41 protein-coding genes and 1 tRNA gene (1 of these 42 only partly in view) are annotated in these 41,249 nt (G+C 63.8%); 22 read left to right on the top strand and 20 right to left on the bottom strand.

Going from position 1 to position 41,249, the window contains the following annotated elements:
* Window positions 1-144: 144 nt before the first annotated feature.
* The 6 genes from FG91_RS09285 to FG91_RS09260 form a co-directional block, all read right to left on the bottom strand.
* Complete coding sequence (locus tag FG91_RS09285; RefSeq protein WP_037514417.1) at window positions 145-2,676, bottom strand: strawberry notch-like NTP hydrolase domain-containing protein; 2,532 nt, start codon at window positions 2,674-2,676, stop codon at window positions 145-147.
* A 137-nt stretch (window positions 2,677-2,813) separates the two neighbouring features.
* Window positions 2,814-3,290 carry a hypothetical protein gene (locus tag FG91_RS09280; protein ID WP_037514391.1) on the bottom strand — a complete coding sequence of 159 codons (477 nt, stop codon included), beginning with the start codon at window positions 3,288-3,290 and terminating at the stop codon, window positions 2,814-2,816.
* A gap of 75 nt (window positions 3,291-3,365) precedes the next feature.
* Window positions 3,366-3,869, bottom strand: coding sequence for a hypothetical protein (locus FG91_RS09275; protein ID WP_037514390.1), 504 nt, complete (start codon window positions 3,867-3,869; stop codon window positions 3,366-3,368).
* Window positions 3,862-4,368 carry a hypothetical protein gene (locus tag FG91_RS09270; RefSeq protein ID WP_052187455.1) on the bottom strand — a complete coding sequence of 169 codons (507 nt, stop codon included), beginning with the start codon at window positions 4,366-4,368 and terminating at the stop codon, window positions 3,862-3,864. Before FG91_RS09270 ends, FG91_RS09275 begins: the two co-directional genes overlap by 8 nt.
* Window positions 4,369-4,493: 125 nt before the next feature.
* On the bottom strand, window positions 4,494-6,614 hold the full coding sequence (locus tag FG91_RS09265; RefSeq protein ID WP_037514389.1) for a ParB/RepB/Spo0J family partition protein: 2,121 nt from the start codon (window positions 6,612-6,614) through the stop codon (window positions 4,494-4,496).
* 102 nt (window positions 6,615-6,716) lie between these two features.
* Window positions 6,717-7,139, bottom strand: a complete 423-nt coding sequence (locus FG91_RS09260; RefSeq protein WP_037514388.1) for a DUF2958 domain-containing protein — start codon at window positions 7,137-7,139, stop codon at window positions 6,717-6,719.
* A 464-nt stretch (window positions 7,140-7,603) separates the two neighbouring features.
* Here FG91_RS09260 and FG91_RS09255 point away from each other — a divergent pair, with 464 nt between their 5' ends.
* Window positions 7,604-8,356 carry a LuxR family transcriptional regulator gene (locus tag FG91_RS09255; protein ID WP_235211992.1) on the top strand — a complete coding sequence of 251 codons (753 nt, stop codon included), beginning with the start codon at window positions 7,604-7,606 and terminating at the stop codon, window positions 8,354-8,356.
* Between the two features lie 56 nt (window positions 8,357-8,412).
* On the opposite strand, the gene FG91_RS21400 is transcribed toward FG91_RS09255, so the two are convergent.
* Entirely contained in the window at window positions 8,413-8,637 is a 225-nt protein-coding gene (locus FG91_RS21400; RefSeq protein WP_081940504.1) for a GDCCVxC domain-containing (seleno)protein, read from the bottom strand.
* Window positions 8,630-8,989 (bottom strand): mercuric transporter MerT family protein, encoded by a 360-nt coding sequence (locus FG91_RS09250; RefSeq protein ID WP_052187454.1) that lies wholly within the window; start codon window positions 8,987-8,989, stop codon window positions 8,630-8,632. The genes FG91_RS21400 and FG91_RS09250 overlap by 8 nt, the downstream gene beginning before the upstream one ends.
* Before the next feature lie 93 nt (window positions 8,990-9,082).
* Between FG91_RS09250 and FG91_RS09245 the strand changes: the two genes are divergently transcribed.
* The 8 genes from FG91_RS09245 (at window position 9,083) to FG91_RS09210 (ending at window position 18,379) form a co-directional block, all read left to right on the top strand.
* Window positions 9,083-9,481, top strand: coding sequence for a MerR family transcriptional regulator (locus FG91_RS09245; protein WP_037514386.1), 399 nt, complete (start codon window positions 9,083-9,085; stop codon window positions 9,479-9,481).
* A gap of 116 nt (window positions 9,482-9,597) precedes the next feature.
* The gene (locus FG91_RS09240) at window positions 9,598-10,224 is read left to right on the top strand and encodes an acyl-homoserine-lactone synthase (RefSeq protein WP_037514384.1); all 627 of its coding nucleotides are present in this window, start codon (window positions 9,598-9,600) and stop codon (window positions 10,222-10,224) included.
* Window positions 10,221-11,087, top strand: a complete 867-nt coding sequence (locus tag FG91_RS09235) for a phytanoyl-CoA dioxygenase family protein (protein ID WP_037514383.1) — start codon at window positions 10,221-10,223, stop codon at window positions 11,085-11,087. The genes FG91_RS09240 and FG91_RS09235 overlap by 4 nt, the downstream gene beginning before the upstream one ends.
* The gene (locus FG91_RS20960; RefSeq protein ID WP_052187453.1) at window positions 11,084-11,680 is read left to right on the top strand and encodes a GntR family transcriptional regulator; all 597 of its coding nucleotides are present in this window, start codon (window positions 11,084-11,086) and stop codon (window positions 11,678-11,680) included. The genes FG91_RS09235 and FG91_RS20960 overlap by 4 nt, the downstream gene beginning before the upstream one ends.
* A gap of 66 nt (window positions 11,681-11,746) precedes the next feature.
* Window positions 11,747-12,541 carry an RNA polymerase sigma factor gene (locus FG91_RS21395; protein WP_081940503.1) on the top strand — a complete coding sequence of 265 codons (795 nt, stop codon included), beginning with the start codon at window positions 11,747-11,749 and terminating at the stop codon, window positions 12,539-12,541.
* A complete protein-coding gene (locus FG91_RS09220; protein WP_037514382.1) occupies window positions 12,538-13,551 on the top strand; it encodes a FecR family protein in 1,014 nt (337 codons plus the stop codon). The genes FG91_RS21395 and FG91_RS09220 overlap by 4 nt, the downstream gene beginning before the upstream one ends.
* 101 nt (window positions 13,552-13,652) lie before the next feature.
* Window positions 13,653-16,181 carry a TonB-dependent receptor gene (locus tag FG91_RS09215; protein WP_052187456.1) on the top strand — a complete coding sequence of 843 codons (2,529 nt, stop codon included), beginning with the start codon at window positions 13,653-13,655 and terminating at the stop codon, window positions 16,179-16,181.
* A gap of 2 nt (window positions 16,182-16,183) precedes the next feature.
* Window positions 16,184-18,379, top strand: coding sequence for a prolyl oligopeptidase family serine peptidase (locus FG91_RS09210; RefSeq protein WP_052187452.1), 2,196 nt, complete (start codon window positions 16,184-16,186; stop codon window positions 18,377-18,379).
* On the opposite strand, the gene FG91_RS09205 is transcribed toward FG91_RS09210, so the two are convergent.
* The 5 genes from FG91_RS09205 to FG91_RS09190 form a co-directional block, all read right to left on the bottom strand.
* Window positions 18,376-19,923, bottom strand: a complete 1,548-nt coding sequence (locus tag FG91_RS09205; RefSeq protein WP_037514380.1) for an asparagine synthase-related protein — start codon at window positions 19,921-19,923, stop codon at window positions 18,376-18,378. The genes FG91_RS09210 and FG91_RS09205 overlap by 4 nt on opposite strands.
* 185 nt (window positions 19,924-20,108) lie before the next feature.
* Window positions 20,109-20,735 carry a lasso peptide biosynthesis B2 protein gene (locus FG91_RS22595; RefSeq protein ID WP_161785643.1) on the bottom strand — a complete coding sequence of 209 codons (627 nt, stop codon included), beginning with the start codon at window positions 20,733-20,735 and terminating at the stop codon, window positions 20,109-20,111.
* A 50-nt stretch (window positions 20,736-20,785) separates the two neighbouring features.
* Window positions 20,786-20,920, bottom strand: coding sequence for a hypothetical protein (locus FG91_RS22495; protein ID WP_268746375.1), 135 nt, complete (start codon window positions 20,918-20,920; stop codon window positions 20,786-20,788).
* A gap of 457 nt (window positions 20,921-21,377) precedes the next feature.
* Window positions 21,378-22,400, bottom strand: coding sequence for an alpha/beta fold hydrolase (locus FG91_RS21385; protein ID WP_081940499.1), 1,023 nt, complete (start codon window positions 22,398-22,400; stop codon window positions 21,378-21,380).
* Between the two features lie 7 nt (window positions 22,401-22,407).
* The gene (locus tag FG91_RS09190; protein ID WP_037514378.1) at window positions 22,408-23,250 is read right to left on the bottom strand and encodes a sterol desaturase family protein; all 843 of its coding nucleotides are present in this window, start codon (window positions 23,248-23,250) and stop codon (window positions 22,408-22,410) included.
* A gap of 221 nt (window positions 23,251-23,471) precedes the next feature.
* Here FG91_RS09190 and FG91_RS09180 point away from each other — a divergent pair, with 221 nt between their 5' ends.
* The 3 genes from FG91_RS09180 to FG91_RS09170 all read left to right on the top strand — a co-directional run bounded on the left by FG91_RS09180 (window position 23,472) and on the right by FG91_RS09170 (window position 26,470).
* A complete protein-coding gene (locus FG91_RS09180) occupies window positions 23,472-24,182 on the top strand; it encodes an AraC family transcriptional regulator (protein WP_081940498.1) in 711 nt (236 codons plus the stop codon).
* Between the two features lie 456 nt (window positions 24,183-24,638).
* Window positions 24,639-25,898: a sodium:proton exchanger gene (locus FG91_RS09175; protein ID WP_052187447.1), complete on the top strand. Its 1,260-nt coding sequence runs from the start codon at window positions 24,639-24,641 to the stop codon at window positions 25,896-25,898.
* A 29-nt stretch (window positions 25,899-25,927) separates the two neighbouring features.
* Window positions 25,928-26,470 (top strand): MAPEG family protein, encoded by a 543-nt coding sequence (locus FG91_RS09170; protein WP_037514375.1) that lies wholly within the window; start codon window positions 25,928-25,930, stop codon window positions 26,468-26,470.
* Window positions 26,471-26,544: 74 nt separating this feature from the next.
* Here the strand turns inward: FG91_RS09170 and FG91_RS09165 are convergent, their stop codons facing one another.
* Both FG91_RS09165 and FG91_RS09160 read right to left on the bottom strand, forming a co-directional pair.
* On the bottom strand, window positions 26,545-27,669 hold the full coding sequence (locus FG91_RS09165; RefSeq protein ID WP_037514374.1) for an aspartyl protease family protein: 1,125 nt from the start codon (window positions 27,667-27,669) through the stop codon (window positions 26,545-26,547).
* Window positions 27,670-28,145: 476 nt separating this feature from the next.
* Window positions 28,146-28,946: a hypothetical protein gene (locus tag FG91_RS09160; RefSeq protein WP_152568064.1), complete on the bottom strand. Its 801-nt coding sequence runs from the start codon at window positions 28,944-28,946 to the stop codon at window positions 28,146-28,148.
* 269 nt (window positions 28,947-29,215) lie between these two features.
* Between FG91_RS09160 and FG91_RS09155 the strand changes: the two genes are divergently transcribed.
* Entirely contained in the window at window positions 29,216-30,181 is a 966-nt protein-coding gene (locus FG91_RS09155; RefSeq protein WP_037514371.1) for a hypothetical protein, read from the top strand.
* Between the two features lie 9 nt (window positions 30,182-30,190).
* On the opposite strand, the gene FG91_RS09150 is transcribed toward FG91_RS09155, so the two are convergent.
* Window positions 30,191-30,267: transfer RNA gene (locus FG91_RS09150), tRNA-Arg, on the bottom strand.
* A gap of 421 nt (window positions 30,268-30,688) precedes the next feature.
* On the opposite strand from FG91_RS09150, the gene FG91_RS09140 reads away from it, so the two are divergent.
* Window positions 30,689-31,723 (top strand): YeiH family protein, encoded by a 1,035-nt coding sequence (locus tag FG91_RS09140; protein ID WP_037514370.1) that lies wholly within the window; start codon window positions 30,689-30,691, stop codon window positions 31,721-31,723.
* Between the two features lie 31 nt (window positions 31,724-31,754).
* On the opposite strand, the gene FG91_RS09135 is transcribed toward FG91_RS09140, so the two are convergent.
* Window positions 31,755-32,534, bottom strand: coding sequence for a zinc-ribbon domain-containing protein (locus FG91_RS09135; RefSeq protein WP_037514369.1), 780 nt, complete (start codon window positions 32,532-32,534; stop codon window positions 31,755-31,757).
* 159 nt (window positions 32,535-32,693) lie between these two features.
* On the opposite strand from FG91_RS09135, the gene ftsE reads away from it, so the two are divergent.
* From ftsE to FG91_RS09115, 4 genes are read left to right on the top strand one after another with little or no spacing between them, the layout of a single operon-like run.
* Window positions 32,694-33,425, top strand: coding sequence for a cell division ATP-binding protein FtsE (gene ftsE / locus FG91_RS09130; protein WP_052187446.1), 732 nt, complete (start codon window positions 32,694-32,696; stop codon window positions 33,423-33,425).
* Window positions 33,422-34,327, top strand: coding sequence for a cell division protein FtsX (locus FG91_RS09125; protein WP_037514367.1), 906 nt, complete (start codon window positions 33,422-33,424; stop codon window positions 34,325-34,327). Before ftsE ends, FG91_RS09125 begins: the two co-directional genes overlap by 4 nt.
* Window positions 34,324-34,854, top strand: a complete 531-nt coding sequence (locus FG91_RS09120; protein ID WP_037514366.1) for a YdcF family protein — start codon at window positions 34,324-34,326, stop codon at window positions 34,852-34,854. Before FG91_RS09125 ends, FG91_RS09120 begins: the two co-directional genes overlap by 4 nt.
* A complete protein-coding gene (locus tag FG91_RS09115) occupies window positions 34,851-35,570 on the top strand; it encodes a lysophospholipid acyltransferase family protein (protein ID WP_037514365.1) in 720 nt (239 codons plus the stop codon). Before FG91_RS09120 ends, FG91_RS09115 begins: the two co-directional genes overlap by 4 nt.
* A gap of 82 nt (window positions 35,571-35,652) precedes the next feature.
* On the opposite strand, the gene FG91_RS09110 is transcribed toward FG91_RS09115, so the two are convergent.
* Both FG91_RS09110 and hisC read right to left on the bottom strand, forming a co-directional pair.
* Window positions 35,653-36,567, bottom strand: a complete 915-nt coding sequence (locus FG91_RS09110; protein WP_037514364.1) for a prephenate/arogenate dehydrogenase family protein — start codon at window positions 36,565-36,567, stop codon at window positions 35,653-35,655.
* Complete coding sequence (gene hisC / locus FG91_RS09105; RefSeq protein WP_037514362.1) at window positions 36,567-37,682, bottom strand: histidinol-phosphate transaminase; 1,116 nt, start codon at window positions 37,680-37,682, stop codon at window positions 36,567-36,569. Before hisC ends, FG91_RS09110 begins: the two co-directional genes overlap by 1 nt.
* Window positions 37,683-37,761: 79 nt before the next feature.
* Here hisC and metX point away from each other — a divergent pair, with 79 nt between their 5' ends.
* From metX to metW, 3 genes are read left to right on the top strand one after another with little or no spacing between them, the layout of a single operon-like run.
* On the top strand, window positions 37,762-38,886 hold the full coding sequence (metX, locus tag FG91_RS09100; protein ID WP_037514360.1) for a homoserine O-acetyltransferase MetX: 1,125 nt from the start codon (window positions 37,762-37,764) through the stop codon (window positions 38,884-38,886).
* The gene (locus FG91_RS09095) at window positions 38,883-39,320 is read left to right on the top strand and encodes a GNAT family N-acetyltransferase (RefSeq protein WP_037514359.1); all 438 of its coding nucleotides are present in this window, start codon (window positions 38,883-38,885) and stop codon (window positions 39,318-39,320) included. Before metX ends, FG91_RS09095 begins: the two co-directional genes overlap by 4 nt.
* A complete protein-coding gene (gene metW, locus FG91_RS09090) occupies window positions 39,317-39,901 on the top strand; it encodes a methionine biosynthesis protein MetW (protein ID WP_037514357.1) in 585 nt (194 codons plus the stop codon). Before FG91_RS09095 ends, metW begins: the two co-directional genes overlap by 4 nt.
* A gap of 1 nt (window position 39,902) precedes the next feature.
* Here the strand turns inward: metW and FG91_RS09085 are convergent, their stop codons facing one another.
* On the bottom strand, window positions 39,903-40,553 hold the full coding sequence (locus tag FG91_RS09085) for a TetR/AcrR family transcriptional regulator (RefSeq protein ID WP_037514356.1): 651 nt from the start codon (window positions 40,551-40,553) through the stop codon (window positions 39,903-39,905).
* A gap of 260 nt (window positions 40,554-40,813) precedes the next feature.
* On the opposite strand from FG91_RS09085, the gene FG91_RS09080 reads away from it, so the two are divergent.
* Window positions 40,814-41,249 carry the 5' end (the start) of a TonB-dependent receptor gene (locus tag FG91_RS09080; protein WP_235211993.1) on the top strand. It continues 1,862 nt past the right edge of the window, so the window shows 436 of its 2,298 coding nt (coding positions 1-436); the start codon lies at window positions 40,814-40,816; the stop codon falls past the right edge of the window.

Genomic DNA, 41,249 nt, shown 5'->3' with positions numbered 1-41,249 from the left:
GCCTGACCCGTCTCCGAACACTCTCTCTAACCCTCATAATATCTGGAGTGAAATCATGGAAAACCGAAGGAAACCTGCGCCTCGCGCCGCCACGCTCGACATAAACTGCGACTGCAAAGAACTCGTGTAATGTTGAGCTCAACATTAGATGTATTCGCGCGGCGTGATGTCGACCGAGACGTCGTTCCATTCGTCCGCGGGGATTTCGGCGAGCCGCCGCTCCTGGAGCGCCTCGCCGGTCGAGACGATCTGGACGACTGCGGCATGGCCCGCCTCGATATCGCGCGCGATGCTCGCGACCGTGCTCGGCGTCTGCATCGCGGTGATCAGATGGTTGAAGAAACGCTGTTTCGTGCTCTCGAAGGCCGAGCGCGCCGCCGACTTCGCCTGGCCGTTGAGCGTCCCATGCTGGGCGCTCGTGACGCCCGCCGCTTCCATGGCTGCGTCGAGATTGTTGTGAATGACCTGGAAGGCGGCGGCATAACTGTCGTAAATGCGCCGCTGCTCGTCGGTCAGCCTATGCTCGAGCAGTTCATATTCGACGCCATCGAAGGAAAGCGAGCGCGCCGCATAGAGGCCGAGCGCCTTGAGGTCGCGCGCAAGCACCTCCATCGCCGCAACCCCGCCATCTTCGATCGCCGCGACGAAATCGGCACGCGAGGCGAAGGGGAAATCGCTGCCACCCCAAAGGCCGAGCCGCTGAGCATAAGCGAGATTCTGGACCGTCGTCGCGCCGGTCGCCGACACATAGACGATGCGGGCGTCGGCAAGCGCATGTTGCAGGCGTAGCCCGGCACGCCCCTGCTGTGACGGCTTCTGGTCGCCGCGCTCGCCCTTGCCTCCAGCGGCATTGGCCATCGCATGCGCCTCGTCGAAGATAATCACGCCGTCGAAGTCCGCCCCGAGCCAATCGACGATCTGCTCGATCCGGCTCGCCTTGCCTTCGCGCCCCTGAGAGCGCAGCGTCGCGTAGGTGGTGAACAAGATGCCTTCGGCGAGCTTGACCGACGTCCCCTGCCGGAAGCGCGACAGCGGCGTGACGAGCAATTTTTCCTGTCCGAGCGCCGACCAGTCACGCTGCGCGTCTTCGAGCAGCTTGTCCGACTTGGATATCCAGAGGGCGCGGCGGCGGCCCTTCAGCCAGTTGTCGAGGATGATGCCGGCGACCTGCCGGCCCTTGCCGGCCCCAGTGCCGTCGCCGAGGAACCAGCCGCGCCGGAACTGCACCGCGCTTGTCGCATCGTCGGACGCGGCGTCGACGCGGTCCCATGTCTCATCGACCGTCCATGCACCAGAGAGGCAGCCGCTGTGCGCCTCGCCGGCGTAGATGATCGATTCGAGCTGCGCGTCGGAGAGAAGGCCGTCGGCAACGAGCCGGGCCGGGAGATGCGGGCGGTAGGAAGGCTTGGGAGGCGCGACCGATGCCATAGCGGCCGACTGGACGAGCGCGGTGGGATGCGGGCGCGCGCCGGGAATAACGAGCGACTGGAGCGCATAAGGCTCGTAGATCGTTTCGCCGAGTTGCCCCTCGGATGGCAATCCGTCGATGGTCCGATACTCGAGTTCCACCGCGTCGTCCGTCGGCGTCTGCTTCGGCTGCAGCCCGGCAGCGGCCAGTCGCCGGGGCGCCGACATAGGCAACACCGACGCGGGCGCAGCCGGCGGTGTGCGCGGCGGAACCCGGGTCTCGACCCACTCGAGCAAAGTCGCCGTATCCGGCGCAAGGCCGAGGCTTTCCGGAAAGGCCGATGGGTCCTCGGCGGGCAGCTTGTCGATCACCGTCAGGCGCGTATCGATCGTCGTGCCGTGCCGGGCATAGACTTTGCCGTCGATCGCGGCGGAAAAGACGATCCGCCCGGTCTCCTGCAGCCGGGAAAAAGCGCCCCGCCAGGCCGGCGCGTCGGGCGAACAGCCGGCACCGGTGATGGCCACGAGCCGGCCACCCGGCCGAAGACGCGCAAGCGCCGAACATATATGCTGCAGCGCCGCGCCTTTCATCACCCGATCGACATTGGCGAGCGCCGAGAAGGGCGGATTCATGAGGACCACCGTGGGCGCGGGCCCCGCAGGAAGGCGATCGTCGATCGATGCCGCGTCGAGACGGTGGACCGGAATGTCCCGGAATAGCTGCCCGAGCAGGTCGGCGCGGTCGTCGCCGATTTCGTTGAGCAGCAGGCGTGCGTCAGCGAGCTCGGCGTGAATAGCGAGCATGCCGGTCCCCGCCGAAGGCTCGAGCAGAAGGTCGCCCGGCTGCAACGAGGCCGCCACTGCGGCCACGAAAGCAAGCGGCAAGGGCGTGGATAATTGCTGGAGCGCCTGTCCGGTTTGGGAACGCCGCGTCTGGGTCGGAAACAGCGCTGCTAGCCGCTCATAGGCACCAAGTCGCATCTTCGCCGCGGGATAACGGGCGGCGAGCGCGTCGCCATAGCGACGCAGGAAGAGAATCTGGGCGGCTTCGCAGGCGTCGTAAGCGGCCTTCCAGTCCCAAAACCCCTGGGCGTCGCTGCCGCCGAACGCCTCGGCCATCGCGGCCCGGAGCCGCGCGGCCTCGATGCGCTTGCCAGCCTCGACGGAGGGAAGAAGATGTTCGGCAGCGAGGGCAATGCCGAGTGCCGGAGCGGTAGCAGGACAGGAAACGGGGGCGCGGAGCGCCGCCGCGGGACGAGAGAATGACATGGCGGAAGCTTTCAAGCGAGAGCGGGAAGAAGGAGGCGGCCGGCTGCTCTCTGGGTCGCCGACGTTCCCCTTCCTCCCGCGCCCCTCTCCCTCTCGCCGAGCGGGCTACCCGGTAGCCCTTTCCCTGCCGGTTGCGGTCAGGCCGCCCTTGGCTGGCAAGCGGACCGATCGACGAAATCCTCGTCGCCCACGACCTCGCAGCGCGCGCCCGGATAGCCATGCTCGGAGAGCCAGCCTCTCGCTTCCGCCATATCGGCGGCCAGATATTGGAGCTCATCGCGCCCCTGGAAGCTGGTCAGCACCCGCACCATGCCCGGCTTCGGACGGTCTGCGATCTCGAAATGAAGCTCGCTGTCGATGGAGAAGACCCGGCGCACCACGAGAATGACGACGCCATGACTACCATAGCTGCCGATTTGCAGCGTGAAGCTCGCCGGCGCCCGGTAGGAACCCACCTCATAGGGGGGCGCACATTCGACCAGCCGGCCCGATCCATTATTATTTTCCCACGCCGCGACCTTGCGCTTGAAGCGTTCGGGTGGGCGCGGTTCGCCGTTCGAAAAGCGGACGAGGCTGCCGAGCGGCGTATTGTTGTAGATTGTCTTTGCGGACATGTTTCATCTCCTTGAAACGCGAAAACCCGGCGGAGCGGCCGGGCTTTCGAGATGCTTATCGGTTGAGAGACGGGATCAGCCGGGACCGGCACCCCCGGCCAGCGCCGAGATGGCTTGTTCGAGCCAACCGGCCGTCGAGACGGATTCGACATCATCGGCGGTGATCAACATCGCGGCACCACCGAACCCGTCGGGGCGCATCTTCGAGCACGTCCAGGCCGTTTCGACCTCGACATAGTCCAGCACCGACCGCTTCACGATGTCCTGGAATATGACCTCGTAGCCGATCATCGACATGTCGAGGGCCAGTTCGGGGTCATCGCGATCAGCTTTAGCGAGTTCGCCTCGAACATGGTCCGCCAGGGTGCTGGCAATGCCTTCATCGGCGTCGAGCAGTTCTTTCACCCACGCGATGTCGAGGAACACCAGATCGTTCGGACCATAGGGTGCGCAGAAATAGACCTCTTCGCCCACGAGCTCCTCGTCGAACATCTTCTCGAGGACGGCGCGTTCGAGCGCGGTCATGGCGGTTTCGGGAATATAGGGTCGAATGACGGTCTGGGAGAAATAGTCAGCCATGACTTTTCTCCTCCTGACCCGGCACCATTGCTGGTGCCGGTGCCGCCGGCGGCGGATCGCCTTCGACCAGAAGCGGTGGCACGTCATATTCCGCCGCGTCAAAATAGCCGCGCGCCGCCGCGACCGAACCGAACTCCACGATCATCCGGCGATCGATGACCACATTGTCGCTTTCGTCGACCATATAGCTGTCGGGCTTGCCATCGCCGCGGAAGACGAGCCGTTCGGGCGACCATTCGCCCGGATAACCACCCGCCCACCGGAGAAATGGGAGCCTGTGCTCAACGCAAAATGCCTCCAGCTGATCGAACTGACCCCAGGCGCACTCCTCGTCGAAGAGAGCAAGCGGCTCGCCCACGACGCGGTGGCGGGCTTCGAAGTTTTCGCCGCCCCATTCGATCGCGAGGCCCTCGAATTGAATCTTCTGGGTCAAGGCTCTGAAGATGTCCGGCGTGACCTGCCCGCCGATCAGGATGGATGCGGGGACCCGATTAGCCATGACGCCCTCCTGCGGCCAGGTTGCGGACGACGATTTTCCTATTCATGTCGATTCTCCAAAATGGGCCCGGCCCGGCATCGCTGTCGGACCGGAGCCTGGACTGAGATTGATGGAAGGGCGGCCGATCACTCCGCCGCGACGGGAAGCTCTGCGTCGTGATCCTGGCCGGGACCGGCCGCATCCTCGCCCAGGAAAGCGGGCAGTTCGGCGCTGCTTTCCCCGATTGCCGCGCCCGCCGGTCCGACGTCATCGATGCCCGGCGTGCGCATCGGTTCGGGAAGCCAGTTTGCGTCCTCAAGCAGCCGCTCGGCTTCGCGCGCCATGTCGGCTTTCTTCAGATGGTCGATCATCTGCGCGAATTGCTCCCCGCGCGCATCGGCGACATCGGCAAGGATCCGCGGCTTGGTCACGCTGCGGAAATAGCCGTCGGCGGTCGGCCGCCAGCCTGCAGCGGACACATCGAGGTTCACCGTCCGGGCCAGCACATGGCTGTGCGCGATCCGCCGGGCGACGCCATGCGCCGAGACGCGGCCATTGTCATATTTGGGGACGATCTCGGCCTGCGCGTTGACGCAAAGCGATGCGCAATGCGCGAAGAGCCGGGTCTGATCCTCGCCGTCGAGGGTCAGCAGATAGTCCCAGACCTCCTTGTCCGACTGCGGAAGCCGTTCCTTCCATGCCGCCGCGCGCGCGTCGATCGCCTGAGCCGGCGGGCAATCGCGCAGGTTCGTCGGCGCGTTCGAAAAATAGACGCGGTTCGCCGCGACCTGGACGCAGCTTTCCTTGCTGTGGGCAAAGAAGCAGCCGAGGACGAGGGCATGGAGCACCGCGGCGAACGCCGTTGCGGGATGCTGCGCGAAGGCGTCCTGAAGCGCGAGCGTCCGCCAGGCCGTGAGATCCGAGACGAGACGGTCGGGCAGCGGCTTCAGAACCTCCGCGTCCTCGTCTTCACCCGAACCGTTCGCGCCCGCCCCGGTCGCTTCGCCGACGGCAGAAGCGGAGGACGCTCCACTTTCCTGCGGGTCGGGCAAAGCATTCTCCGCGGCAGCCGCTTCGCCGGGCTCATCCTCGGGTTTCACAAAGCCGCGCTCGACCCGTACCGAACCATCGCGATCGATCGAGACGAACGCACCCGCCATCGTCATGTCCCCGGGATCGAAGGTCAGCGGCCGATCGACGAGCGCGCCGAGTTCGGCATCGATCGCCTCGAGCCGCGCATGGACGTCCTCGGGAACCTCCTGCACATCGGCCCATTCATCGCCGAGCTCTTCGCCCTCGGCCTCGAGCGCGGCGACGCGAGCTTCCTCCTCCTCCGTCATCGCGACCTCGTCGCGATCGATCTCGCGCAGCCCGCGCGTCGCGTCCCACGGGAGGTCGATCGAGGTCGTCACCCATTTCCAGCCCTCGGCAAGGACGCGCGCGCCTTCGGCCTTCAGCTTCTCGTCGACCAGCCGGTCGAGAAGCGCAGGATCGGTGAGCCAGCCGCCGCCATCGGCTTCGAACAGGTCGCGCGCGACGCCGCCGCCCGCCTCGACATAGGCATCGAGCCCGATGAAGCACGTCCGCTTGTCGGCGGCGCGCACACTGTTCTCGGTCAGCTTCTGCCGGATATAACCCGCCGACTTGTTGAAGCTGTGCTCGAGCTGGTCCCAGACCTCCTCCTGCCGCGCATGATCGTCCGCGACGCTGAAGGCCATGAGCTGATCGAGCGTCATCGCCTCATCGGCATAGAGGGCATGCAGCTTCGGTGAGACGCCCGCGAGCTTGAGGCGCTGGCGCACCGCGGCCGGGCTGGTGTGAAAATGCGCGGCGATCTCCTCGATGCCGGTGCCCTTGTCGACCATCGCCCGCATCCCGAGAAATTCGTCGAGCGGATGCAGTTGCTCGCGAAAGCTGTTTTCGGCGAGACTGTCTTCTTCGGCGAGCACATCATTTGCCGCTGCGCTGACGACACAGGGGATCGGCGCATCTTTCGCCAACCGCTTCTGCTTCACAAGCAATTCGAGCGCGCGAAAGCGCCGGCCCCCGGCCGGAATCTCGAACTGCCCCGTTTCCTGCCCTTCCCCATCGAACATGGGCCGCACATTGAGGCTCTGCAGCAGTCCGCGGCGCGCGATGTCCGCGGCCAGCGTGTCGATCGAGACGCCGGCCTTCACGCGCCGGACATTGGACTGGGACAAGAGCAGGAGGTTGAGCGGGATATCCCGCGACGGGCTGAGGGTGATTTTGGCGGCAGTTCGGGCCATGGCCATTCTCCATGGCGGGCCGCCGCGAGACGCTCTCCCGGCTTTCAAGCCCGCCATGAAAGCACCGGCCCTCCTTTCCCTCTGAGGCCGCCGCAGGCGGCCTTAACCCCGCCCGGCGATCCGGTGCCCGCGCCCGCTCATCCTGGCGGCCGCCTCCCGCAGCTTCCGCTCGCCGAGCAGGACCGAACCTGCGCTGCGGGCCGCTGCGGCATAGATGGAAAGCGGATGATGCGGCGTAAATCCAAGGTCGCGCTCGATGCCGAGGCCGAATGGCAGACGGGCGGCTTCGAGTTCGGCGAGCGCGAAGCTGCCAAGCTCGGGACATCCGAAGCCCAGATCGGCGAGTCCGAACAAGATGCCGTCCTCGTCCATCTCGGTGGCGAGCCAGGTGGCCGACCCGACGGGGTTGAAGAAGCGGACGACGGGTTCGGGATCGGGTTCGCGCTCGCCGCGCGCGGCAGCAGCGCGGCGGGCCGCGTCATTGGCGCTGAGGCGCGCCGCGATGTCGGGGGTGAGGAGCTTCATGCCGCACCCCGCTGCGCACGACCTTCGGAACGGGCGCCGGCCCGGCGGATTGCGGGCCGTGCGGATGCACGGCGCCGGAAGAGAGGATTAGCTGACATGAAAGATCTCCGCGGCGGACCGGAGGCCGGGTCTCTCCCGCCTCCTTCAATCCGCTCGCAAAAACCCGTCCGCTCCTCTCGCTCGCTTCGGGACGTCCGGCCATCAGGAGGCCGGAATATAGATGCAGATTTGGGGCCAATTTTGCGGTGCCCAAGTCTTTCTTGCGCTTCGCCAGCGGGTTAGAGCAGCGAGGCGATCGCCATCGCGCAGCAGGGGCGAGGCCAATAGCCCGCTTCGCCGACGGCCGGGACCAGTCGCGCAATGTCCCATCTATCGCCGGGGCCGGAGAGGAACCGGGATCGGCGACCAGGGAGCGGCTCGCGGGATGGACGGGTTGGGAACGTGCCTGCGACCGGACGGTCACAGTGAAATATTTTGATTTGATGGAGGAACTGGCGCTCGAAATTTCAACCGCGACGAATGAGGACGGGCTGTCCACTGCCCTTGCACAGGCATCGCTGCGTATGGGCTTCGATCATTTTGCGCTCGCCTATGACCGCCGCGGCCGCGCCGAACCGGCCTCGCTGCTGGTGCACAACTATCCCGACGCCTGGGCGAAAGTCTATGTCGGCTTCGATCTCGGGGGTGCCGATCCGGTCCGCCGCGCCGGCGAGCGGTCGATGACGGGTTTCCGCTGGGGCGAGTTGGAGAGCTATATCCCTTTGACCCGCGGCGACAGGCAGATGCTCCATGTCGGCCGCGAATATGGCCTCGCGGACGGATATACGATTCCGCGTCATCTTCCCGGCGAAGCGAGCGGCGCCTGTTCGTTTGTCCTTCGTCCTCGCAGCGAATTCAGGGACGATATGCTCCGCATCGCCGAGATCATCGGCGCGATCGCGATCGTCACGGCACGCCAGCTTGTCGGGGCGGTGCCCCCAAAGGGCCGGGCAACACTCAGCGAGCGGCAGCGCGAATGCGTCTTGTGGACCGCGCGCGGCAAGACCGCTGCCGAAGTTGCCCTCATTCTCGGGATCGGCGAAGAGACGGTCGTCCAGCATCTCAAGACGGCGCGCGACCGCTATGACGTGCATTGCGGCCAGATGCTCACCCTCTGCGCGCTTTTCGATGGCCTTATCGGATTTGCGGACGTCTACGACTGGTGGCATCTGCCCTGAGAATTGGGCGTTTTGCGGACATCGTCAGCAAGGCAATCGCGGCCAAGGCATGGCGCTCAATTGCAGCATGCGCCCTTGCCCCCGATCTGGATCGGCGGGCAGGGCGTGGTTCCATAGGAGCAGAATACGCAGCAATCGCCGGGCTCGGGTTTCAGTACCGTGCCACACCCCTTGCAGTCATAAAAATACTGGCAGGCGTCGGTCGGCATCGTTTCCGTCACCCGATGACCGCACTGCGGGCAGGTGATCGTCGAGTTTAGTTCGAGGTCGGTATCAGACATAATGATAGCCCGCCCACAGGAGGGCCGCACCGAGCAGGAGGCCGGCAAGCGTCAGGATGCGCACCACCGGGGGCGTACAGGCGCCGCCGGGGCCGCAGCGCCGGGCGGCCCGCTGCTGCCGGAACAGCAAGAAGGCGCCGAAAAGGAGGCACGCCGCCGCGATCAGGAGAAGCGGGGTGCGATAAGGCACGGCGATCATCGCTATGCCCCCGAGCCATGCGGCTCCGATACCTGCCGAGGCGAGAAGGATGGGAAGCGCGCAACAGGCCGCGACGCCGAAAGCGGCGGCGATGCCCGTTGCTGTCAATGCGGCAGCGGCGATGCCTTTGGGTCGGGGTTGCATTTGCGACATGGGATCGGCTCCTTGTGCGGGGTCGCCGAACGACGTAGCATCTGTAGTAGCTACAGATTCAAGAGGTATTTTGACGATGGGGCAACGGGCGCGATGAAGATCGGCGAACTCTCGCGCCGAACGGGCTGCAACATCGAAACCATCCGCTATTATGAGCGCATCGGCGTCCTGCGCATCCCGTCACGGAGCGGACGCTTTCGCAGCTATGCAGAAGAGGATGCAAGGCGTCTCGGTTTCGTGCGCCGGGCCCGCGAACTCGGCTTCACCCTCGATGAGGTGCGAGCGCTGCTGGAGCTCGCGAAGGGAGGCCAGCAGGCCTGCTCCGAAGTGCGTTCGGTAGCGGCGTCGCACCTGGCAACGGTGCGCGCAAGGATCGCCGATCTCCAGCGAATGGAACAGCTCCTCGCCGATTCGGTACGCGCCTGCGATGCCGGAGACGATCCTTCTTGCCCGCTGCTGCAGGCGCTCCAGGCCAGACCGTCGCCCGGCTGATTTCGAAAGCGCGTCCAGGAAGGCCAGAAATCGTCCGGATCATCCCCATTTATGGGGATACGCGCGATGGCGACAAAATGATCTGATTCCCGGCACCACACAGCCGAGGAACAGCCATGATCGACATGACCCCGCGGGCGCCCGGCGCGCCCGGGAATGCGGCGCTGCGCGCCATGTTCGCCGCGCGAAAGAGCGTCTTCATCGACCTGCTCAAATGGGACCTGCCGGTGCTCGCCGGCCGCTATGAGCTCGACGAGTTCGACACGCCGGCGGCGCGCTACCTCATCCTTCTTGACGCCGACGGCCGCCACCGCGCATCGGCGCGGCTGATTCCGACCGAGGGTGCGCATCTCCTCGGCAAATATTATGCGCATCTGTGCGCGGGCGACGTACCGCGCGGTCCCACAGTCTGCGAGATCAGCCGTTTCTGCCTCGACCGGGACCAGGACGCAGCATCTCGCCGCGCCGCGCGCGATCAGCTGGTAACCGCGCTGGCAGAGCATGCCCTGCGCGAAGGCATCACCGATTATACCGGCGTCGCCGACTTATGCTGGTTCGATCAGGTCCGGGGGTTCGGCTGGCGATGCGAGGCGCTCGGGCCTCGGGCCGCAGACCCGGGCGGCCGGTTGATGGCTTTGCACATCCATATCGACGCGCATGTGCTGGACGACCTCAAGCGCGGCGGCGTTTATGCGCCGCTCTCGCTCCACCTCGCTGACGACGATGAGGAGGCGGAAGCATGACCGGCCTTACGTCCGACGACCTTGCCCGGGAGCTGCGCCAGACGGGCTATTGCATCATTCCCGACCTGATGCCGACCGAGGTTGTGGCAGCGCTCGAAGCCGATCTCGATCCGGTCTTCGCCGCGACACCGTTCGGGCGCGGCGACTTCTATGGTCATCGCACCAAAAGATTCGGCGCGCTGATGAAGCGCTCGGCCTGGGCGCGGGCACTGGCGCTCGAGCCGACAATCCTTGCGGCGGTCAAAGCCATTCTCGGCGACGCCTGCGAGAGCATCCAGCTCAATGTCGCGCAGGCGATCGAGATCCATCCGGGCGAGATCCGGCAGTTTCCACACCGCGATCACGACATGTGGGCGGGAGAAAAGGGCGAACATGAATTTCTGGTCAATATCATCTGGCCGCTCACCTCCTTCACCGCGGACAATGGCGCGACGCACATCTATCCGCACAGCCATGGCGCGAATGGCCTGGCGAAGCTGGACCCCGGCGAACCGATCATCGCCGCTTGCGACCCGGGCGCCGCGATCTGCTTTCTGGGCTCGACCGCCCATGGCGCCGGCGCCAATATCACCGACAAGGTGCGGCGCGGCATCGTCATCGGCTACAGCCTCGGCTGGCTCAAGCCCTATGAGAATTTGTGGCTCGCCTATCCGCCGGAGGTCGCGCGCGAGTTCCCGCCAGAACTCGCCGCGCTCGCGGGCTACCGCCAGCATCGCCCCAATCTTGGAAATTATGAAGGCCAATGCCCCTCGGTCCTGCTCGGAGGCGATATCCCTGAGCATATCGGCGCCGTCGATGGGCTGCGTCCCGACCAGATGGAGATGCTCGCAGACTTTGCAGCGGCCGAGCGGAACCGCGCATGAGTCCCGCACATGTCGTCGAGCCGACCTATGAAGCAATCAAGCGCCGGCTGATGGTGGGCGGCTGGGCTCCCGGCAGCCGCCTGGAATCGGCGAAGATCGCCGATCAGCTCGGCGTCAGCGTGACCCCGGTGCGCGACTGCCTTTACCGGCTGGCGGGCGAGCGCATGGTCGATTTCACGCATGGTGACGGATTTCACGCGCATCGCCTGTCCGAGACCGAATATCGCGACATGCTCGAACTCCACCTCAGCCTGCTGCTCGCGGCGCTCTCGACCACCCCGCGCGGGCGGGTGGCGCCGGACCGGGCGGATGGCGATTATCCCGACCGAACCGCCGGGCTGTTCGCCGAAATGGCGATGAGGTCGGGCAACGGCGAACTGGTCGCGAGCATCATCGCGCTCGGCGACCGCCTCCATCTGGCGCGGCACCTCGACGAACAGCTTGTCGGCGAAACAGCCGCCGAACTGGATGCGCTAGCGGCCGCGCTGACAAGCGGCACGCCGCACGCGACGCGCAACCTTCTGCTGCGCTATCACGAGCGCCGCGCCGGCGAAGCGGCCAGCTACGCCCGGCTGCTCGGAGGCGCGTCATAGTGCCGACCCCGGCGCCCAAACGCCCGATGCCACCCATAATCCTTGTCTTTGCGCGGTCATACTGACATGATTCGGGGTGCGGGATCGATCTGGCAACGCCCGCGCGATATTATCGTCAGCCATTATGAACGCCCGTCCTTCCCGGACAGGCGGCCGTTCCGGACCAGGTCGCCCTCGCGCGGCCCAACGGCGGCACAGCGTTGGGAGATCGACAGCCTGGCAAGCGCCGGACTGCTGTCTCGTGCCGGCCGGCTGTGTCTCTTGCCTTCCTTTTCCTCCAAGAAATCGTCGCAGCAGCGCCACCCCTTTTCGGTGTCGTCGGCCTGTCACGCGCATCCCGACGACCGGCCCGTTACAGCGCCGGCCGAACTTTGCGACCTTGATGACGCCTTTCGGGCGCATGGTGCCTGGCTCTTCAATTTTCTGCGCCGAAAGGCGGGAGCCGAGGAGGCGCCGGACCTCGTGCAGGAGGTTTTTGCACGCGCGGCGGGCAGCGAGCAGCGCCACAGCCTCGCCAATCCCGGCGGGTTCCTTCGCCGCATCGCGCAAAATCTGCTGATCGACCGGGCCCGAAGGCAGCGACGCGCGCCCGCGCTTTTCTTTTCCTTCCAGGAGGAGAGCGACGCCGCCAGCCCGCCGCAGCAGGAATGGAATATGGAAGCCGACGACCTTCTGCGGCTCTACGAGGAGGCGGTCGACGCCATGCCGCCAAAAACCCGCCGGGTGTTTCTGATGCACCGGGTCGACGAACTCAGCTATCGTGAGATACATGAATGCCTCGGCATCAGCATCGCGACGGTGGAATATCATATGATGAGGGCGCTCGGTTTTATCGCGAAGGTGGTGGACAGCGGCCGATGAGTGCGGGGTCTGACGATTATCCGGTCGACACGGTAGCGCAGGCCTGGCTCGTAAAGATGCGCGGCAACGATGCCGACGCGCTCCGCGGTGAGTTCGATGCCTGGCTTTCGGCCTCGCCTGATCACAAGGCGGCCTATGAACGGATCGCGAAGACGCTCGCGGCCTCGGCGATCCTGAAATCCTCGTCGCGTCACGGCACTGCGCAAACTCAGCAGCGCAGCGGCCGACGCCAGGCCAGGCGACGCTGGCTGTCGGCCGGAGCCGTGATCGCCGCCGCAGCCGTGGTGCTGCTTGCCTTCGGCGCCGGAGGCACTTCGCTTCCCGGCCGCCTTGGCGACGGCTCGCTCACGGCGCGCGCGGCCGAGCCGCTGGTAACCCGCCGCGGGGAAATTCGCAGCTTCCGTTTTGCCGATGGTTCAACCGCGGTGCTCGACACCGATAGCCGGCTCGAAGTCTCATTTGCACAAGCAGACCGCCATCTCCGGCTTGCCAAAGGACGCGTCCGGCTTTCGGTTACCAAGAATGCACAGCCCCTTCGCGTCGAGATCGGCGACGGCGTCGTCACGGCCGAAAACGCAGCGCTCGATATCGGCTTCGAGGAAAATGGCGCGCTCCGCGTGACGCTGCTGCGCGGCAAGGCCGATATTCGCTTTGGCGGCGCCCCGGAAACCGGCGCCGGGCACGCCCGATCCCTGCCATCGGGGCGGTCCGCGATCTTCGGTCCCGACGGCAAGGAGCAGCTGCCGGCGGCATCGCCGACACAGCAAGGCAGCCGCGAATGGCCGTCGGGCTGGGCAGAATATCGCTCGGTCCGGCTCGATCAGCTTGTCGTCGAAGCCAATCGCTACGCGGCGAAACCGATCATCATCGACGACGCAAGAACCGAGGGGCTCGAGGCGTCGGGCCGGTTCAGGATCAGCCAGCCCGAAACAGTGGCCGAGCGTCTCGCCCTGTTGTTCGATCTGGAGATCAGCAAGCGCGCCGACGGCGTCCACCTGCGCCAACGATAATTATTTCGTCATTTCCCTAAGGCGGTCGCGTGACAGGCGTCATCGCTCCCCCAAAGGCCGTGTGCCCAAGCATCCGGTCACAACCCAGGGGGAGTATGATGATGTCCGGAAAGTCTCGTTTTTACCTGTCGCTGATGGTGGGTATTGCCTGTCTGCATCCCGTTGCCGCGGCGGCTCAGCTTCAGGATCGCCAAAGTTTTGACCTGCCCACGCAGGACCTAGGCGACGCATTGCGAAAAGTGGCCGCGCAGGCAGGAATCGAACTTTATGCGTCGAGCACCGATCTCGCAGGCCGGAAGGCGCCACCGCTAAACGGCGACATTACCCCGCGCGAGGCCATCGAAATCCTGCTGCGCGGGACCGGGCTGACCGCGCGCTTCGAGAGTGGTTCGGTCATTATCCTGGGGCGAGCGCAATCCGAGAGCAGTCCGGCGCAAGAAGACATCGTCGTGACCGGCAGCCGGATCGCGGGGGCCCCATCCGCAGCCCCGGTGGTCCGCGTGACGAGCGAAGATATTCGCAACGGCGGTCAGGCCGATCTCGGTGAGGTCGCACGCAGCCTCCCGCAAAATTTCGGCGGCGGATTTAACCCCGGCATCGGCAACGGTCAGGGCGCGCCCAACGAGAACGCCAATGTCAACGGCGCCTCGACCTTCAACCTGCGCGGCATCGGCCCAAACGCAACATTGACATTAATCAATGGCAATCGCTTCGCCTACACCGGCGTGTCCTCGGTGATCGACGTCAGCGCGATCCCCGTTTCGGCTGTCGAGCGGATCGAGATCGTAGCAGATGGCGCCTCGGCCATCTATGGCGCAGACGCCGTCGCAGGTGTGGTGAACATCTTGCTCAAGCGCGACTATGAAGGTCTGTCGGCAACGGCCCGCGTCGGCGCATCGACGGATGGCGGCAATATGCAGCAGCAGTATGGGCTGCTCGGCGGCAAGGCGTGGTCGTTGGGCGGGCTCCTCGCAGCCTATGATTATAGCCGCTCCTCGGCGATCCGCGCCGGCGATCGCGACTATGCGGGCGCCGCCAATACGGAAACGATGCTCTTCCCCGCGACCTGGCGGCACTCACTGCTCGTGAGTGGACATCAGGCGCTCGGGCCGCATATCACGCTTGCTGCCGACCTTCTTTACAAGAAGAGCCGGTTGCACTCGGTTACGGGATACAGCTTGGCGCTCGCGCCCGACGAGTTGGGGCTCGACAATGTCAGCACCTCGGAATCTTTCGGTATCGCGCCGAGCCTCTCTGCTGAACTCGGCGGAGACTGGCGCTTCAAGGCGAGCGGTTTCTTCGGCACCGATCGCACGGGCGGCTACTCCGATCTCTTCTTCGGGGGAAATTTGCTCGCACACATCGACAAGCATTTCTTCAACCGCAACCTCGCGCTTGAAGCGGGCTTCCAGGGCCCCCTGTTCGTCCTGCCGGCAGGCGATGTGCGCATGGCCGTCGGCGGCGGGGCGCGGCGCAATCACTTCTTCGCGGCGTCGCCCACCGGCGATGTCCGGCGGCGGCGTGACAATCTCTTCGCCTATGGCGAACTCCTGATCCCGGTCACGGCGCCCGCGCAGAAGATTGCATGGTTCCACTCTCTCTCGCTCACAGCCGCGCTCCGCTTCGAGGATTATTCGGACGCACCGAGCATCATGACCCCCAAGATCGGAGTCGTCTGGGAGCCAGCGGAAATCCTCCGTCTCGGCGCATCGTGGGGGCGCTCGTTCAAAATGCCGACGCTCTACCAGCAGTATAGCGGCTATTCGGCGATCATGGGACGCGCCGCTCGCTACGGGAGCGGTTATCCGGCGAGTGCGAACATCATCTTCGCGGCGGGCCCGGACAGTCGCCTCGGACCCGAGCGATCGGACAATATGACACTCAGCGCGCAGCTTACACCGACGCACGGCCTCGAATTCACCGCGGCGTGGTACAGGATCGACTACACCGACCGCGTCGCAACACCGATCCCATCGCTCGTCGGCGTGCTCGATAACCCGCTCTACGCCGGCCTTGTCACGCTAGACCCCAATGCGGACGAGCTTGCCGCGATCATCGATGGTGCACTTCTCGGCCTGGAGAATAATACGGGCCGGCCCTACGACCCAGCGACCATCGTCGCTTTTATCGACGCGCGCGACCGCAATATTGCGCGCCAGCGCTACTCGGGCATCGACCTTTCGATGCGCTACCGCATTGAATTTGATGACGGGAAAGAGCTTGCGCTTTCGGCGGCGGGCAGCTTCCTGAAGAGCCGCCAGCAAATCCTTCCCGGCGCTGCCTGGGCGCCGCTCGCAGGCACATTGTTCCGGCCATCGCGCTTTCGCGGGCGTGCCGGGGTGACCTATGTCGACGATCGTTTCACGCTCGCGGCCTTCGTCAACCATATGAGCGGGCTCGATGACGATCGGCAGGCTGTGCGCGTGCGCATTCCCTCCTACACCACGCTCGACCTCACGGCGCGAGTACGCTTTGGCAAGAATACCGAAGTGTCGCTCGCCGCGCTCAACCTGTTCAATGCGAAGCCGACCGCGATCGTCACTGCCCTGCCCAGCGAGACGCCATATGATACGACAAATTATTCGCCGGCGGGGCGCTTCGTCGGCCTCACCGCGCGGCAGGAGTGGTGAGCATGATCCGCCATATTCTGCTCGCAGGGGCGGCGCTGTTCGGCGCGGCACTGCCGACCTCGCCGGCCTCCGCCGCACAGAAAGCCGGCCGAGGCTGGACAATAGACGATCAACTGACGGTCCCCGAGGTACGGGATCTCGCTGTCTCGGCGGATGCCAAGAGCGCGATCTATGTCGTGCGGATCGCCGACCGCAAGAGCGACCGGACCGTCGCACTGCTGCGAAATGTTGATCTGGACAAGGGCACGACCCGCGAGTTGCTGCGAGCCGCATGGATCGATCAGCTGAAGCGCATTCCCGGATCGGCGGACTGGAGCGCGCGGATCGACAAGGGAGATGGCGTTCAGCTCTACCGGATCGGAGCGAGCGGCGCGGTAACCCCGATCGTTGTTCATCCCGCAACAGCGATTTATGGCGATGCCGAGGGCGCTGTGTTTCCGGGCTATGGACATGCGCCGCTCGCTACGGGAGTGCGCGCGCACAGCTGGTCTCCCGATGGGCGGTGGCTCTGGTATGCCGTCCTTGACGCCGAACCGTTCGTCAAAAGGGTGCGCTATGACGACACGGTCACCGTCGAGCGCGCGCAGCGTCGCGCCCCCGGCCGAGCCACTGCATCGATCTACCTCCGCGATCCTGGGGGCAGGGACATTCTTCTCGCGACGCGTCCGCAAAGCGACCTTCAGACATTCTTCGGCAGCAGCTTCGTCCAGTGGGAGGAGGATGAGGTGCGGTTCGATGTGATGGAAACGGACCCCACCGGGCGGCAGCAGGTCGTAACGATGGGCTGGTCGTTCACATCGGAAAAAATTCGAGTGGTGGACGGTAAAGCCGCCCGCGGTTACTGGCGCCTTCCCGGCCTTCATGGCGGTCGGCTGTCTTCGGAAGGCACCGGTGATACGCGCGAGCTTGTCGAAACCATCCCCGGCGGCGAGCGGCGAAGCTTCCGGCGCTTTCCCTTTGCCGTGGGCGATGCCCGTGCGGCAGGCGGCTTCCTGTCGCCCGACGGGAAGCGTGCGATCGCAGGGTTCCGCACGATCGACAATCCTCGCTTCGGGTTAGCAATCATCGAAAATGATCGTGTCCGGACGATCAGCAGCCCTCTTAGCCTCAACTATTGCGACTTTACCGCCTCGCTCACCAGAGGAGCTTGCATCGCGCAATCGCAGACGACGCCGCCGTCGCTCGTGCGCATCGACGTTGCGGCCGGCGGCATAGCCCGGGTGGCATCGGTTTCGGCCAACCATGAGGCGATCGCACCGCTCCGGACCGAACCCCGAACATGGACCAATCGACATGGCTACAAGGCGACCGGTTATATCGTCTGGCCGCGCGGATACACCAAGGGTCGGCAATATCCGGCAATCGTCATCACGCACGCATCCGATGCGGACGACCGCTTTGCAGCGCACGAAAATCAATGGGAATATCCGGCGCAACTGTTCGCCGAGCGGGGTTATGTCGTACTGCTCGTCAATAGTCCGACTTCCCGCCAGAACGGCGAAATCCAGGCCGCCTATGAAGCTTGGATCAGCGAGACGAAGGCGGTTTCGCCGGAGAAGCTGCGGCAGCTGATTTGGTTGAACTCGGTCGCGACCTTCGAAGACTCCGTGAAGGAGCTCATCGATCGAGGGATTGTGGATCCGGCACGGGTTGGGATCGCAGGTTACAGCTTCGGCTCGCAAATGACGAATGTCACGATCACGAACAGCTCGATGTTCCGTGCTGCATCAAGCGGCGACGGCGGGTATCTCGAACCGGCCTTCTACTTCAACGTGGCGGGCTCCTACGACACGGTGTTCGGCGGGCCGCCGACCGACCCGGCGGCGCTCGCGAATTATCGGCGGCTCTCACCATCGCTTCGTGCAAACGAAGTTTGCGGCGCAGTGCTGCAACAGGTCGCGGCGCCGCTCATCCCATCAATCGATCTTCACACCGCGCTCCGAAAGGCTGGTGTTCCGGCGCAGCTTAGCCTTTACCCAGGTGAGAATGCAGCCACAGATGAAACGCACATCTTCCACATCCCGTCGAACCGCATCCTTGCGATGGAGGAAAATATTGCGTGGTTCGATTATTGGCTGCTCGGCAAGCGCGATCCACAATCGCCTTACGCCGACCGTTACGCGAAGTGGGACAAGATGCGTGATACGTCCCCGCGAAGTTGCAGCGCCAGGACGGCAAGCGATGTGAACGGACATTAGCATCCGACCTGACCGCCTTCCTCCCACCAGCGCGACCAAGCCTCGGCCGCCGCGAACGCCAGAATCCGATGATCACGTCCATCGTCACGCCAGCCTTCCTTGGTTGCGCGGATTAACCAGTCGGGGTCGACCAGCCCCACCGCGACGAGTCTGCCCTGCAGGAGCATCTCGACCGCCTTCGTTCCTTGGGCGTCGAACACGCGCCGCACAAATCCGCCGGGACTGCCTTTTGTCCTGCGTTCGAGAATGAGATCTGGTAGGAGATCGCCGAACGCCATGCGCGCGACTGCACGATCGCGGCCCCCGCGCACCCAATACCACGACGGAATCGACAGGCAGAGTTCGAGTAACGGTTGCGACAGCAGCGGGGCGATCTGTGGCGGGCCGACAGCACGGGGATAGAGTTCGATGCTCTTCTGGGCACGGGCGAGCATTGCAACATGCGCAGCCTTACCCGGGAGAGCGCCGGGCGGCGCCGCGAACCAGGGATGCCGATCCGATTCCTCCACAGCGGCGGCCCGGCCCATAGATCCGAGGCCCGTAAGATCGATACGCCTACGATGTCCGCCCTTCCGTCGCCGAATGCGTTCCCAGGCTGCGCGCACGACGTCGATCATGCCCGAGCCGGTCAGGTCGGCAAGGTCGCGTGCGGTGGCGAACAGGCCCGGGTGAAGTCCCTGTGCCAGAAAACGGTCGGCAAGCGGCGCCGCACTGCGCAGGGCGCAGAAAACATTATCGCCGCCATTGCCCGAAAAATATCCGTCGATCGGCCATTCGTGTTCGAGTCTGCGATGCTCGGCCTCAAGGGCGGGGAAATAGTGGGCAGCAATGGGTAGCGGGAGGTGGCGCATGACCGGTTGGGTAACGTCGACGGCGCCGAGGTCGAAGATCGACGCATCAAGCCCGACACCGAGCCTGTTGACGAGGGCCTTCGCATAGCGCCGCTCATCCCCATCGGTGCCGGGCTCGACCATCGTCAGACACCGGAACCTTGGTACACGCGGGCCTAGCGCCGCTGCCACAATCGAACTATCGAGTCCGCCCGACACGCCGACGAGGATATTGTCGAAGCCGGTGGACCAAGCTCCGATGCTATCCTTGAGCGTGTCACGCAGCACAAAGGCCGTGGCTTCGAAACCACGGCCCTTTGGCGGCCGAACATGATCCCATGGCGACCAAGCCTGCTCGATCCGGTTCCCGTTAGCCGTTACGACGAGACGCTCCCCGGGAAGCAGTTCCTCGATACCGTCGATACCTGTCTTTCGGCCGATAAAGTCGATCCCGCCAAACATGCGCGCCAGCGCGCCATAATCGACGGCGACATGACCTGGCTCGGCGACGGCCGTCATGTCGCTCGCTAGCACTACACCGCTCGCCTCGCGACGCATGTAGCATGGCATCATTCCGGACGGATCGCGCAACACGGAAATAGCCCCGTCATCGCCGATCAGCATAGCAATATAGCCGCCCCAATAGCCGGCGAGCAGCGCCGCACCGCGCGTGTCGGCGATCGATTGCCGTTCAGCCCGATTGAGATCCGTCACGCGGCCTGACGGAAGCTCACGCCGGAAGAGTGGCCCGACGATGCAGCCTCTTTCCCCAAGATCGATGCACGGCGCCGGACTGCATAGCCGCGCGACGGACGAACTGAAGACTGGACACTTCGTCGCGGCGCTATCAGGCGGCGGCGCTAGACCGGACGGCACAATGTCGAGGCGGAAGGCGAGCCTCATCGCACTGTCAGCAAGGGCTTGAAATTTTGGACGCGATCCAGGGGATCGCTGATTACGACGGGGCCTGCCTGAACCCAGCAATGCGCTGCGAACGGGAGCATCACCCCGATGACGAGATCGACGCCCAGCCCGCGGCGCGCAAGCATTGTTCGCATGGCAAGCCCCCGGACGAGGCATTGGTCGGTCGCATCGCGATAGCGCGATGCCCGGGCAAAGGCGACTGCAACGGGCCTGCAGGGATCGAGGCCGGTGTCGGGTAGCCCCGTCGGGATCAGGAGCGTGCCAAGCGGTCTGGCTTCGAGGTTGCGCCGCGCGCGCCATTGTGAGGCGACGGCTTCCAAGAGAAGCAAAGGGTGCGATGGTCCGGTTGGACCATCGAAAATGCTTTCGGTTGGATTGGGAGGGAGCGATGGAGCCACTGTGGGAACGCCAGCCTCGACGAGATTTCGTTCTAAAAGCCAGCCCGTCTGCTCATCGCTCGCCGTGCCCTTCGTGAACGCCTCAAATGCTGCGGCTGCAACATTTTCCAGCAGAAAGTAGCGGCTAGTCGAAAGATCGAGGCAAATTGTCCGTGTGCCTATTGCGCAACACCTGAGGTTGGGGCGGAGGCGGTAGGAGGCCATTGGAGATAAGATGCGTGCGTGCGGCACCGAGGCGCCGCACGCCCGGTGCATCAGTCGTCGGCCTGGATGCCGTCGTTGTAGGTCCGCTGGAGAGTCGCAAGGTCGATCGGACCTTCGACGCCGAGCCCGCGGGTTTCGGTGCGCGCATCGCCCAGATCGACGATACCGGTTTCACGCTTGTCCATGGCTTTTCCTTTCATCGTTCGCGACCGAAATGAGTCGCAGTCCAAAGCTAAGCCACGACGAAAAGCTGCTCCATTTTATAATCGGTTTATTTTCCGGCCATGCGCTCGGAGTGAAAAGAGTGACCGCGCAAAGGAAACGCGCGTCGGGAGCGCATACCGCCGCCTTTAGCTTACGCCTGGACATACGCGACGGAACCCGGTCACACGTCCCCCTACTGGGAGGTCGCAGCGATATTTTGGTCGATACTGGAGAGGTAGCAATAGAAACTGGACCCAATTGTGGATCCATTTTTCCAAGCCCCCCCCCCCCCCCCCCCCCACCACAGTCATCGGCAGCACCCGACAGCTTTGCCGCCGAGCGGCGAACAAACGCCAGCCGAACCGCACGTGGGGGTCGATCACTTGGGTTTCTTTCAATTGGCGCGTTCCACAGTGCGTTCTCGCATAAGCCAGGAAATTATCGGCCGGACGTCCATTCCAAGCCGCCAACAAATTTGTCGATCTCATCGGCAATCAAGCGAGGGTGCTCCTGGATTACCCAGTGAGTCCCTATGTGCAGCTCTCGCACGTCGCCTTTCTCAAGATACCGCTCACTAGCGAAAGCAAGTTCGGGCGGGCTGAACGCGTCATTTTTCGCTAGCAAAAGGCGTGCCGGAACAGTGACAAGCCCGGCGCCTACGTCTGCATCGAACGTCGCATTGGCTCGATACCATGCGCCCATGCTGTGGATGGACCCATCACGATCCCAGGCCGCCTTGTATTGATCCATCACCTCCTTCGAGAAGGTTCCGGGCTCGGATGTGTCTTGCAGATTTTTTTCGAGCAGTCCCCAGTTACCATATCGTGCAATATGGCCCGGTAGCCACGGAACCCGTAGGAAGGTCCGATACCAGCTAATCGCCTCCTCTTCTGGCCTGACGTCGCGGATCGCATAGGGATGGGGCTTATTGACGACCAGGGCCCCAACTACCTTTTTGGGGTGTAGCAAAGAAGTCCACCAAGTGACCTGCCCACCAAAATCATGTCCAACCAGCGCAAATCGTTCATGGCCGAGCGCGGCGGCAACTTCTACAATATCTTTCGCAAGAATATTAAGACGATAGGAATGGGCTCCACTGGGCTTTGCGGACCGATTATAGCCCCGCTGATCGAGAGCGATTACCCGGTAGCCCTTGCGAGCGAGGTCGGCCATGACGCCACGCCAAGCGTACCAAAACTCGGGATAACCATGAAGAAGGAGAATCGGTTTGCCATCTTCCGGACCGGCAATAACAACGTGCAGCCTGACACCGTTCGCATCTACAAACATTCCGCGAAACGCTGTGTCGAACTCTTTGCTGGCGGCGGCAACAGCATCTCGATCCGGTTGCCGGCCCGACATGTAGCCGACGGCAATAACGGATACGAGAACTACCAAAACGATCGATATGACCTTGCCTCTCAAGGCTTTTCTCCTTGCCGTGACGAGCTTGCCCGCCATGGGACCGCTATGACCTGAAGGGTTCAACAAGTTGCTTGAGATATTCTTTGGGATAGTCCGGCCGGTCTTCGATTCCGATGTCAGCCGAACCAATTTTGCGATTGGGATCAAAAAACACTGTTCCCAACATCCGGTCGGTGAGATTTGTGAAAAGGCCGAAGTTTACGTCGCCCTCTTTGGCGTTACCGATATGGTGGAAACGATGAACGACATTGACCGCCAGGATGTATTTCAGCGGCCCAGTAAAGTACGCAACATTTGAATGCTGCAAGAGAAGCTGAAGCAGCACGGCGACAACAAACAACGACAGCACATCCTGCGGAACCCCAAGCAGCAGCAGGGGAGTGGTTCCCGCAAGCGTCTCGATGAGCTGGTGCAACGGGTGCTTCATCAGCCCGTTGAAACCATACATCCGCTTCACGCTATGGTGCACGGCATGCAAGCGCCAAAGAAAGGCGAAGCGATGGCTGGCGAAATGAGCCAGCGTGATACCGATGTCGGCGATCAGGATAGCCAGCAGAAGTTGCTGCCAAAGGGCCCAACCTACTGGCCATACGGACGGGATTGCGAGCAGCGTGGCAGTGAAGGGAACCGACAATATCCCGATTACTGCCATGGATTCATTCACCAAGAAGTGGCTCCAATCCCGCAGCGTGTCCCCCTGATCGATGTTGAACGCCGTGTCATATGGAACAAGTCGTTCAAGGCAAAAGGCGAGGAAAATGAACCCGCCGACCAACGCAAAAAGCCAAGCCCGGCTAAGGTCGTTACCGACGATGTGGAGGGCAAGGGCGTTGCCGCCAATCAGGAAAAGCGGTAGATAGATGAGCCGGACAAAGTTCTTCAGCATTTTCAGCGTCCTAAATTGAGCAGACAATCGTTTTGAATCGAGATTGCTGCCTACTTTAGGCGGCGCTGGTCGCGTCGGCTTGAACGAAACGGAACCGGGCTTTTGGGTGGAAACGGCATCACTTCATTCGACCGTTTTGTTCAATATTCGTGCTTCGCTTTTGAGCTACGTTCCGCGGTCCGGTGCCAAGCGCGCCCCAAAATGATGGCAAACCAGCTTTGATGAACGCGTTTGTTTTCGGCGATGGATGGGCAGCCTATCGAGGGCATTCGTCCGATAACAGCCCACATAGACATGCGGCGATCCAGCTTGTCTTCGGTTCGGACCGTGCGGTTTGCGTAGTTGATGCGGACGGGCAGGAATTCTCCGGCCACACGATTGTAATCCAGCCGATGGTCGAACACCGCCTGATAGCCAAACATGTCGTATCGATGCTGTATTTGGAGCCGCAAACGCCTTTGGCTTTCCGCGTGATGGGCGAAATCGCCGGCGGCGATATCAACATAGTAGACGATCGCGGCTTTCTTGGATTTGATTCCAAAATCACCATTCAGGAATGGGTCGTAAATCTGTTAGATTCGGTCCCGAGAAGTCGTTCGACGGTTGATCATCGCCTTTTCACCGCCTTGCAGCAACTGGCCGAAAACCCGAATGAGATGCAGATCGCAAGTTTGGCAGAGAATTTGGGATTGTCGGATTCGCGGTTGAGATTTCTTGCGCGGCATCACCTCGGCTTTCCACTTTCGACGTGGCTATTATGGCGCAAGCTGGATCGCGCCGCTCGCGCATTGCATGATGGCGAGACGTTGGTAGACGCAGCACTCCTCGGCGGGTTTTCGGACCAGGCGCATCTTTCACGCACGATGAGGCGCATGTTCGGCATGACTCCTCGCGCGGTTCAAGGATTGACGCCAGTCAGCAGCGGACGATGAAACTGCCATGCTGCTTATGATTTGCAGTGCGTCACGGTTTACGCTCGGAATACTCCCTGGACGCCGCAATCTGACGCGCCAACCTGAGTGGTGCCCCTCAGAAATATAGCCTCGAACCTTCACGATGGTTGATCGAGGGGTTGGCATTGGCCGGTCCGGCCGGAGCTTATCCAGTTTCGAATCGGCTGGACCCAGCTACATGCCCAATGCGAGAAATCGACAAAGCCGAAAAATGGCTAGCTGGACCGCAAGCGAATGAATTCGACGCTTTTGCCAGCGCTACCCGACCCCTGGTCTTCCAAAAAACCATTTCATGTCAGGGACCGGGTGATTATCCTTCGATAACTACCGCCTGACATGCTGCATTCTCTATTCCCTGATCGATCTCGACTCAAATCGGCGGGGTGTCACGAGGGACTGCTACTCCGCACCAGGCAACGAAAGGGAGGCTCATAGATGCGCAAGCTCTGGTTCTCGGTTGCGGTTGCCGTGCTCGCCATGCTTCCGGCGATCTATTTTCGCGTGACCGACTGGCGTCCCGACCCGATCCTAGACGCGATGGTGTTCGGCGCCGCGATCCTCGCGGCCGGCTTCATGCTGTCCTGGGGTGCAGAGACTGCGGAGGGGCAGATTTCGGCCGGCCTTATTCTCGCGGTCGTCGCCATCATCACCGTGCTGCCAGAATATGCGGTCGACATCTATTACGCGTGGCGGGCAGGCCAAGCGCCTCAATCAGATTATGTGCATTACGCGGCTGCCAACATGACCGGGGCCAATCGGCTCCTGGTCGGAATCGCCTGGCCGCTGCTGGTGCTGCTTCATTGGTGGCGCACGCGTAGCCAATCGATTCAGCTTGCGCCGGTCAACAGCGTCGAAATTCTGTTCCTGCTGATCCCAAGCCTCTACGCCTTTTCCATCCTGATGAAGGACAGCATCTCCTTCGTCGATTCTATCCTGCTCATTGCCATCTTCATCGCCTATTTGTGGCGCGTGGGTAGTCTGCCGAAGGTCGAGGAAGAAGGGGAGGATGAGGACGAAGAGGTAGGTCTTGCTGCCGAGATCGAGAAACTCCCCGTGCGACGGCAATGGGCGCTGATGGGGGGCTTGGCCCTGACTGCCGCCACCGTCATTTTCGTCTCTGCCGAGCCTTTTGCCGAGGCGATGATCGATTCTGGGCGGATACTTGGAATCGACGAGTTCCTACTCATCCAGTGGCTCGCGCCGCTCGCCAGCGAAGCTCCCGCCGTTACCGTTGCAATTCTGTTTGTCCTCTCCAATCGTGCTGCGGCAGGTCTCACCACAATGATCAGCGACAAGATCAACCAATGGACCTTGCTCGTTGGAATGTTGCCGCTGGCAATGAGTGTCGGCGCTGGCAGTTTAATGGCGCTTCCGCTCGACGCGCGGCAGCATGAGGAGTTCTTTCTTACCGCCGCGCAGTCGCTGTTCGGTTTGGCGCTACTGCTCCGCCTGCGCCTGGGCATTGGGGGCGCAATTGCGCTGTCGGTCCTGTTTTCTGCGCAGATCGGCTTAGCGTTCACCTTTCGCGACGATGAGGCGCTAACGATTCGGACGCTCACATGGCTGGGCTGGGGATATCTGGCGCTGGCAGCGGCTATCGTTGCGATGAACTGGAAAGGCCTCAAACAGATTCTTTTCACCGCTGCGCGCCCACATCAACAAGTCCGGGCCCAGCCCGCAAGCGCCGAAAGGTGAACCGATCAGAATAGGGTGGTCAGAAGATCATGATTTTCGACCAGGAACAAAAATCGATCATTCGACAAAGCGCGTTGGCCATATTCTTGTGCGCCGGGATACTCGGTGGCGGCTACTTGTGGCTCGCGTCTGACCTCGTCGGCGCTTCAGGTCCCATGACGCTGGCCGATCGGCTCGCATTCGCGCTCAAATGGGATCTGCTCATCCTGATCTGGCTTGCGGGCTCCGTCAGGGCAGTGTCCCAAAAACGCTTCTGGTCACCGGCCGATCGCCATGGCTCAGCTTATAGCGAAGCAAGTCCAGCCTTGGCCGTCCGTCGTGCCAATTTGCAAAATACGCTCGAGCAAACCGTGCTTGCAGTGGGCGCGCATTTGATCCTCGCCACTGTCCTCAAAGACAACGAACTTGTCCTCATACCGTTGATGGTTTTGCTGTTCCTTATCGGCCGAGCCGCTTTCGCGATCGGTTATGCGGCCAGTCCAATTGCCCGTGCCTTCGGAATGGCGATGACCGGCGCATCCGCCGTCTTCGCATATGTTCTTGCGGCATCGCTAATCCTGACTGGCCGGTAGCGGATGAGCAGCCTCCTGATTGCGCCGAAATGGCTCCCTGCTCGACATCGGAAATGACCGATCATCCGATGCCATCAATGATAGTCGCCGAGCCGCAAATGCCGAACGGAGCCATCCTTCATCTTCAGGCTGACCAAAGTGCCCGCTGGCCGGAAACGCCAGCGCCACAGATCGCCGGAATTGTATGACGGTCCAATCCGCTGACCGTCGACTTCGAATATTTGCTCGTCCCGCTTCCATCCCCCCGCCATTGCCGGGCTGCCGGACGCAACATGCACGACGACCAACCGATCGACCTCTGCTGCGATGCCCAAGCCCGACCGATCCCGCCGAAGCGACGCGGCCGTCAATGGGCTTCGCCAAATCCGATCGTGTCCGAAGTCGAAGACGAGCCGCCGCCCTGCCAGTAGCGGCATCCCGATATTCGCGGGCGACCCATCCGCAGTCCAGTTTTCGAATATTTCTGCCGGAACGTCGGCCATGTCCAGATGTCCCAAGCGGATGCGATCCAACGTGACCAACCGGTTCGTACTCAGGCCATTTGCTGTTACCGACAGACCGGTAGAGCTTCTTTTCGGCGAGAGACCTGCCCTTTTTGCATAAGCGGCCGAAAGAAGCAGCGGGCTTGAATTGCCCGTGTCTACAGCCGCTGCGACCGGTTCGCGCCCTTCGATTTCGATCTCGATCGTGGGTTCCCGGCGCACGCCTCGCGCGAGCGACAGCTCCGTGAGCCCTGCCGTATCAAGGCCGAGGGCGTTCGAGCGCACCGAGAATTTATTCGTATCGAACCGGAAATCGAAAACGCGATTTCGCAATATGTCCTGGCCCAAAATGAAGCCTATGGACCCGCCGAGGGCCGACGAAAGTTGGGACAGATCTACGACGGCCGCCCAAGGCAGAGGCATGGGGGAAGCGCCAATGGAAACTAGAAGTTCACCGCTTCGCGACGCCGCAAATTTTCCGCCCGGCCCCGCGAATGCTTGGCTAACCGACGAAAGCGGAACTTTTGCCGTCGCCGCGAAGGCCAGATCGATTACCGACGCGACAGCAGCCGAGTCCATCATCGCCGTCGTCCTGACGCCGTTGACCGCTACCGGTATCAGAATGGTGTCCTCGTGCCAGAAGGTGAAAGTCATCCATTCCCGATCATCTGCAGCCTTTTCGAAGCCGGCGCCTGGTGTAGGCATTATACCGCTCATGCACGCCGCTCCCAAGCCACCGACAAATGCCCGACGCGTAGCCATGGTTTATGTCCAAGAAGATCGCCGACGGCGGCAGACGCAATGCAATCAACCGCGACGGGTTCGCCTTTACTGAAATCGCATTCCGAATTTTAACTTCCCAGACTGGCCGGGGCAAGCCAGTGTGCCACGGGCTCGATCGCCCGACGATTGGTCGATTGGCCGCCTTCGCGCGAGCGGACGATTCCGCAATTCTCTGGCGCAGCATTTCCGCCCGGCCGGTCAATGAAGCGCACCCTGCAACAAGGCGGCCATGTCGCACGATTGGGTGCGGGCGGAAAGCCGGGGCATGTCGGCTTTCAACGCCCGCAATTCCGAAATGCCGCCGGTTCAGAGTGCGGCGGGGCCCGATACATCAGGTGCCGCGCCCTCAAGAGCCGGCCGCCAGGCCGGCGGGAAAGAGCGCGCCCGCAGCCCCGCTCCTTCCGGCAAACCTAATCGAAGACGATGACCTTGCGCGCGGCGGGATCAAATGTCTCGATCACGACCGCCTCGTCCTCGACGGCCGTCACCGAACGCTCGAGGAGTTCAACCTTGGCCGAAAGCACATCAGCATAGGCTGCGGGGCAACAGAGGATGAACTCCGTGCCATTTCCATAAATGCTACCCCAGTCGACGTACATGGTGCTCCAACCATGCCGCTGTTCCCATTCGATCTGTCGGGGTTCGCCTCGTTCGGTTCGCCCGGGATAGGGTTCTGTCGACAATATATGGACCCGCGCTTCGGGATCGAACCAGCAATGATCGTGATCGGCGACGGGCGGACGAGACTCATATTCATGCGTCGGATAGCATCTGCGGGCGCTTGAGGGTTTGAGGCCGGTGGCGTCCATAAACTGCAGCGCGCGAGCGATCCGGCCAATATACCATTGGGTTTCATTGGCGTGACGCTGCTGACCGCTACGTTCGAGAAAGACGGTTTCTGTCACTTTGCAGGCGCCGAGATAGCCGGTCAGATGATGAGGTCGCACCAACTCGGTCAGCGAGGCACGCAGTTCCAGATCGATCTGCGCAATTCCGCTTTCCCTTGATTCATAGCCCCACCAAGTCTGCCGAACCGTGACATTGTGGAGCGCGGACCGGCTTGGAAGTTTGCGCTTCGCGTCGACATAGCCTTGGAACCCGCCGGCACATGCCGCGAGGTCGAGCGCCTCGTGCCGGGGGACCGATTGCTCCGCCTGGATTTGCTTGGCGAGCGATTTCAGCCCGGCGAGGGTGGAATATTGAAACATCATCGCAGGTCTCCGTGGGCTTCGGACCGGCGTCGCCTGCTACCGCCCCCAAAGCCACGAAATGCGATGGGTCAGTGATCAAAACAGTGCCATTGTGGCTTCGCAAATGCAGGCGGCAGGCCCCTGTTGAAGGCCTGCGAGAAATTTGGCGCAGCGCCGACGACAAGTCAATTAGCAAGAGGGCGGACTAGGAGCTTGTGCCCTCTTGCGTCGAGCGGGCCTTCCCTGCACCTCTCGGCAGCCACAATACGCCGACAGACGGAGAGTATGGGATGAAGAGATTTCTGCGGCGACTCTTTGGAACGGAAATCGAAATCGAGCCGCATGCGCGCCCAGGGACGACAGGACTTCGCATACAAAAGTGTGGGCACGACCTCGTTCGAATTGAGTCGATCGAGTTCTTCGGTCATCATGCTGCATCCCCCAATGGAGATTTTCATCTGATTTGGGCGGACCGAAATCCTGAAGGTACGGTCGGCGGATACCGCCACGAAGGCCATGGTTCCTGGTCTCTGATCCACAACGATGAAATTGTCGCAACGGGACGGCTCGAGCGTCCCGCGGATGGGAAGGCCGCGAACAATGGCAGCTTCATCATCCACGACCGCTTGTTCGGCGATGGTCTCAAGGGCCGGTTCATTGCTTTCCGCGGCGACGGCGCAAAGCTGGTCGAAAAGGAACTGGCTGCCAATCTGATCAGCAACGCCCTGTCGGACGATGGATGCTTCGCCATCTGCCAGACCGCCAATGCCCCCGGGAGTGAGGACAGTTGCCGTTACATTCTTTTCGATCTCGAGCTGGGCGCTGAGATCGCCCGCTGGGAGGTTGAGACAGGTTGGGCGGACGGTTACGAGTTCGATACCACCAGCCGCCATGTCTATTTGCTACGGACGAACGGCGCCCGTGTCGGCTATAGCTTTGAAGGGGCCATGCTTGACCGCAGAGGTTGGCAGACAGAGCGCATCGCTGCCGGCGACCTCCATGTCATTCGAATGGTTCTCGCGTCTGGAGAACGACTTGAACGCGGGGCGCGAGAGGCTCTTCTAGCCGGCTTGCAGGTTGCAGCGAACAGTTCCGAACATACGCTACAGGCGCATGCCTTGCGGCTCCTCGGCGAATTGCACGAAAAGGACGGTTCGATCCAGGACGCCGTGGACGCATTCGAGAAGGCGTTGAGCATCGATGCCCGCATCGGCGTCGCTCGAAGGCTCGAAAAGCTTCGAAAATCTCTGCCCTAATCTCGAATATGGCGCACCCGACAGGATTCGAACCTGTGACCTTCGCCTTCGGAGGGCGACACTCTATCCAGCTGAGCTACGGGTGCTTCGCGGCGGTGCCTAGCCGGTCGAATGGCCATCGGTCAACGGATTCGATCAAGACCGGCTGCATACCAACGTGAGGTTGCCTGCCCGTCAGTCGTATCCCGTCATGCGCTATGATACTCTCTGGTATGCTTACGTCATGCTTACGCGAGCCGATTTCACCAGACGGGTTCGCGCTTAAAAGACACAAAAGTCTTTGATTTTCAGATGTTTGCCTTGATAGTTCGTCCGTATAATCGGACTTGACCTCTGCCTTCGGAGGGCAGCGCTCTATCCAGCTGAGCTACGGGTGCTGATAGAGCGCGGCCTCTAGCAAGCCCGCGCCGTGCCAGCAATGGCCTATCGACCGACGCGCGCCGATGTGCGAAGCGGCGCCATGGACATCGGGAACATCGCGTGACGCCATCCGAACAAAGCTGGCCGATGGCTGCCGATCTTTATGGCGAGATGCAGCTCGAGGCGCATCCGCCGACGCGCCGCCGCTGGCGCGATTATCTGCCCGGCATCCTCGTCACCGCCATCGCCGCGCTCGCCGCAGCGTGGCTCGCCGACCATTATGCCGCGCCGATCGTCCTGATGGGGCTGCTGATCGGCCTCGCCCTCTCCTTCCTCTCGCAGGACAAGCGCACCCACGCCGGGCTCGACCTGATGTCGCAGACCGCGCTCCGCGTGGGGATCGTGCTCGTCGGCGCGCGAATTACCGCCGAGCAGCTCGTCGAACTCGGGCCGTTGCCCTTCGCCTTGCTCGTCCTGATCATGCTCGCGGTCATCGTCATCACCGTGGCGAGCGCGCGGCTGTTCGCGCAGGATCGCCACGCCGCGCTGCTCGCGGGCGGCGCAACCGCGATCTGCGGCGCGTCGGCGGCGCTCGCACTTTACTCGCTGATCGGCGACAAACGCGTCGACCAGGCGCGCTTCACGCTGACGCTCGTCGGGATCACCGTTGCCAGCGCGCTCGCGATGACGCTCTATCCCGTGCTCGCCGCCGAGCTCGGCCTGACGGACGCGCAGGCGGGATTCCTGATCGGCGCGTCGATCCATGACGTCGCGCAGGCGATCGGCGGTGGCTTTTCCTTCTCAGCTCAAGCGGGCGAGGTCGCGACGATCGTCAAGCTGACGCGCGTCGCGCTGCTCGCGCCGATGCTGATGCTCGTCGCGCTCTGGCTCGGCCGCAGCGGCGAAGCCGGCGACACGCGACGGATTCCGCTGCGCCTCCCGTGGTTCATTCTGGGTTTCCTTGGCATAGCGGCGCTCAATTCGCTGATCGAGATCCCCAAACCCGCACAGGATGCCGCCGCGACGGGCGCGCAGGCGCTGTTGCTGCTCGCGATCGTCGCCACCGCGATGAAGGCGCGGCTGCACCTGCTGCTCGATCAGGGGTGGCGCAGCTTCGCGCCGATCATCGTCGCGACGGTGACGAGTTTCCTGCTTTCGCTCGCCGCCGCGCTCAGCCTGTGACGCCGCGACGTCACTGTAACGAATTCAAATTTCAGCTTTTCGGCAAAGCCCAGCTGACGGTCAACTGCGTCGCGCGCCGCGGGATGTCGAGCTTCGCCTCGCTGAAATTGACCTTTTCATTCGGCGGCAGCATCCGCACCGGCGGCTTGATCGTCCAGCTATAAACGATCGTCCCCTGCGCGTCGCGCAGCTCGGCGAGGATCGACGGCACGCGCTGTTCGCGGTCGGTCGGGTTGATGATCACCCCCGACGCGGCGAAATAGATCGTCCCGTCGGCGAGCTCGCGATGATCCTGGTTCGGCGGCAGCTCGATCACCAGATCGGGCTCGTCGACCCCGCCCGGCAGGCCGAGACCCTGCGCCCAGCCCGGCAGGCCGAAATACATGAGCCCCGCGGTCGCGCCGAGCATCAGCACCGCCGCGCTCGCGGCGATGATCGTCCAGCGCTTCGCCGGGTTCCGCCGCGGGCGGCGGAACGGCAGCGGCGCATCGTCGATCACGGGTGCGGGACGCGGGGCCGGCTCGGCCGTAAAGCTCGGCGGAACCCGCGCGGGCGCGGGATCGGGTTCGGGGAAATCGGAATAGGTCGCGGCCGGGCGCGGCGCCGCTTCGGGCGCGGGCGCCGGTGCAGGCGCCGCGGCGGGTTCCGGCGCGGTTGGAACGGGCGCCGCTACAGCCTCGACGGGCGTCGCGGCTGGTTCCTGGAACCAGCTATGGCGGCAATTGGCGCAACGCACGGTGCGGCCTGTGGGTCCGATCGCGGTATCGGGAACGACATAGCGCGTGTGACAGGACGGGCAGGCAAGGATCATGGGTTCCCTCTAAACACGCCGATTCGCGCGTTGCAAGCGCCGCGTGCCCACTCCCGTCTTGTCCTCTGTGGATAGCCGTGCGAGATGCTGGCTGATGAGCGGACCAGCGCCCCTGTTCTTTGACCTGACGCTGGCGCGCCGTCGCGCGCGGGCGACGCCATGACCGACGCCTCTCCGGCGCGGCCCGGCGGCGCGATGGTCGAATTCGACGGCGTCGGCCTGCGCTATGGCCCCGATGCCGAGGTTTTGAGCGACATCAGCTTCAATCTCCAGCCCGGCAGCTTCTATTTCCTCACCGGCGCATCGGGCGCGGGCAAGACCTCGCTGCTCAAGATGCTCTATCTCGCGCAGCGGCCGAGCCGCGGAATCGTCCGCCTGTTCGGCGAGGATCTGGTCGCGATGCCGCGCCACCGCCTGCCGGGCTTTCGCCGCCGGATCGGCGTCGTGTTCCAGGATTTCCGGCTGATCCCGCATTTGTCGGCGCGCGACAATATCGCGCTGCCGCTGCGTATCGCGGGGGTCAGCGAAGAGGATCTGTCGGGCCCCGTCGGCGAGATGCTGAGTTGGATCGGGCTCGGCGACCGCGCCGATGCGCGCCCCGCGACGCTGTCAGGCGGCGAGCAGCAGCGCGTTGCGATCGCACGCGCCGTCATCGCGCGGCCGCAATTGCTCGTCGCCGACGAGCCTACGGGTAACGTCGACCCCGAAATGGCGATGCGTCTGCTGGGATTGTTCGAGGCACTAAACCGCCTCGGCACCACCGTCGTCGTCGCGACGCACGACATCCACCTGATCAGCCGCATCGAAAATGCGCAGATGATGCGGCTCGAAAAGGGGCGGCTTTCCGACCCCACCGGCGCGCTACGCTACCCACCGGCGAACCGGGCATGATCATCCCGCGCGTTCCCGTCCAGCATCGCCGCCTGCTTCCCGACCGCCGGCTGTCGGGCCCGACGCCGTGGGTGATCGCGATATTGATGATGCTGACCTTGCTCGCCGCCGCCGCCGGGGTCGGGCTCGCACGATCGGCGAATGCGATTGGCGCCGCGATCGCCGGGCGCGTGACCGTCCAGATCGTCACCGCGAACCCGGTGACGCGCGCCGAGCAGGCCGCGGCGCTCCGCCGGGCGGCCGCCGCGCAGCCCTTCGTTCTCTCGGCGCGCTCGGTCGAGCCCGAAGAGCTGCAGGCAACGCTTGGCCAATGGTTCGGCGCCGCCGAGGGCGACGATCCGGTGCTGAAGTCGCTTCCCCTGCCCGCGCTCGTCGACATCGACTTTGTCGGCGAGGACCGAACCGGTCCCATGCGCCAGTTGCAGGCGCTGGTCGCGCGCGAAGCGCCCGGCGCGCGGATCATCCCGCACGCCGAATGGCTCGGCCCGGTCGCGCGGCTGATCCGCTCGCTCGCGTGGATCGCCGGCGGCATGGTGGTGCTGATGACGCTCGCCAGCGCCGCGGTGGTGATCATGACCGCGCGCGCCGCGCTGGGCACCCATTATACGACGATCGAGATGCTTCACATGATCGGCGCCACCGACCGCCAGATCACGCGGCTGTTCCAGCGCCGCATCGCGATCGACACCGCTTACGGCATCGCGCTGGGCACCGTCGTCGCCGCCGCGATCCTGCTCTTGATCGGCTTGCAATGGTCGGGGGTCACAGCGGGACTTGCGGCGACCGCGTCGCTCGGCCCCGCCGGCTGGGCGCTCTTGCTGGCGCTGCCGCTATTGGCTATCGCGCTCGCAGCCCTCACCGCGCGCCAGACCCTGCTCGCGGCGCTCAAGAAGATTCTATGATCAAGCGCCTGATTTCCCTGTTGTTCCTGGCCTGGGTGCTCGGCTTCGCATGGTTCGCGCTGCTGCTCCCGCTGCCCGCCGACGCGCAAAAGACCGACGCGATCGTCGTGCTCACGGGCGGCCCGGGACGCATCGACCGCGCGCTCGAACGGCTCGAGGCGGGCGACGCCAAGCGCCTCCTCATCAGCGGCGTCGCGCGCGAAGTGAAGCCGCGCGAGCTCGCGGCCGCGTATAAACGCCCGGTCAGCCTGTTCGACTGCTGCATCGCGCTGGGGTTCGAGGCCGAGGATACGCGCTCGAACGCGACCGAGGTCGCGACCTGGGCGCAGCGCCGCAAATATAAGAGCATCCGGCTGATCACCACCGACTGGCACATGCGCCGCGCCGAATATGAAATCGGCCGCGCGGTCGGCGACAAGGTGACGATCCTGCCCGACGCGGTGCGCAGCCAGCCCAATTTCGCGACGCTGTTTCGCGAATATCACAAATATCTGGCCGGACTGGCGGGCGGGCTGCTCGGCCTGTGAGATATACCATCGCCCTGTTCCGTTCGATCCTGTTCTGGATCGCCTTTTTCGTGATGAGCAGCATCAGCTCGATCGGCGGGGTGATCGCGCTGCCGATCTCGCACCGCGGGACGATTTTCTTCGTGCGCATCTGGGCGCAGGCGCACCGGATCTTCTGCCGCTTCCTGCTCGGCCAGACGATCGTCGTCGAGGGCGAGATGCCCGACATCCCGGTCCTCTACGTCTTCAAGCATGAATCGGCGTTCGAAACGGTCGAGCAGCCGATGCTGTTCAAACACCCCGCGGTATTCGCGAAGGAAGAGCTGTTCTCGATCCCCGTGTGGGGCCAGGCGGCACGCTTTTACGGCCTGATCCCGGTCGACCGCGACGGCGGGGGCAAGGCGATGCGCGCGATGCTTGGCGCCGCGAAGGCCGCGCTCGCGGCGGGGCGTCCGCTGGTGCTGTTCGCCGAGGGAACACGCGTCCCGCACGGCGAAGCGCCGCCGCTACGCCCCGGTTTTGCAGGCATGTATCGCCTGCTCAATATTCCGGTCATCCCGGTGGCGGTGAACAGCGGCCTCGCCTTTCCGCCGCGCCGCTGGGTCAAATGGCCGGGGACGATCACTTACAAGGTCGGCGAAACGATCCCAGCGGGGCTGCCGCGCGAAGACGCCGAGGCCCGCGTGCGCGTCGCGATCAATGCGCTGAACCCACCCGAAGCGTTGCTGGAAGCGTGACCGTCGCCCCTGCGAAGGCAGGGGCCGCTAGAGGCGTAGCCCAAGTCCGACAGCGGCCCCCGCCTTCGCGGGTGCGACGGTTTTAATGCTTGCGCCCGAAGTCGGGCGCCGCATCATCCTGCCCCTGTTCGATGATCGAGCGGCGGATCGCGCGCGTGCGCGTGAACCAGTCCTCGAGCTTGTCGGCGTCGCCGCGGCGGATCGCCTGCTGGAGCACGGTCAGATCCTCGTTGAAACGCTGCAAGGTCGCGAGCACGGCATCCTTGTTCGCGAGGAAAACGTCGCGCCACATCACCGGGTCGCTCGCCGCGATGCGCGTGAAGTCACGAAAGCCGCCCGCCGAATATTTGATCACTTCGCTCTCGGTGACTTCTTCGAGCTCGCTCGCGGTGCCGACGATCGTATAGGCGATGAGATGCGGCAAATGACTCGTCACTGCGAGCACCATGTCGTGGTGCGCGGCGTCCATCGTCTCGACCTTCGCGCCGAGCGCCTGCCAGAAGGACGTCACCGCCGTCACGGCGTCTTCGGACGCACTCGCGCCCGGCGTGACGATGCACCAGCGGCCTTCGAACAAGGACGAAAAACCCGCCGCCGGGCCGCTATTCTCGGTCCCCGCGACCGGATGCGCCGGGATGACGGCATGATCGGGCAGCGCCTTCGCCAGCGCTTCGGCAACGCCCGCCTTCGACGAGCCGACGTCCGAAATGATCGCCTCGGCCTTCAGCCCTGGCGCGATCGCCGTCGCCGCGTCGGCCATCCGGCCGACCGGCACCGCGAGGATGACAAGGTCGGCGTCGGCCACCGCGGCGACCGCGTCATCGCTGACCGTATCGCAAAGGCCGAGTTCCCTCGCAATCTCGCGCACTTCGGCGCTCGCGTCATGGCCAACGACCGCCACCTCTGGCAACCGCTCCCTGATCGCGCGCGCGATCGAGGAGCCGATCAGGCCCAGCCCGACGATGGCGACGCGATCGACGCTCGACGCCCTTGGCATCAGTCGTTCAGCGCGGCGCGGATCGCCGCCGCGAGCCCGCGCGTCTCATCCTCGGTGCCGATCGTCATGCGCAGCGCATTCGGCAGTCCCTGCCCCGGCAGCCAGCGCACGATATAGCCCGCCTCCATCAGCCGGTTATAGACGGTCTCGGCGCTCACATCGCCTTCGAACAGCACGAGGAGGAAATTGCACGCCGACGGCACGACGCGCACACCATGGTTGCCGAGGCTTTCGAGTTCGCCCGCCAGCCAGGCGCGCCATTCGGCATTATGCTCGCGGCTGTGCGCGACGAATTCCTCGTCGCCGAGCGCCGCGACCGCCGCCGCCTGTCCCGCGCGCGTCACGTTGAACGGCAGGCGGATGCGGTGCAGCGCCGAAATCACTTCGGCGGCGGCATAGCCCCAACCGATGCGTTCGGCGGCGAGCCCGTGGATCTTCGAGAAGGTGCGCGTGACGAACACATTCGGCTGCGTCTTCGCAAGTTCGAGCCCGCCGTCGTCCTCGGCGTCGGAGAGATATTCCGAATAGGCCTGGTCGATCACGAACAGGATATTTTTCGGCAGCCCGGCGTAGAGCCGCGCAACCTCGTCGCGCGTCGCGAGCGTGCCCGTCGGATTGTTCGGATTGGCGAGATAGACGACGCGCGTCTTGTCGGTCACCGCGTCGAGCAACGCATCGACGTCGGTCGCATAATCCTTGTCGTCCGCCTCGACCGGCACCGCGCCCACGCGGCGCGCGGCGATTTCATAGACCGCGAAGCCATAGCGAACGTAGAGAATCTCGTCGCCGACGCCGGCATAAGTGCCCGCCGCGAGGTGGAGCAATTCGTCCGACCCGTTGCCGCAGATGATCCGCGCCGGATCGAGCCCGAACTTCGCCGCGATCGTTTCGCGCAGCTCGACCGAACCGGGGTCGGGATAGCGCGACAGCGCATCGGGCGCCGCCTGCGCCGCGGCGAACGCCGCACGCGCCTTTTCGCCGGTGCCCAGCGGATTCTCGTTCGCCGAAAGCTTGATCAGCGGACGGCCGTCAGCGCCAGCGGACTTGCCGGGAACATAGGGAGCGATGCCGCTGATCCACGGCTTGGGCTGAAGGCTTTGGGTCGCGTCGGTCATGCCGCGCCGTTTAGCGGCTGTGTGGCCCGAGTCCAGCACGTTGACAGGGTGCGCGCGCCCGCTTAGCCCCCGGCAAACCATGGCGAGCCTGCTCCACGATATCCAGCATCACAGCGTGACGATCGCCGCGCCGCTGCCGCTCGACAGCGGACAGGTGCTGAGCTCGGTGACGATCGCCTATCAAAGCTATGGCGCATTGAACGCCGACAAGTCGAACGCGGTGCTGATCTGCCATGCGCTCACCGGCGATCAATATGTCGCGAGCGACCATCCGGCGACGGGCAAGCCCGGCTGGTGGGCGCGCATGGTTGGGCCGGGCAAGCCGATCGACACCGACCGTTTCCACGTCATCTGCGCCAATGTGCTCGGCAGCTGCATGGGGACGAGCGGCCCCGCCTCACCCGATGCCGCGACCGGCGCCCCGCTCGGCATGGCGTTTCCGGTCATCACGATCACCGACATGGTGCGTGCGCAGGCGATGCTGCTCGACCATCTCGGCATTTCGCGACTTCATGCCGTCGTCGGCGGGTCGATGGGGGGCATGCAGACGCTTGCCTGGGCCGCGACCTACCCCGACCGTCTCGCCTCGGCGCTCGTCATCGCGAGCGCGGCGCGCCATTCGGCGCAGAATATCGCGTTCCACGAGGTCGGGCGGCAGGCGATCATGGCCGATCCCGACTGGCAGGACGGGCAATATTATGGCAGCGCGCGCGCACCCACCAAGGGGCTCGCGGTCGCGCGCATGGCGGCGCACATCACCTATTTGTCCGAGGAAGGGCTGACCGAGAAGTTCGGCCGCCGGCTGCAGGCGCGCGACATCAAGAGCTTCGGTTTCGACGCCGATTTCCAGGTCGAATCCTATCTCAGGCATCAGGGGCTCGCCTTCACCGACCGCTTCGACGCCAACGCCTATCTCTATATCACGCGCGCGATGGACTATTTCGACCTCGCCGACCCGCACGACGGGCGGCTTGCTGGCGCGTTCGCGGGTGCAAAAGACGTGCGCTTCACGCTCGTCAGCTTCGACACCGACTGGCTCTATCCGACCTCCGAATCGCGGCGCGTCGTGCAGGCGCTGCAAAGCGTCGGCGCCGCGGCGAGCTTCGTCGAGCTGTCCGCGCCCTTCGGCCACGACAGTTTCCTCCTCGATGTCCCCGCGCTCGATCGCCTCGTCGCGGGGTCCCTGCGATCGGGCCTCATATGAGCGACGACTATCGCCTGTCCTTCGATCGGTCCGACATGCAGGCCGGCGCAATCCATGCCTTTTTGACGCAGAGCTATTGGGCCGAGAATATTTCGCGCGCCGTGGTCGAACGCGCGATTGCCGGATCAATCTGCGTTGGCACCTTCGCGGCGGGCGGCGAGCAGGTCGGCTTTGCCCGCGTCGTCACCGATCGCGCGACCTTCGCCTATCTGGCCGACGTCTATGTCCTCGAGGCGCATCGCGGACACGGTCTCGCCGCGCGCATGGTGACCGCGCTGCACGATCATCCCGACCTGCAGGGGCTGCGGCGGTGGATGCTCGCGACCAGCGACGCGCACGGGCTGTATGCCGCGCTAGGCTGGACGCCGGTCGAGGACGGCACGCCGTTCATGCAGCGGCATTTCCCCGATGTTTACAGGCAGGCCGGTCGATGAAGCTGCGCCCCGATCTGGCGATCATCGCCGATGCCGTTCCGCGGGCGTCGCGCGTGCTCGATGTCGGCTGCGGCGACGGCGAATTGATGGCCGCGCTCCAGGGCAAGGGCGTCGATGCGCGCGGGCTAGAGATCGACCCCGACAATGTCACCGCCGCGATCGCGCGCGGCCAGTCGGTCGTGCAGGGCGACGCCAACCGCGACCTGGCCGACTATCCCGACGACGCCTTCGACTATGCGATCCTCTCGCAAACGCTCCAGACGACCGAGCGCCCCGACCGCGTCGTCGACGAATTGCTGCGCATCGCGCCGCGCGCCTTCGTCAGCTTCCCCAATTTCGCGCATTGGCGCGTCCGGCTCGCCTTGCTGTGGAACGGGCGGATGCCGGTGACGCGGCTCCTGCCCGTCGCCTGGTATGAAACGCCGAACATCCACCATGTCACGGTCAGCGATTTTCGCGACCTCGTCCGCGCGAAGGGCATCAAAGTCGAGCGCGTATGGCATCTGTCGGGCGACAGGCCGGCAAGCGACGCCGCCGCCAGCTGGCGCGCCGAACATGCGATCTTTCTGATTTCGCGCTGAATCAGTCGCGCTTCTTCAGCCCGTTCGCGAGCAGGTCGTTGGCGATCCGCGCGATCTCCGAAATGTCGCTCTCGGTATCCCACAATCCGTAGCGCATCCCCAGAAACACGTTCATCCCGCCGATCGCCCACGCGTGGATTTCGCTGACGTCATCGCGGATTTCGCCGCGCGCCGCGCCATTCTCCAGCCGCTGGCGCACGCGCGCGACGGTCGTTTCATAATGGCGGCGATAGCTCGCATAATCGACGAATTCGGCTTCATCGATGATGCGGTAGATCTCCTTGTTCGCGCGCACGAAGCCCAGATAGGATTCGAGCCCGATGCGTTCGGCGCTGATCTCGTCGGGCGCGGCCTGGACGATCGGCGTGACATGGTCGCGTAACCGTTCACTCATATAGCGGACGAGCGCCTGGAAGATTTCCTCTTTCGAATCGAAATAGGTGTAGAAGCTGCCGAGCGCGGTTCCGGCGCGGCGCGTGATCGCGCTGATCGACGCCTCGTGAAATCCACGCTCGCCGAATTCGATCGCCGCCGCGTCGAGCAGTTTGCGCAGCGTCCGCCGCCCGCGCTCGGTGCGCGGCGTCTTGTCGCGCGCGTCGCCCGCGCTCCGTTCGGTGTCGGCCTGCCCCGTTTCGGTGTGCGGCTGATCCATGCTTGCCTTTCCGTCTCCCCTCCGTCCGGCTTCCCCTGCATCGTGGCATTTCCGCACCACTGGCAAGCAAAAAACGACAGAGCCATATTCCAAGTTGAAACTTGGTTCATGTTTCACTATTGGATGCGGCGCGGCTTGGCAAGCACCAGCCCAAGAAAAGCAAACAGGGTGGCGAGGGGTCACCCGCCACATGGGAGAGTCATATGCGTCCTTTCGCCCGCCCGCTGCGTCGTGCCATCCTTGCCACCAGCGCGCTTTCCATGATCGCCTTCGCTCCCGCGGCTTTCGCGCAGGAAGCGGGCGCGACCGACGCCGGCGATAACGAGATCATCGTGACGGCACGCCGCCGCGACGAACGCCTGATCGACGTGCCCGTCGCGATCACCGCCTTTTCGGGCGAGGCGCTGGCAAAGGCCGGGGCGCTCGACATCACCGACGTCGCCCAGACAACCCCGAACACGACGCTCGAGGTTTCGCGCGGCACCAATTCGACGCTCAGCGCGTTCATCCGCGGCGTCGGCCAGCAGGACCCGGTGTCGGGTTTCGAACAGGGCGTCGGCATCTACCTCGACGACGTCTATCTCAACCGCCCGCAGGCCGCGGTGCTCGACATCTATGACGTCGAACGCATCGAAATCCTGCGCGGGCCGCAGGGCACGCTTTACGGCCGCAACACGATCGGCGGCGCGGTCAAAT

Origin of the sequence: Sphingopyxis sp. LC81 (assembly GCF_000756375.1) — a bacterium.
In the GTDB taxonomy this organism is placed as follows: domain Bacteria; phylum Pseudomonadota; class Alphaproteobacteria; order Sphingomonadales; family Sphingomonadaceae; genus Sphingopyxis.
Note: the sequence above shows the minus strand (reverse complement) of the source record. Positions and strands in the feature narration are given on the sequence as shown.

What these genes read in the sequence shown, in the direction of transcription:
- FG91_RS09285 (WP_037514417.1), bottom strand. Translation starts at nt 2,676, where the DNA reads ATGTCATTCTCTCGTCCCGCGGCGGCGCTCCGCGCCCCCGTTTCCTGT.
- FG91_RS09280 (WP_037514391.1), bottom strand. Translation starts at nt 3,290, where the DNA reads ATGTCCGCAAAGACAATCTACAACAATACGCCGCTCGGCAGCCTCGTC.
- FG91_RS09275 (WP_037514390.1), bottom strand. Translation starts at nt 3,869, where the DNA reads ATGGCTGACTATTTCTCCCAGACCGTCATTCGACCCTATATTCCCGAA.
- FG91_RS09270 (WP_052187455.1), bottom strand. Translation starts at nt 4,368, where the DNA reads ATGGCTAATCGGGTCCCCGCATCCATCCTGATCGGCGGGCAGGTCACG.
- FG91_RS09265 (WP_037514389.1), bottom strand. Translation starts at nt 6,614, where the DNA reads ATGGCCCGAACTGCCGCCAAAATCACCCTCAGCCCGTCGCGGGATATC.
- FG91_RS09260 (WP_037514388.1), bottom strand. Translation starts at nt 7,139, where the DNA reads ATGAAGCTCCTCACCCCCGACATCGCGGCGCGCCTCAGCGCCAATGAC.
- FG91_RS21400 (WP_081940504.1), bottom strand. Translation starts at nt 8,637, where the DNA reads ATGTCTGATACCGACCTCGAACTAAACTCGACGATCACCTGCCCGCAG.
- FG91_RS09250 (WP_052187454.1), bottom strand. Translation starts at nt 8,989, where the DNA reads ATGTCGCAAATGCAACCCCGACCCAAAGGCATCGCCGCTGCCGCATTG.
- FG91_RS09245 (WP_037514386.1), top strand. Translation starts at nt 9,083, where the DNA reads ATGAAGATCGGCGAACTCTCGCGCCGAACGGGCTGCAACATCGAAACC.
- FG91_RS09240 (WP_037514384.1), top strand. Translation starts at nt 9,598, where the DNA reads ATGATCGACATGACCCCGCGGGCGCCCGGCGCGCCCGGGAATGCGGCG.
- FG91_RS09235 (WP_037514383.1), top strand. Translation starts at nt 10,221, where the DNA reads ATGACCGGCCTTACGTCCGACGACCTTGCCCGGGAGCTGCGCCAGACG.
- FG91_RS20960 (WP_052187453.1), top strand. Translation starts at nt 11,084, where the DNA reads ATGAGTCCCGCACATGTCGTCGAGCCGACCTATGAAGCAATCAAGCGC.
- FG91_RS21395 (WP_081940503.1), top strand. Translation starts at nt 11,747, where the DNA reads ATGATTCGGGGTGCGGGATCGATCTGGCAACGCCCGCGCGATATTATC.
- FG91_RS09220 (WP_037514382.1), top strand. Translation starts at nt 12,538, where the DNA reads ATGAGTGCGGGGTCTGACGATTATCCGGTCGACACGGTAGCGCAGGCC.
- FG91_RS09215 (WP_052187456.1), top strand. Translation starts at nt 13,653, where the DNA reads ATGTCCGGAAAGTCTCGTTTTTACCTGTCGCTGATGGTGGGTATTGCC.
- FG91_RS09210 (WP_052187452.1), top strand. Translation starts at nt 16,184, where the DNA reads ATGATCCGCCATATTCTGCTCGCAGGGGCGGCGCTGTTCGGCGCGGCA.
- FG91_RS22595 (WP_161785643.1), bottom strand. Translation starts at nt 20,735, where the DNA reads ATGGCCTCCTACCGCCTCCGCCCCAACCTCAGGTGTTGCGCAATAGGC.
- FG91_RS22495 (WP_268746375.1), bottom strand. Translation starts at nt 20,920, where the DNA reads ATGGACAAGCGTGAAACCGGTATCGTCGATCTGGGCGATGCGCGCACC.
- FG91_RS21385 (WP_081940499.1), bottom strand. Translation starts at nt 22,400, where the DNA reads ATGGCGGGCAAGCTCGTCACGGCAAGGAGAAAAGCCTTGAGAGGCAAG.
- FG91_RS09190 (WP_037514378.1), bottom strand. Translation starts at nt 23,250, where the DNA reads ATGCTGAAGAACTTTGTCCGGCTCATCTATCTACCGCTTTTCCTGATT.
- FG91_RS09180 (WP_081940498.1), top strand. Translation starts at nt 23,472, where the DNA reads ATGAACGCGTTTGTTTTCGGCGATGGATGGGCAGCCTATCGAGGGCAT.
- FG91_RS09175 (WP_052187447.1), top strand. Translation starts at nt 24,639, where the DNA reads ATGCGCAAGCTCTGGTTCTCGGTTGCGGTTGCCGTGCTCGCCATGCTT.
- FG91_RS09170 (WP_037514375.1), top strand. Translation starts at nt 25,928, where the DNA reads ATGATTTTCGACCAGGAACAAAAATCGATCATTCGACAAAGCGCGTTG.
- FG91_RS09165 (WP_037514374.1), bottom strand. Translation starts at nt 27,669, where the DNA reads ATGAGCGGTATAATGCCTACACCAGGCGCCGGCTTCGAAAAGGCTGCA.
- FG91_RS09160 (WP_152568064.1), bottom strand. Translation starts at nt 28,946, where the DNA reads ATGATGTTTCAATATTCCACCCTCGCCGGGCTGAAATCGCTCGCCAAG.
- FG91_RS09155 (WP_037514371.1), top strand. Translation starts at nt 29,216, where the DNA reads ATGAAGAGATTTCTGCGGCGACTCTTTGGAACGGAAATCGAAATCGAG.
- FG91_RS09140 (WP_037514370.1), top strand. Translation starts at nt 30,689, where the DNA reads ATGGCTGCCGATCTTTATGGCGAGATGCAGCTCGAGGCGCATCCGCCG.
- FG91_RS09135 (WP_037514369.1), bottom strand. Translation starts at nt 32,534, where the DNA reads ATGATCCTTGCCTGCCCGTCCTGTCACACGCGCTATGTCGTTCCCGAT.
- ftsE (WP_052187446.1), top strand. Translation starts at nt 32,694, where the DNA reads ATGACCGACGCCTCTCCGGCGCGGCCCGGCGGCGCGATGGTCGAATTC.
- FG91_RS09125 (WP_037514367.1), top strand. Translation starts at nt 33,422, where the DNA reads ATGATCATCCCGCGCGTTCCCGTCCAGCATCGCCGCCTGCTTCCCGAC.
- FG91_RS09120 (WP_037514366.1), top strand. Translation starts at nt 34,324, where the DNA reads ATGATCAAGCGCCTGATTTCCCTGTTGTTCCTGGCCTGGGTGCTCGGC.
- FG91_RS09110 (WP_037514364.1), bottom strand. Translation starts at nt 36,567, where the DNA reads ATGCCAAGGGCGTCGAGCGTCGATCGCGTCGCCATCGTCGGGCTGGGC.
- hisC (WP_037514362.1), bottom strand. Translation starts at nt 37,682, where the DNA reads ATGACCGACGCGACCCAAAGCCTTCAGCCCAAGCCGTGGATCAGCGGC.
- metX (WP_037514360.1), top strand. Translation starts at nt 37,762, where the DNA reads ATGGCGAGCCTGCTCCACGATATCCAGCATCACAGCGTGACGATCGCC.
- FG91_RS09095 (WP_037514359.1), top strand. Translation starts at nt 38,883, where the DNA reads ATGAGCGACGACTATCGCCTGTCCTTCGATCGGTCCGACATGCAGGCC.
- metW (WP_037514357.1), top strand. Translation starts at nt 39,317, where the DNA reads ATGAAGCTGCGCCCCGATCTGGCGATCATCGCCGATGCCGTTCCGCGG.
- FG91_RS09085 (WP_037514356.1), bottom strand. Translation starts at nt 40,553, where the DNA reads ATGGATCAGCCGCACACCGAAACGGGGCAGGCCGACACCGAACGGAGC.